This window comes from Cellulosimicrobium funkei (assembly GCF_900155925.1).
In the GTDB taxonomy this organism is placed as follows: Bacteria; Actinomycetota; Actinomycetes; order Actinomycetales; family Cellulomonadaceae; genus Cellulosimicrobium; species Cellulosimicrobium funkei.
The window spans coordinates 459,264-516,934 of record NZ_FTMI01000002.1; the positions used below are offsets into that span (position 1 = coordinate 459,264).

General features: G+C 74.3%; 40 protein-coding genes (1 of these 40 only partly in view). 21 read left to right on the top strand and 19 right to left on the bottom strand.

Translation table 11 applies throughout. From position 1 onward, the window contains the following. The 8 genes from BXA05_RS06310 to BXA05_RS06345 all read left to right on the top strand — a co-directional run. Window positions 1-37, top strand: partial view of an ABC transporter substrate-binding protein gene (locus BXA05_RS06310; RefSeq protein ID WP_043656842.1) — the end only. 1,253 nt of this gene lie to the left of the window's left edge; 37 of the gene's 1,290 nt are visible here — the last part of the coding sequence; its start codon lies off the left edge, out of view; its stop codon occupies window positions 35-37. 158 nt (window positions 38-195) lie between these two features. Continuing rightward, on the top strand, window positions 196-1,401 hold the full coding sequence (locus BXA05_RS06315; protein ID WP_076404343.1) for an ADP-ribosylglycohydrolase family protein: 1,206 nt from the start codon (window positions 196-198) through the stop codon (window positions 1,399-1,401). After that, the gene (locus BXA05_RS06320; protein WP_076404344.1) at window positions 1,398-2,876 is read left to right on the top strand and encodes an ADP-ribosylglycohydrolase family protein; all 1,479 of its coding nucleotides are present in this window, start codon (window positions 1,398-1,400) and stop codon (window positions 2,874-2,876) included. The genes BXA05_RS06315 and BXA05_RS06320 overlap by 4 nt, the downstream gene beginning before the upstream one ends. Beyond that, a complete protein-coding gene (locus tag BXA05_RS06325; protein ID WP_076404345.1) occupies window positions 2,873-3,853 on the top strand; it encodes a ribokinase in 981 nt (326 codons plus the stop codon). Before BXA05_RS06320 ends, BXA05_RS06325 begins: the two co-directional genes overlap by 4 nt. A 53-nt stretch (window positions 3,854-3,906) precedes the next feature. Further along, complete coding sequence (locus tag BXA05_RS06330) at window positions 3,907-5,910, top strand: SUMF1/EgtB/PvdO family nonheme iron enzyme (RefSeq protein ID WP_076404346.1); 2,004 nt, start codon at window positions 3,907-3,909, stop codon at window positions 5,908-5,910. After that, complete coding sequence (locus BXA05_RS06335) at window positions 5,907-7,127, top strand: CaiB/BaiF CoA transferase family protein (protein WP_061267878.1); 1,221 nt, start codon at window positions 5,907-5,909, stop codon at window positions 7,125-7,127. Before BXA05_RS06330 ends, BXA05_RS06335 begins: the two co-directional genes overlap by 4 nt. Continuing rightward, a complete protein-coding gene (locus BXA05_RS06340) occupies window positions 7,124-7,987 on the top strand; it encodes an HpcH/HpaI aldolase/citrate lyase family protein (protein WP_076404347.1) in 864 nt (287 codons plus the stop codon). Before BXA05_RS06335 ends, BXA05_RS06340 begins: the two co-directional genes overlap by 4 nt. Before the next feature lie 126 nt (window positions 7,988-8,113). Next, complete coding sequence (locus BXA05_RS06345) at window positions 8,114-10,606, top strand: alpha/beta hydrolase-fold protein (RefSeq protein ID WP_143311067.1); 2,493 nt, start codon at window positions 8,114-8,116, stop codon at window positions 10,604-10,606. Window positions 10,607-10,724: 118 nt separating this feature from the next. Here BXA05_RS06345 and BXA05_RS06350 read toward each other — a convergent pair whose 3' ends face one another. Continuing rightward, window positions 10,725-11,375, bottom strand: a complete 651-nt coding sequence (locus tag BXA05_RS06350) for a chitinase (protein WP_076404349.1) — start codon at window positions 11,373-11,375, stop codon at window positions 10,725-10,727. A gap of 213 nt (window positions 11,376-11,588) precedes the next feature. Continuing rightward, window positions 11,589-13,208 carry an asparaginase gene (locus BXA05_RS06355; protein WP_076404350.1) on the bottom strand — a complete coding sequence of 540 codons (1,620 nt, stop codon included), beginning with the start codon at window positions 13,206-13,208 and terminating at the stop codon, window positions 11,589-11,591. 184 nt (window positions 13,209-13,392) lie between these two features. Here BXA05_RS06355 and BXA05_RS06360 point away from each other — a divergent pair, with 184 nt between their 5' ends. Next, window positions 13,393-14,853 carry a pyridoxal phosphate-dependent decarboxylase family protein gene (locus BXA05_RS06360; RefSeq protein WP_076404351.1) on the top strand — a complete coding sequence of 487 codons (1,461 nt, stop codon included), beginning with the start codon at window positions 13,393-13,395 and terminating at the stop codon, window positions 14,851-14,853. Between the two features lie 45 nt (window positions 14,854-14,898). Here the strand turns inward: BXA05_RS06360 and BXA05_RS06365 are convergent, their stop codons facing one another. After that, window positions 14,899-16,044, bottom strand: a complete 1,146-nt coding sequence (locus tag BXA05_RS06365) for a ScyD/ScyE family protein (RefSeq protein WP_076404352.1) — start codon at window positions 16,042-16,044, stop codon at window positions 14,899-14,901. Window positions 16,045-16,390: 346 nt separating this feature from the next. Between BXA05_RS06365 and BXA05_RS06370 the strand changes: the two genes are divergently transcribed. Continuing rightward, window positions 16,391-17,224 (top strand): VOC family protein, encoded by an 834-nt coding sequence (locus BXA05_RS06370; protein ID WP_076404353.1) that lies wholly within the window; start codon window positions 16,391-16,393, stop codon window positions 17,222-17,224. A 46-nt stretch (window positions 17,225-17,270) separates the two neighbouring features. Continuing rightward, window positions 17,271-18,638 carry a hypothetical protein gene (locus tag BXA05_RS06375; RefSeq protein ID WP_076404354.1) on the top strand — a complete coding sequence of 456 codons (1,368 nt, stop codon included), beginning with the start codon at window positions 17,271-17,273 and terminating at the stop codon, window positions 18,636-18,638. Between the two features lie 99 nt (window positions 18,639-18,737). Here the strand turns inward: BXA05_RS06375 and BXA05_RS06380 are convergent, their stop codons facing one another. The 3 genes from BXA05_RS06380 to BXA05_RS06390 form a co-directional block, all read right to left on the bottom strand. Further along, the gene (locus BXA05_RS06380) at window positions 18,738-20,627 is read right to left on the bottom strand and encodes a glycerophosphodiester phosphodiesterase family protein (protein WP_076404355.1); all 1,890 of its coding nucleotides are present in this window, start codon (window positions 20,625-20,627) and stop codon (window positions 18,738-18,740) included. Between the two features lie 311 nt (window positions 20,628-20,938). Continuing rightward, on the bottom strand, window positions 20,939-21,625 hold the full coding sequence (locus BXA05_RS06385; RefSeq protein WP_076404356.1) for a histidine phosphatase family protein: 687 nt from the start codon (window positions 21,623-21,625) through the stop codon (window positions 20,939-20,941). Window positions 21,626-21,746: 121 nt separating this feature from the next. After that, window positions 21,747-22,955, bottom strand: a complete 1,209-nt coding sequence (locus BXA05_RS06390; RefSeq protein ID WP_143311068.1) for a hypothetical protein — start codon at window positions 22,953-22,955, stop codon at window positions 21,747-21,749. A gap of 117 nt (window positions 22,956-23,072) precedes the next feature. On the opposite strand from BXA05_RS06390, the gene BXA05_RS06395 reads away from it, so the two are divergent. Then, the gene (locus BXA05_RS06395) at window positions 23,073-23,951 is read left to right on the top strand and encodes an alpha/beta fold hydrolase (RefSeq protein WP_076404358.1); all 879 of its coding nucleotides are present in this window, start codon (window positions 23,073-23,075) and stop codon (window positions 23,949-23,951) included. A gap of 16 nt (window positions 23,952-23,967) precedes the next feature. On the opposite strand, the gene BXA05_RS06400 is transcribed toward BXA05_RS06395, so the two are convergent. Beyond that, window positions 23,968-24,576 carry a hypothetical protein gene (locus BXA05_RS06400; RefSeq protein WP_211435829.1) on the bottom strand — a complete coding sequence of 203 codons (609 nt, stop codon included), beginning with the start codon at window positions 24,574-24,576 and terminating at the stop codon, window positions 23,968-23,970. Window positions 24,577-24,725: 149 nt separating this feature from the next. On the opposite strand from BXA05_RS06400, the gene BXA05_RS06405 reads away from it, so the two are divergent. Further along, a complete protein-coding gene (locus BXA05_RS06405; protein WP_076404360.1) occupies window positions 24,726-25,772 on the top strand; it encodes a GlxA family transcriptional regulator in 1,047 nt (348 codons plus the stop codon). A 44-nt stretch (window positions 25,773-25,816) separates the two neighbouring features. Here BXA05_RS06405 and BXA05_RS06410 read toward each other — a convergent pair whose 3' ends face one another. Next, window positions 25,817-28,138 carry a glycoside hydrolase family 65 protein gene (locus tag BXA05_RS06410; protein WP_170963143.1) on the bottom strand — a complete coding sequence of 774 codons (2,322 nt, stop codon included), beginning with the start codon at window positions 28,136-28,138 and terminating at the stop codon, window positions 25,817-25,819. Between the two features lie 533 nt (window positions 28,139-28,671). On the opposite strand from BXA05_RS06410, the gene BXA05_RS20660 reads away from it, so the two are divergent. The 3 genes from BXA05_RS20660 (at window position 28,672) to BXA05_RS06425 (ending at window position 36,512) form a co-directional block, all read left to right on the top strand. Further along, on the top strand, window positions 28,672-29,820 hold the full coding sequence (locus tag BXA05_RS20660) for a multicopper oxidase domain-containing protein (RefSeq protein ID WP_083711564.1): 1,149 nt from the start codon (window positions 28,672-28,674) through the stop codon (window positions 29,818-29,820). 104 nt (window positions 29,821-29,924) lie between these two features. After that, window positions 29,925-33,926, top strand: coding sequence for a ThuA domain-containing protein (locus BXA05_RS06420; RefSeq protein WP_076404362.1), 4,002 nt, complete (start codon window positions 29,925-29,927; stop codon window positions 33,924-33,926). Window positions 33,927-34,034: 108 nt separating this feature from the next. Beyond that, the gene (locus BXA05_RS06425) at window positions 34,035-36,512 is read left to right on the top strand and encodes an OmpL47-type beta-barrel domain-containing protein (protein WP_076404363.1); all 2,478 of its coding nucleotides are present in this window, start codon (window positions 34,035-34,037) and stop codon (window positions 36,510-36,512) included. Window positions 36,513-36,654: 142 nt separating this feature from the next. On the opposite strand, the gene BXA05_RS06430 is transcribed toward BXA05_RS06425, so the two are convergent. The 3 genes from BXA05_RS06430 to BXA05_RS20245 form a co-directional block, all read right to left on the bottom strand. Next, window positions 36,655-37,290, bottom strand: coding sequence for a glycosyltransferase (locus BXA05_RS06430; RefSeq protein WP_143311069.1), 636 nt, complete (start codon window positions 37,288-37,290; stop codon window positions 36,655-36,657). Between the two features lie 101 nt (window positions 37,291-37,391). After that, on the bottom strand, window positions 37,392-38,225 hold the full coding sequence (locus BXA05_RS06435; protein ID WP_076404365.1) for an SHOCT domain-containing protein: 834 nt from the start codon (window positions 38,223-38,225) through the stop codon (window positions 37,392-37,394). 245 nt (window positions 38,226-38,470) lie between these two features. Then, entirely contained in the window at window positions 38,471-39,715 is a 1,245-nt protein-coding gene (locus BXA05_RS20245; protein ID WP_076404366.1) for a saccharopine dehydrogenase family protein, read from the bottom strand. A gap of 126 nt (window positions 39,716-39,841) precedes the next feature. Here BXA05_RS20245 and BXA05_RS20250 point away from each other — a divergent pair, with 126 nt between their 5' ends. Beyond that, window positions 39,842-40,006 (top strand): hypothetical protein, encoded by a 165-nt coding sequence (locus BXA05_RS20250; RefSeq protein ID WP_211435830.1) that lies wholly within the window; start codon window positions 39,842-39,844, stop codon window positions 40,004-40,006. Between the two features lie 102 nt (window positions 40,007-40,108). After that, on the top strand, window positions 40,109-40,633 hold the full coding sequence (locus BXA05_RS06445) for an ATP-binding domain-containing protein (RefSeq protein WP_076404367.1): 525 nt from the start codon (window positions 40,109-40,111) through the stop codon (window positions 40,631-40,633). 52 nt (window positions 40,634-40,685) lie between these two features. On the opposite strand, the gene BXA05_RS06450 is transcribed toward BXA05_RS06445, so the two are convergent. Continuing rightward, window positions 40,686-42,365, bottom strand: coding sequence for an SIR2 family protein (locus tag BXA05_RS06450; RefSeq protein WP_076404368.1), 1,680 nt, complete (start codon window positions 42,363-42,365; stop codon window positions 40,686-40,688). After that, window positions 42,362-43,021 carry a DUF6308 family protein gene (locus BXA05_RS06455; protein WP_076404369.1) on the bottom strand — a complete coding sequence of 220 codons (660 nt, stop codon included), beginning with the start codon at window positions 43,019-43,021 and terminating at the stop codon, window positions 42,362-42,364. Before BXA05_RS06455 ends, BXA05_RS06450 begins: the two co-directional genes overlap by 4 nt. Window positions 43,022-43,135: 114 nt before the next feature. Here BXA05_RS06455 and BXA05_RS06460 point away from each other — a divergent pair, with 114 nt between their 5' ends. From BXA05_RS06460 to BXA05_RS06470, 3 genes are all read left to right on the top strand, one after another. Beyond that, window positions 43,136-43,522, top strand: coding sequence for a hypothetical protein (locus BXA05_RS06460; RefSeq protein WP_074803530.1), 387 nt, complete (start codon window positions 43,136-43,138; stop codon window positions 43,520-43,522). A gap of 47 nt (window positions 43,523-43,569) precedes the next feature. Continuing rightward, window positions 43,570-44,652: a vWA domain-containing protein gene (locus BXA05_RS20255; RefSeq protein ID WP_076404370.1), complete on the top strand. Its 1,083-nt coding sequence runs from the start codon at window positions 43,570-43,572 to the stop codon at window positions 44,650-44,652. A gap of 97 nt (window positions 44,653-44,749) precedes the next feature. After that, window positions 44,750-45,529 carry a hypothetical protein gene (locus BXA05_RS06470; protein ID WP_076404371.1) on the top strand — a complete coding sequence of 260 codons (780 nt, stop codon included), beginning with the start codon at window positions 44,750-44,752 and terminating at the stop codon, window positions 45,527-45,529. A 64-nt stretch (window positions 45,530-45,593) separates the two neighbouring features. Here the strand turns inward: BXA05_RS06470 and BXA05_RS06475 are convergent, their stop codons facing one another. The 6 genes from BXA05_RS06475 to BXA05_RS06500 all read right to left on the bottom strand — a co-directional run bounded on the left by BXA05_RS06475 (window position 45,594) and on the right by BXA05_RS06500 (window position 57,646). Next, the gene (locus BXA05_RS06475; RefSeq protein WP_076404372.1) at window positions 45,594-45,989 is read right to left on the bottom strand and encodes a hypothetical protein; all 396 of its coding nucleotides are present in this window, start codon (window positions 45,987-45,989) and stop codon (window positions 45,594-45,596) included. Continuing rightward, window positions 45,986-47,155 carry a TRAFAC clade GTPase domain-containing protein gene (locus tag BXA05_RS06480; RefSeq protein WP_076404373.1) on the bottom strand — a complete coding sequence of 390 codons (1,170 nt, stop codon included), beginning with the start codon at window positions 47,153-47,155 and terminating at the stop codon, window positions 45,986-45,988. The genes BXA05_RS06475 and BXA05_RS06480 overlap by 4 nt, the downstream gene beginning before the upstream one ends. 63 nt (window positions 47,156-47,218) lie before the next feature. Next, window positions 47,219-49,177, bottom strand: a complete 1,959-nt coding sequence (locus BXA05_RS06485; RefSeq protein ID WP_076404374.1) for a hypothetical protein — start codon at window positions 49,175-49,177, stop codon at window positions 47,219-47,221. A gap of 115 nt (window positions 49,178-49,292) precedes the next feature. Continuing rightward, on the bottom strand, window positions 49,293-52,748 hold the full coding sequence (locus tag BXA05_RS06490) for a DUF499 family protein (RefSeq protein WP_076404375.1): 3,456 nt from the start codon (window positions 52,746-52,748) through the stop codon (window positions 49,293-49,295). After that, complete coding sequence (locus BXA05_RS06495; RefSeq protein WP_076404376.1) at window positions 52,748-54,724, bottom strand: DUF262 domain-containing protein; 1,977 nt, start codon at window positions 54,722-54,724, stop codon at window positions 52,748-52,750. Before BXA05_RS06495 ends, BXA05_RS06490 begins: the two co-directional genes overlap by 1 nt. Window positions 54,725-54,736: 12 nt before the next feature. Next, entirely contained in the window at window positions 54,737-57,646 is a 2,910-nt protein-coding gene (locus BXA05_RS06500) for a DUF1156 domain-containing protein (RefSeq protein WP_211435831.1), read from the bottom strand. Between the last annotated feature and the right edge of the window lie 25 nt (window positions 57,647-57,671).

A 57,671-nucleotide genomic window follows, 5' to 3' on the forward strand; every position in this document is an offset into this window, starting at 1 on the left:
CGAGCTCGAGTCGGGCTGGGCAGAGATCACCAAGTAGCACTCTCGGTCGCTCGCCGCGGCACCGCGTCACGGGTCGCGGCGAGCACCGAGCAGCAGCGGCCGGGCGGCCGCGCACGCGACCGCCCGGCCGGGAACCGCGACCCGCACGGGTCGCACCGGCGCGAGGCGCCGAGACGGATCGACAGGGAGTGGATCGTGACCTGGCTGGACGACCGAGCGGTGGCAGTGATCACCGGAGCGGCGGTGGGGGACGCGCTGGGAGGCGCCACGGAGGGCTGGACGCCCGAGCAGATCGAGGAGCGCCACGGCGGCCGCGTGACGGGGATCGTGGAGCCCTGGTACCCGAACTGGCAGGACGCGCGTCCGATCGCGCCCTACCACAAGGGTGACGGGCACATCACGGACGACACCCTCATGACGCGCGCGCTCGTGGAGGTGTACGCGAAGCGCCGCGAGCACCTCGACGCGTACGCGATGGCCGAGGACCTCGTGCCCCTCATGATCGGCGAGCCGCGCTGGATCCCCGAGCTCGAGTCCACGGCCCTGCTGCTCCAGCGCGTGTTCCTCGCGGAGAAGTGGATCGTCGCGCGCCTGCACTACGGGCACGTCGACCCGCGCGAGGCCGGGGTGGGGAACGTCGTCAACTGCGGCGCCGCGATGTACGTCGCGCCCGTCGGGCTCGCGAACGCGGGCGACCCGCGCGGCGCGTACGCCGAGGCGATCGACCTCACCGGCGCGCACCAGTCGAGCTACGGCCGCGAGGCCGCGGGCGTGTTCGCGGCCATGGTCGCCGCGTCCGTCGCGCCGGGGGCCACGGTCGACGACGTCGTGCACGCCGCGCTCGACGTCGCGCACGACGGCACGGCCGCCGCGCTCCAGGCCGTCGTCGAGGCGTTCGACGGCTGGACGACGGCGCCCACCACGGACGAGGAGGAGCGCGCCCTCGCGCGGCTGGTCCGCGAGACGGTCGCGCCGTTCGACTCCGTCGGGCCCGCGTACCGGCAGATGTCGATGGACGCGCGGCGCCCGTCGCGCACCAAGTCCATCGAGGAGCTGCCCGCGGCGCTCGGCTTCGTGCTCGGGCACCGTGGCGACTTCCGCGGCGCGGTCCTCGGCGCCGTGAACTACGGGCGCGACGCCGACTCGATCGCCGTCATGGCCGGCGCGGTGTGCGCGGGCCTCGGCGGGACCGCCGTCGTGCCGGACGAGTGGCTGGACGCGATCGAGGAGGCGAGCCGCATGGACGTCCGGGAGACCGGGCGGCTCATGGCGTCCGCCGCGCAGGACATCCTGCGGGCCGACCGCGAGCGCGCGACCGCCCGCCTGCGCGCGCTCGCCGAGCTCGGCAACGCGCCCGTCGACGGCGCGGCCCTCGCCGCGCGGGCGGGTGACCCGGCGTGAGACTGACCTGGGCCCAGCCCGAGGACCTGCTCGCGCACGAGCTCGTCCAGGCCGCGGCGGAGGGCAAGGACCCCGCGGCGCTCGCGGACGTGCGCGAGCGCTGGGCCGCCGCGGGCGGGGACCCCGTCCCCGCGGTGAGCGGGGCCGGTCCCGTCCCCGCGACCCCGGAGCTGCGCGCGCTCGCGCGCGACCTGCTCGTGGAGCTCGACGCGCTGCCCGCGGCGCCCGCGCCGCACGAGCCCGACGACTGGGACGCGATCCTCGCCACGCTCCCGGCGGCGCCCGGCCTGCCCACCCGCCCGGGCGCCGTCGGGTCCTCCGTCGGCACGGGGACCGGCGCCGCCGACGCCGCGTACGCGGACCGCGTGCTCGGCGCGTGGACCGGGCGCGCGGCGGGCTGCCTGCTCGGCAAGCCCGTGGAGAAGATCCCGCGCGCCGGGATCGAGGAGATCCTGCGCGCCACGGGCCGGTGGCCGCTGGACCGCTGGTTCACCGCCGTCGGGCTGCCCGACGACGTCGCCGCGCGCTGGCCGTGGAACCGGCGCAGCGCCCCGACGTCGCTCGAGGAGAACATCGACGGGATGCCCGAGGACGACGACCTCAACTACCCGATCCTCGCGCTCGCCCTGCTGGAGCGGCACGGTCGCGGCTTCACGACGGACGACGTCGCGCAGCTCTGGCTCGACGCGCTGCCCGCGGGCCGCGTGTTCACGGCCGAGCGCGCCGCGTACCGCAACATCCTCGACGCGCGGCCGGTGCCGGAGACGGCGACGCACCACAACCCGTTCCGGGAGTGGATCGGCGCGCTCATCCGCACGGACGTTCTCGGCTGGGTCTCGCCCGGCGACGTGCGCGAGGCCGCGCGCCTCGCGTGGACGGACGCGCGCCTGAGCCACACGCGCAACGGCGTGTACGGGGCGATGTGGGCGGCCGCGCTCGCGTCGGCGGCGATGGTCTGCGAGACGGTGGACGAGGTGCTCGACGCGGCGGACGCCGTCGTGCCGCCGGGCAGCCGCCTGGCCGCGGCGATCCGGCTCGGGCGGGACGCGGGCCGCGACGGCGACGCGTCCGAGGCGGGCGTGCGCGCCGGGCTCGACACGATCCACGCGGCGTACGGCGACCTGCACTGGGTGCACGTGCTCAACAACGCCGCGGTGATCGCCTACGCGCTCACCGCGGGGCGCGGCGCGGACGGCCGCGGCGACTTCGGCGCGAGCGTCGCGATCGCCGTCACCGCGGGCTGGGACACCGACTCCGCGGGGGCGACGGTCGGCGGCGTGGTGGGTGCGCTGCAGGGCGTCGAGGGCATCGGCCAGCGGTGGACGCGCCCGCTCGACGGCCACATCGCGACCTCGCTGCCCGGCGGCGAGCAGAGGATCGTGGACCTCGCGGCGCGGACGGTCGCGCTCGCGACGGTCCCGGTCGTGGTGGCCGGGGGAGCCGTGCAGGGTCCCACGGAGGAGGCACAGGCATGAGCACGACGGCGGACGGGGAGCAGGGCGCCACGGTCCCGGGCGGGTCGGGACGGGTCGTGGTGGTCGGGTCGGCGAACGTCGACCTCGTCGTCGACGTGCCGCGGCACCCCGGCGGCGGCGAGACCATCCTCGGCGGCGAGCTGCGGCGCAACCCCGGCGGCAAGGGCGCGAACCAGGCGGTCGGCGCGGCGCGCGCGGGCGGTGCCGGCACGACGTTCGTCGGCGCCCTCGGGCACGACGACGCGGCCGACCTGCTGCTCGCGTCGCTCGACCGCGGCGGGGTGCGGACCGACCTCGTCGAGCGCGTGGACGCCGCGACGGGCACCGCGCTCATCACCGTCTCGCCCGACGGCGAGAACGCGATCGTCGTGGCGCCCGGCGCGAACTCGCACGTGACGGTCGGCGCGGCGCAGGCCGAGCGGATCGCCGCCGCGGACGTCGTGCTCGCGCAGCTCGAGATCCCGCTCGACGTCGTCCGTGCCGCCGCCGCGGCGCGCCGACCGGGCGCGCTGCTGGTCCTCAACGCGGCGCCGTCGCGCGACCTGCCCGACGACGTCTGGGCCGCGCTCGACGTGCTCGTCGTCAACGAGCACGAGGCGGCGGACCTGACGGGCGCTACCGGCGACGCCGAACCGAGCGCGCTCGCGGGGCTGCTGCTGGAGCGCGTGCCGGCCGTCGTCGTGACGCTCGGCGGAGAGGGCAGCCTCGTCGCGGAGCGCCGCCCGGCCGGGCCCCTGCTCACGACCGTCCCCGCGATCGCCGTCGAGGCGGTCGACACCACCGGCGCGGGCGACACGTTCTGCGGCGTCCTCGCCGCGGCGCTCGCGCGCGGCGCGGACCTGCCCGACGCCGCGCGGCTCGCCGCCGCCGCGGGCGCGCTCGCCGTGACCCGGCCCGGCGCGCAGGACGCCGTGCCCGACGCGGCGGACGTCGTCGCGCTCGCCGAGCGCGCCGCGAACCCCGACCGACCGACCTGAGCCCGTCCGCAGCACGTCCGAGCGCGGGCCCGGCCCGCCGAGGGAAAGGCACCATGACCTACACGTTCGACCCGCTGGTCCCGCGCCCGATCGACCTGCCGACCGAGGTCGCGCTCGACGGGCCGCTCACGCCCGAGCAGTCCCTCGCGCTCGACGAGGCGAAGATCTTCGTCGGCCCGGCCGACCCCGCCGACCGCCCGGCCTGGCGCGAGCGCCTCGCCGCGTGGCGCGACGACGCGCGCCGCCGCCACGGGTACACGGGCGCGGCGTACGACCGCCCGGCCGCGGCGTGGGCCGCGGGGTGCTCGACGGTCGCGCAGGTGTGGCTCTGGGACGAGCTGCTGTACTCCTTCGAGGAGCACCGGTTCACGCCCGAGCGGTTCCTCGCCGACGCGCGCGAGCGGTTCGGCGGCCTCGACGCCGTCGTCCTGTGGCACGCGTACCCCGTCATCGGGATCGACGACCGCAACCAGTGGGACTTCTACCGCGACGTCCCGGGGATCGTCGACCTCGTGCGGACCTTCCACGACGCGGGCCTGCACGTGTTCGTCGACTACAACCCGTGGGACGTCGGCACGCGCCGCGGCGACGACGACCTCACCGAGCTCGCCGCCGTCGTGCGCGACCTCGGCGCCGACGGCGTCTTCCTCGACACGCTGAAGAAGGCCGAGCCGGAGCTCGTCGCGCGGCTCGAGGCCGCGCGCCCGGGCATCGTCCTGGAGGGCGAGTCCAAGCTCCCGGTCGAGCGCATCGAGGACCACTCGTCCTCGTGGGCGCAGTTCTTCGCAGACTCGCCCGTGCCCGGCGTGCTGCGCGCGCACTGGTACGAGCGCCGGCACATGCAGCACCACGTGCGCCGCTGGCACCGCGACCACTCCGAGGAGCTCCAGTCCGCGTGGCTCAACGGCGTGGGCGTCATGGTGTGGGAGGTCGTGTTCGGCGTCTGGGTCGGCTGGTCGCGGCGCGACGCCGCGACCGTGACGCGCCTGGTCACGGTCCAGCGCGCCGCGCGTCCGCTGCTGCTCGACGGCGAGTGGACGCCGCTGGCCGAGCTCGCACCCGAGGCCGAGGCCGCCGGGGTCTACGCGTCGCGCTGGGAGCTCGACGGCGTGACCCTGTGGACGCTCGTCAACCGCGGCGAGACGGACCACGACGGCCCGCTGCTCCCGGACGGCACGCCCGGGCGCGTGCCCGGCCGCGGCATCGCCGCGGTGCTGCACGTGGCCGACGGCGCCGCCGAGCCCGCGTGGCTGCCGCACCTGCGCGACGTGGTCGCCTCGCTCGACGAGACCGCGCCGCACGACCCCGACGCGCGGTTCCCGCACCGGCTCGCGCGGCGCCTCGACGCCTCTGTCCCCACGTCCGCTCCGACCGGGGGGACGGACGCGGCCGGGCCGGGGGCCGTCGTCGTGCCCGCGGGGCCGTACGTGCTGACCGTCCGGTACCGCGCGCGCGAGACCGGGATGTACCAGGGTGCGCCGTACGTGGACGAGTGGAAGCCGCTCCCGCCGCGCCTGCACGACGCGCGGACCCTCCAGCGCGACGGCGAGCTCGCCGCCCCGGTGGCGGTGGGCCGCGACGTGACGAACGCGGAGTTCGCGGAGTTCCTCGCGGCCACGGGCTACGTGCCCGCCGTCGCGCACCGCTTCCTCGCGCACTGGGTCGACGGCCGTCCCGCGCCCGGCACGGAGGACGAGCCCGTGACCTTCGTCGACCTCGACGACGCGCGCGCGTTCTGCGCGTGGCGCGGCGGGCGCCTGCCCACCGAGGACGAGTGGCAGCTCGCGGCCGAGCAGCCCGGCTGGACGCGCGGCGAGCCCGCCGTGTGGAGCTGGACGGGCTCGGAGCACTCCGACGGCCGCACGCGGTTCGTCATGCTCAAGGGCGGCAGCGACCACCGCGCCGAGGGCTCCGACTGGTACGTCGAGGGCGGGCGCCACGCGGCGGACTACGCGGTCAAGCTCCTCGTCCCCGGCCTGGGGCTCGCGCGCGGCGCGACCGTCGGGTTCCGCTGCGCGTGGGACCTCGCCGACGACGCGACGGGGGTGACGGCATGACGGACGCACCGCGCGTCTCGCGCGACCCGGCCGCGGGCGCGCTCGCGGGCCTGCGCGTCGTCGACGCGTCGACGCTGTTCGCCGGGCCCATGGCGGCGATGCACCTCGGCGACCTGGGCGCCGACGTCGTCAAGGTCGAGCACCCCACGAAGCCCGACCCGTCGCGCACGCACGGCGCCGCGAAGGACGGCGTGAACCTGTGGTGGAAGACGCTCGGGCGCAACAAGCGCACCGTCACCGCGAACCTGGGGAGCGACGGCGGCCGCGAGGTGTTCCTCGCGCTCGTCGCCGAGGCGGACGTCGTCGTCGAGAACTTCCGGCCCGGCACGCTCGAGCGCTGGGGCCTCGGCTACGACGAGCTGTCCGCGCGCAACCCGCGGCTCGTGCTCGCGCGCGTGAGCGGGTTCGGGCAGGTCGGGCCGTACCGCACCCGCCCCGGGTTCGGCACGCTCGCCGAGGCGATGAGCGGGTTCGCCGCGATGACCGGCGAGCCCGACGGCCCGCCGACCCTCCCGCCGTTCGGGCTCGCCGACGGCGTCGCGTCGCTCGCGACCGCGTTCGCCGTCATGGTCGCGCTGTCCACGCGCGAGCGCACCGGGCACGGGCAGGTCGTCGACACGGCCATCATCGAGCCCATCCTCGCGATGCTCGGGCCGCAGATCACGCGCTGGGACCAGCTCCGCACCGTGCAGCCGCGCACCGGCAACCGGTCCGCGAACAACGCGCCGCGCAACACCTACCGCACGCGCGACGGGCAGTGGGTCGCGGTGTCGACGTCGGCGCAGTCCATCGCCGAGCGCGTCATGCGCCTCGTGGGTCGCCCCGAGATCGTCGACGAGCCGTGGTTCGCGAGCGGCGTCGAGCGCGCGCAGCACGCCGACCTGCTCGACGAGGCCGTCGGCGGCTGGATCGCGCAGCGCACTCGCGACGAGGTCGTCGCCGCGTTCGAGGAGGCGCAGGCCGCCGTCGCGCCGATCTACGACGCCCAGGACATCGTCGACGACCCGCAGTTCCGCGCGCTCGGCACGATCCACGAGATCGAGGACCCCGAGCTCGGGCCGATGCTCATGCAGGGCCCGCTGTTCCGCATGTCCGAGAACGACGGCGTCATCCGCTTCACCGGCCGGGCGCACGGCGCCGACACCGACGCCGTGCTGGGCGAGCTCGGGTTCTCGCCCGAGCGCGTCGCGGAGCTCCGGGCCGAGGGGGCGGTGTGACGGGCCGGGGCGACCGGCCGGGCGCCGCGCCGCCGCTGACGCTGCTGTACGTACCCGCGGACCGGCCCGACCGGGTGGCCAAGGCGCTCGGGTCCGCGGCCGACGTCGTGCTCGTGGACCTCGAGGACGCCGTCGCGCCGGCGCGCAAGGACGAGGCGCGGGCGCACGCCGTCGCGCTGCTCGACGACGCGGCCGCCGCGCGCGGGGTCCAGATGCGGGTCAACCACCCCGCGACGCCGTGGCACGCCGCCGACGTCGCGGCCCTCGCGGGCATGCCGCTCGCCGTCGGGGCGCGTGCGCCGAAGGTCGAGTCCGCCGACGAGGTGCGCGCGCTCGCGGCGGCGCTCCCCGGGCGGGCGCTGCACCTGCTGGTCGAGTCGGCCCTCGGCGTCGAGCGCGCGTTCGAGCTCGCGACGGCGTCGCCGCAGGTCGCGTCCCTCGGGCTCGGCGAGGCCGACCTCCGCTCCGACCTGCGGGTCGACGACGAGGCCGGGCTCGCGTGGGCACGCAGCCGGGTCGTCGTCGCGGCCCGGGCGGCGGGGCTGCCGTCGCCCGCGATGTCCGCGTTCACGCACGTGCGCGACCTCGACGGGCTCGCGGCGTCGTGCCGCGCGGGGCGGGCGCTCGGCTTCTGCGGCCGCACCGCGATCCACCCCGCGCAGCTCGACACCATCCGCGACGCGTTCCTCCCGACCCCGGACGAGGTGGACCGCGCGCGCGAGGTCGTCGAGCGCGTCGGCGACGCCGCGGCGTCGGGCACGGGGGTCGTGGCGCTCGCCGACGGCACGTTCCTCGACGTCGCGATGGTCGAGCGCGCGCGCACGGTCCTCGCGCTGGCGGACCGCCGCCCACGCCACTGACGACCGCCGAGCACGGGATCTGCGACCGGATTCCCCCGAGGACGGTCGCCAACCCCGTGGTCGGCGGGTGGGGGGGGTAGGGGGGTAGGGGGGGCAGTCATCACCGGATCTCGACGAGGAGAGACCATGGACGCAGCACGACGGCCGCACCGGCGGCCCGGGAGGACGGCGGCGCTCGCCGCGCTGGCGGTGAGCGCGACGATCGGCGGGTCGGCGCTCGCGCTGCCCGCGACCGCCGCGGAGCAGGGCACGGTCGAGACGGGGCGGGTCGCGGACTCCGCGGCCGGACCGATCGACTACACGGTCTACCTGCCGCCCGGCTACGACGACGCCGCGCAGGAGTACCCGACGCTCTACCTGCTGCACGGCCGCGGCGACACGCAGGCCGCGTGGCAGCAGGTCACGGGCGACCTCGACGAGCTCATCGGGGCGGGCGAGATCCAGCCGATGGTCGTCGTCATGCCCGACGCGCCGTGGAACGACCGCGGCTCCTGGTACACGGACTCGCTGTACACCGGGGACGCGACGGGCGCCGGCGCCGGCACGGCCGTCGAGACGGCGTTCACGCGTGACCTCGTCGAGCACGTCGACGCGACGTACCGCACGGTCGAGGACCGCGAGGCGCGCGCCGTCGGCGGCTACTCCATGGGGGGCGCGGGCGCGCTGCGGTTCACGCTCGCCCACCAGGACACGTTCTCCGCGGGCATCGTGCTGAGCCCCGCCGTCTACGTGCCGCAGCCGCCGGCCGACTCGTCGGCCCGCGACCACGGCGGCTACGGCGTCGGGACCGCGCCGTTCGACGCCGACCGGTACACGGAGCTGTCCTACCCGACGGCGCTCGCGGCGCTCGACCCGGCGCTCCCGGTGCACCTGTTCGTCGCCGTCGGCGACGACGAGTGGGCCAACCCCGACCCCGCCGAGGCCACGCACGACATCGACTTCGAGTCCGCGCGCCTCTACAACCAGGCGCGCCGCGTCCCGGGCGTGACGGCCGAGCTGCGCGTGCTCGACGGCGGCCACGACTGGGACGTCTGGCGGCCTGCGTTCCGCGAGGGGGTCGTCGACGTCTCGGCGCGCCTGCGCACCACGCCCGCCGCGCCGTGGGACGCCGAGCTCCTCGGCTCCGCGGGCGACGACCGCGCGGGCGGGGTCGCGGCCCTGCCCGACGGCGGGACCGCCGTCGCGCTCAACCTCGCCGGCGCGTGGGACGGGTACGAGCCCGCGGGCGCGCTCGACACGGTCGTCGTGCGGCGCGACGCCGACGGTGCCGAGGTCTGGCGGCACCCGGTTGCGACGGCCGCGGACGACCGCGCGTACGGCGTCGTGCCGGGCGCCGACGGCGGCGTGCTCGTCGCCGGGTACACGAAGGGCGACCTCGACGGCGCCCACGCGGGCACGACCCGCGACGACGGCTTCGTCGCGGCCGTCACCGCCGACGGCGAGCGCGCCTGGACGCTGCAGACCGGCGACCCCGCCGCGGCCGACCGCTTCTACGCCGTCGCGCCCGACGGCGCGGGCGGCGCCTACGTCGCCGGGTACACGAGCGGTGCCGTGGGCGACGCGCCGAGCGCCGGGGACAAGGACGCGCTGGTCGGCCGGGTCTCCGCGGCGGGCGAGCTGCTGTGGCTGCGCCAGGTGGGCGGGCCCGGCGAGGACAAGGCGCTCGCGGTCGCGGCCTCGCCCGACGGCGCGGTGTACGTGGGCGGGGTGTCGGGCGGCGGGATGCCCGGGGCCGAGCGCGCGGGCGCGAACGACGGCTGGGTCGCGCGCTACGGCGCGGACGGTGAGCAGGAGTGGCTGCGCGCCGTCGCGACGAGCGAGAACGACCAGGTCAACGGCCTCGTGGCGCGCTCGGACGGGTCGGTCGTCGCCGTCGGGCACACGCGCGGGGCGCTCGGCGACGGCGGCAACCTCGGGGACAACGACGTCGTCGTGCGCGCGCTCGACACCGCGGGAGAGGTCCTGTGGACGACGCAGGTCGGGACGTCGACCGACGACCGCGGCGTGACGGGCGTGCTCGGCGCCGACGACGCGGTGCTCGTCGTCGGCACGACCTACGGCGCGCTGGGCACGGCCGTCGGCGGGGTCGACGTCGTGACGTTCCCCGTCGCGGCCGACGGCACCCCGGGCGAGGCGACGCAGACCGGGTCGCGCGAGCGCGACGGCGCCGACGAGTGGGACGACGCGAACCTGTTCGCGGCCCCCGCACCCCCCGCCGACGGCCGCGACGGCGCGGCGCTGCTCACCGGGCTCACGTACGGCGCCCCCGCGGGCACGACGAACGCGGGCGCCGCCGACGTGTTCGTGGCCCGGACGCCGTGGGACGCCGTCGTGCCCGACGCCGGGGCCACCGGCCCGGCGCTCGACGTCACCGCCGAGGCGCGGTGCCTCGCGGGCAAGGCCTACGTCGCCGTGCGCGCGACGAGCACCGGGGACGCGCCCGTCGACGTCACGCTCGCGACGCCGTACGGCACGCACGTCGTCGCGGACGTCGCCCCGGGCGCGTCGGCCTACCGGTCGTTCGCCGTCCGCGCCACGACCGTCCCCGCGGGCGAGGCGACCGCGACGGTGGACGGCCGCGCCGTCATCGTCCCGTACGCCGCCCTCACCTGCCCCTGACCCTGACCCTGCCGCCGCTTCCCGCGCGCAGTCGAGCACGGGGTCGGCGACCGTTTCCTCGGGATTTCGGTCGCTGACCCCGTGCTCGGCGGCGGTGTGGGGGTGGGGAGGGGTCGGGTCAGCAGGTGAGGTGGTCGCCCGTCGTCGTTCCGACGATCTCGACGTAGTGGCGGAAGAGGCGGACGCGGTTGTTCATCTGGCGGGGGTTGCCGCCCTCGCACTCGAGCGGGCCGTTGATGGCGCGGATGGTCTCGGCGAAGCCGTGCTCGCCGACGATCGCGTCGTGGCACGTCATCGAGGCCGTGCCGGGCTGGGTGTTCCAGTACCAGAGGGCCGTCTGCCACGCGACGGTCGGGTCCTGCTCGACGAGCCACGGGTCGGCGAGGAGGTCGATCCCCAGCGCCTCCCCGGCCGCCCGGTAGTTGAAGTTCCAGCTGAGCTGGAGCGGGCCGCGGCCGTAGTAGGCGTCCTGGCCGGCGGGGCACCCGTACGGCCGCGCGGGGTCGCAGTAGTGCGGGTAGTTCGCGGTGTTGACCTCGACGACGTGCTCCAGCCCGTGCGTCTCGTGGCTCACCTGCGCGAGGAACGCCGCGGCCTCGCGCCGGGCCACGCGGTCGCCGCCCGACGTCGCGAACGCGGGGTACGCGACCGTCGCCGCGACGAGCCCGGCGTACGTATAGAACGGGTTCCGCTCCGGGAACATCGCGTCGAACTGCTGCTCGGTCACCACGAACGTCGTCGGTGCGGTGGTGGTCGTCGGGTCGGTCACGGGGTCCCCCCTCGTCGGCGGCGGGCCGCGACGCCGCGGCCGCGCCCACCCTACGGGATTGGTGAGGAGACCTGCTTAACCGTGGAAGATGCCTCGAATGCGCCCCCGAGCCGCCCACCGAGACGCCCACGACGCAGCCGAGCACGGGGTCGGCGACCGGATCGGTGCGGATCCGGTCGCCGTCCCCGTGCTCGACGGGTGGGGGTCAGGGTGTCAGCGGCATGCCGTCTCCGGGTAGGCGGCGGTCGTCTGCGTCTGCACGGCCCGCCCGTCGACGTCCTTCGTCGCGACGAGCGTGATCTCGCCCGCGGCGAGCGTCTTGCCCTTCACGGCGAGCGTCTTCTCGGCCGACTCGCCGGCGGGGACCGCCGAGAACGTGTGCTCGCCCGCGGGGGTCTGCACGTGCACGTCGATCGGCACCGAGTCCTCGTTCGTCACGGACGCCGTCAGCCAGAGCTGCTGGCCCGCGGCCTTGCACGACGGCGTCGCGGTGCCGGAGAAGCGGACCGTCGTCGAGCCCGGCTCGGCGCCGACCGTGGCCGCCGTCGCGGACTGGTCGAACGACGCGTTGCCGAAGGTCGTGAACCAGCCCTGGGCGGTCGCGAAGTCGTCGGTGAAAGCGCGCGACAGGAGCAGCAGGAGCCGTGCCTTGACGGCCGTGAGGTCGCCGCCGGCGATGATGCCGTTGCCGCCCCCGTACGACGACCCCGACCCGGTGCGCGTCGTCGAGACGAACCAGACACCCTTGTCGCGGACAGCGGCGGTGCGGGCCTGGCTCATGGCGGACGAGATGCCCCCCGCACCCGTCCCCGCGGTGACGATGCCGCGGACGCCCGCGTTCGCGAACGCCGTCACGGCCTCGCCGCCGGCCTGCTGGTAGGACATGAGGATCTCGACGCGCGGGAGCGTCTTCGCGTCGACCTTCGCGAGGTCGAACGGCGTGAACCACTCCTCGGTGTCGCACGCGAGCACGCGCGCCGGGGCCCGGCCGAGCGTGACGTTGTCGCCGTCGATCCAGCCGAGCACGCCGTACTCGCGCGTCTGGAACGTGTCGGTGCGGTACGAGTTCGACTTCGTGACCTCGCGGGCCGCCTGGATCTCGTCGTTGAGCATGAGCACCGTGCCGAAGCAGAACGTCTGCTGGGACGCGGCGACCTTGATCGCGTTGTAGAGGTTCGCGGGCGCGTCCGTGCCGAACACGAGGCTCGAGTCCGGCCCGGCGCCCGACCCCCACGGGCGCATCGAGCCGGACGTGACGACGGGCTTGCGCGACCGCACGGTGAGGTCGAGCCAGTAGGCGAACTCCTCCTGCGTGTCGGTGCCCGTCGTGACGACGACGGCGTCGGCGGTCTTCAGCTGCTTCTCCACCTCGAGCGTGAGCGCGTGGAACTGCTCCATCGAGTAGCCGGACGAGCCGGCGTTGCCGAACTGGACGGCGGTGACGTCGGCGACCGCGTCGAGCTCGGGTCGCAGCGTGTCGAGCATGTCCTCCATGAGGTAGGTGCCGGCGCGGTAGCTCGTGAACGTGTCGCGGCCGCTCGCCTTGCCGGCCATCGTGCCGCCGGTCGCGACGACGACGACCTTCGGCTTCTCCGCGGCGGCGGTCGCCGTCGCGGTCGCGTACCGCGCGGACGTGATGCCGAGCGGGTTGGCCGGTGCGGTCCCGGCCGCGAGCACCGGTGCCGCGGCACCCTCGGCGCGCGCGGCGGCGGCCGACGCCCGGGAGTCGGCGACGGTGTACGCGACCGTCGCGGCGAGGGCGGCGCACGCGAGCACGAGCGCGACGACGGCCGCGACGGCGCGGCCGGACAGGGTCAGGGTGAACGTTCTCAACAGGGGGCCTTCCGTCGGGGGGAACATCTGGCCCGCCCGACGCTAGGGACCGTGTGTTGCCTGGGGATTGCCTGGGCGTAAGAAGTACGGACGTGCCGGTTACCGCCGGAGCGGTTGACCCGCGCTCCCCGCGGGTCCAGCCTGGCGGGGGGCCGGCGTCGGTCCGGCCCGGTCAGGAGCGGTCATGGACGATCGCGACGCCGCCCTCCTGCGGGCGCACGAGCACGCCGCCGCGTGGCTCGACTCCCTCGCGACGCGCCCGGTCCCACCCCGGGCGGGCGTCGCCGACGTCGTCGCCGCGCTCGGCACGGACCTGCCGAACGGTCCCAGCCCGGCCGCCGACGTCGTCGACCTGCTCGCCACGGCGTGCGGGCCGGGCCTCACCGCGATGCCGTCGGGCCGCTTCTACGGCATGGTCATCGGCGGCAGCCACCCGGCGGCGCTCGCGGCCGACTGGCTCACGAGCGCGTGGGACCAGAACTCCGCGCTGCGCACGGTCACCCCGGCCCACACCGCCGTCGAGGACGTGACGAGCGCGTGGCTGCTCGAGCTGCTGGGCCTGCCCGCGTCGGGCGCGGTCGGGTTCGTCACAGGCGCCACGACCGCGAACTTCACGGCGCTCGCCGCCGCGCGCGGCGAGGTGCTGCGCCGCGCGGGGTGGGACGTGCGGCGCGACGGCCTCACGGGCGCGCCGCGCGTACGGGTGCTCGTCGGTGCCGAGCGGCACGAGTCGGTCGACCTCGCGCTGTCCTACCTCGGGCTCGGGGCGCCCGAGGTCGTCGCCGCGGACGACCAGGGCCGGGTCTCGGTCGCCGCGCTCGAGGAGGCGCTGGCCGACCCGGCCACTCCCTCGGACGACCAGGGCTCTACCTCGCGGGACCTGGCCTCCACCTCGCGGGACCAGACCTCTACCTCGGGGGACCGGGGCTCTGCCCCGGCGCCCACGATCGTGGTGCTGCAGGCGGGCAACGTGCACTCCGGGGCGTTCGACCCGTTCGGCCCGGCGGTCGAGGTCGCGCACCGGCACGGCGCGTGGGTGCACGTCGACGGCGCGTTCGGGCTCTTCGCCGCCGCGTCGCCGACGTACCGCCACCTCGTCGCGGGGTACGAGGGCGCGGACTCGTGGGCGACCGACGCGCACAAGACGCTCAACGTCCCGTACGACTGCGGGCTCGCGATCGTCGCGGACCCGGCGCCGCTGCGGGCCGCGATGGGCATGCACGGCGACTACCTCATCCAGAGCGAGGCGGGCGACCCGCTCGACAAGGTGCCCGAGCTCTCGCGGCGCGGTCGCGCGTTCCCCGTCTGGGCGGTGCTGCGGGCGCTCGGTCGCTCGGGCGTCGCCGACCTCGTGGACGGGTTCTGCCGCCACGCGGCGACGTTCGCCGACGCGGTGCGCGCGCTCGACGGCGAGGTGCTGCACGACGTCGTGTTCACCCAGGTGTGCGCGGCGTTCGGGGACGACGCGCGGACGCAGGACGTCGTGCGGCGCGTGCTCGACGACGGGACCGCGTGGATGTCCGGCTCGCGCTGGCACGACCGCGCCGTGCTCCGCGTCTCCGTGAGCTCCTGGGCGACGACGGACGCCGACGTCGCGGTGAGCGTCGGCGCGCTCGGCCGGGCGGTCGCTGCGACCCGCGTCTGACGACCGGCCCCGGGCGTCGGTGCGACCCCCGGGGCCGGTGGTGCGTCAGCGCCCGCCGTGCCGGCCGAGGTCGATGCGCACGAGGTGCCCGTCGGGCGGCGTCGTCTCGTCCGCCGGGAGGGCGTTCGTCGTCGCGAGCAGACCCTTGCCGTCCCACTCGAGGCCCGCGGGGAGCGGGACCTCGACGAGGGTGCTCGGCCCGCGCTTGCCGACCTGCGAGATCTTCCCGCCGAACAGCTCGGCGACGTAGACCGTGCCGTCGCCGGACACGGCGAGGTTGGTCGCTCCGAGGAACCCGGAGGCGAGCTGGCGCACCGCGCCGCGCCAGGGATCGACCGTGTACACCGCGCCGCGCGCGCCGAGGCTCGCGTCCTCGGGCCCGCCGGGGAGCGTCGCCACGTAGAGCACGCCGCGCGGGCCCACCTCGACGTCCGTCGGGACGGGCTCGAACCAGTACGTCTGCCCGACGACGCACGCGGGCCACCCGAGCCCCGCCGCCGCCTCGGCGGTGACGACCGCGGGCTGCGCGGGCAGCACGGCCACCGTCCGGACCCGGCCGCGGTCGCTCACCGACAGGATCGCGTTGGCGCCCGCGTCGGCGACGTACGTGGTGCCGCGGGACGACGTCGTGGCGTACGGGTGGGAGTCCGCGATCCCCGTGTACCGGGGCGGGACGGGCGACGCGGGGACCTGGGCGACGCACGCCGGGTCGGTGTCGCGCAGGCCGTAGGTCACGCCACCGTCGGGGTTGTTCGCCTGCTCGTACGCGAACGTGTCCGCGAGCACGACGGGCGCGCCCGTCGGGTTGCCCTGCCGGTCGGTCTGCAGCATCGAGACCTCCGACGCGACCGGTCCCTCCTCGCCGAGCTGCGTCTCGGTGAACGTGATCCGGCGGCCGTCGAAGGAGACGCCGCCCACCTCTCCGCCGTCGGGCGACGCGTAGAGGACGGTCGGGGTGCCGTCGCGGCCGACGGCCGTGAGCAGCCCGGGGAAGTTCTGGGTGACGTAGGTGGTGCCGCGCGGTCCGACCGCGAGGCTGAGCGGCGTGACGAGGCCGCTCGCGACGTCGGTCACGGTCGGCGGGCGCGGCGAGGGCTTGCCGCCGTGCGCGACGGCGGGCCCCGCGACGAGCACGAGGGCGGCCGTCGCGGCGGCGACGGCGGCGGGCAGGGCGGTGCGGAGTCTTCTCATGGGTGCTCCTGGTCCGGCGGTCCCGCGGGGGCGAGGGGAGCCGGCGCGCGCTGCTGTCGGCGCGGGCGTCGCCCCGGGGACGAGGGTGAGGTGGTCGTCGGGCCGGACGACGTGGCGCGCCGGGGGCGTGCCGTGCGACCGGCGAGGCGCCGGCCGGGAGTCTGCTGTGCGTCGGCGGTGAGCACAGACCTCCGAGTGTGCACCTGCGGGCGGCACGGGTCCACCATCGTCGCCCCGGGCGACGGGCAGGAGGGGGACGCGCAGCCTGCCGCGGGGTACCGCGCGGGCAGGAGACCGGGGCCGCGGGCGGGGGTGACGATGTGGGCGCCCGGTGGGACCGTGAGACATGGACACCTCGCCGTCCCGACCCGTCCGCACCTACCCGCACGGCGTGCCCTGCTGGGTGGACACCGAGCAGCCCGACGTCGACGCCGCCCTCGCGTTCTACGGCGCCCTCTTCGGGTGGGAGTTCGAGGACCGGCTCCCGCCCGGCGCGGGGGAGCGGTACGTCGTCGCCTCGCTCGGCGGGCAGGACGTCGCGGCCGTCGCGACGGGCCGCGGCGAGCCCGGCTGGATCACGTACGTCGCGGTCGACGACGTGGACGCGTCCGCGCGCGGCGTCCCGGACCTCGGGGGCGAGGTCCTCGACGGCCCGACGACGGTCGGCCCGCCGGGGCGCATGGCGACCGTGCGCGACCCCCAGGGCGCGACGTTCCGGCTGTGGCAGCCGGGCACGCGGCTCGGTGCGCAGCGCGCCAACGAGCCGGGCACGTGGAACTTCAGCGTGCTGCGCACGCCCGACGTCGCGCGGGCCCTGCACTTCTACGGCCCGCTGCTCGGCTGGGAGGTGAGCCCGGACCTCGGAGCCGGGATGGCGCGCGTCGAGGGCTACGGCGATCACCTCGCGCGGACCGTCAACCCGGAGATCGACGCGAACCAGGCGGGCGCGCCGCCCGGCTTCCGGGACGTCGTGGCGGGCGTCCTGGAGGAGCCCGGACGCGCACGCCACACCGTGACGTTCGCCGTCGCGGACCGGGACGCCGCGGCTTCGGCGGCCGAGCGCGCCGGTGCGGTGGTGCTGTCCTCGGCCGACACGGGGTGGACGCGCGAGGCGGAGGTCCGCGACCCGCAGGGTGCGGTGCTCACGCTCTCGCAGTTCACGCCGCCCGAGGGCTTCTGACCGGACGCTGACCGCCGGGTGGAGGCGGGTGCGGCATCATGACGCCGTGAACGTCGTCACGCGCAGCCCGCACGCCCAGGTCGTCGACCGTCTCCGCGCCGCGGACCTCGAGTACGGGCGCGTCGGCCCGACGGACGAGCGCGGCTGGACCTTCGCCGAGGTCGACACCGAGAACGGCACGGCGACCGACGCGGCGGACGCCCCGACGTCGGCCGCGGAGGCCCTCGCGCAGGTCGACGCGCTCGTGCCGGTCCCGTGGGTCGTGCAGCTCGACGCGGGCTCGGACCTGCTGCCCGAGGGCGTGAGCGCGATCCTCGCCGCCCGCACGGACGCCGTCGCGCCGCCGGTCGTCGTCACCTGGGCCCCCGCGCAGCCCGGCTCGACCACCGACCACACGATGCGCCTCGACGGCGACCCGGGCGCCGTGCTCGCGGCCGTCGGCGCGCTGGTCGGGCTGCGCGACGCGACGACGGCCGCGGACCGGCTGCGCGCGCTCGAGCACCCCGACGACCTCCTCGAGGCGTTCGCGGCGGTCGCGGACCTGCCCGCGACGGACTCGGCGGCGCCCGACGCCGTCGTGCAGCTCGTCCGCGCGGACGCCGCGTTCGTCCGCGCCGCCGTGCGCCGGGCGGGCACGGCGTGGGTGCGCGCGACCGACGAGCGCACCGTCGTCTGGAGCGCCGCACGCCCCGAGGTGCCGAGGTTCGGCGCGGCGGACGAGGCGGCGCAGGAGGCGTTCCGGTCGGCCCTCTCGGGCGAGTTCCGCGCGCGGTCCACGATCGAGCGCGGCCTGCGGGCCGGGGAGGTCGTCGTCAGCCTGGAACGGACCGGCGGCGGCGTCGCCTGGACGCTCAGCACGCCGGGGCGCCCGTGGGTCTTCGGGAGCTGGAACGACACCTGGACGGACCTCTCGACGTCCGGCCCCGAGGGCGCGTACGAGGCCCTGGTCGAGGCGTTCGGCGCGCCGCGCGACCCGGGCCGGCTGCGCGCGCTGCTCGCCGCGTCGACCTGGCCCGGCGACCCCGTCGCCGAGCTCGCCTACCTCCTCGGGCTGCCCGCCGCGCTCGTCGAGGCCGTCGAGGACCCGGCGCGGTTCCGGCACGGCGCCGAGCGCGTCCAGCCCCTCGGCCCGACGGCGCCGCTCACCGCGACCGAGAAGGCGGCCCTCGTCGCCCGCGCGCCCCGGCGGGGCGCGGGGAGCGCGGCGTGGGACGTCGTCCTGCTGGTGCTGGGCCTCGCGCTGCTCGGCCTCGGGGCGGCGATCCTCGCGACGGACGGCGCCGTCGTCGGGTCGGACGGACCGCCCGGGTGGGACGTCGTCCCGTGGGTCGCGGGCGGCGCCCTCGTCCTCACCGGCTGGGTGCGGGCCGGGTCCGCCCGCGGGGAGCGGCGACGCTTCCTCGCCGACGCGTGAGCGCCCGTCCCCGGTCGGCTCCGACCGGGGACGGGCGACGTACCGGGCCGCTGCGCGCAGCGGCCCGGTCGATGTCAGGCGCCCCGTCAGGCTGCCCGGTCAGCGGCCGTCGAGGTGGTCGACCTCCTCGAGCAGACGCTCGCGCGTGGCCGTGTCGCGCACGAACTTCTCCACGACCTTGCGCACCGACGCCCACCGCCCGGCCTCGACGGCGTCGAGCGCCTTCGTCAGCTGGCCGGGCGGGAGGTCGAGCGCCGCGAGGCGCGAGCGCAGGCCCTCCGGCGTCACGGTCACGACGACGGTCGTCTCCGCGGTCGCCTCGCCGCCCGCGCCCCGCGCGGTCGCCGTCACCGTGTGCTCGCCGAGCGCGAGGTCCGCGGCCGGGACGACCGCCCCGTTGTCCACGGGCTCGCCGTCGAGCGTCACGACCACCTCGTCCGCGTCCGTCGTGCTCGCCGCGACGACGAGCGTGCCGCCCCGCTCGACCTCGGTGCCCTCCGCGGGGCTGACGATCGTGACCGTCGGCGCGCCGGGCGCGGGCGCCTCCTGCTCGCGCGCCTGCTTCCACCCCACGAACGCCCCCGCGCGGTCGGTGATGATGCCGTCGACCCCGATCTCGGTGAGCCGCGCCCAGTCGGCGGCGGAGTTCACCGTGTACGGCATGACGGCGACGCCCGCCGCGTTGAGGTCGGCGACGACGCCCGGACGCGCGAGCAGCGCGCTCGCCGACGGGTTGTACATGACCGCCCCGAGGTCCTGCGCCACGGTGACGGGGTCGGCGTCGAGCGCGCCGCGGAGCAGCCCGCGCGGGATCTGCGGGGCGTGCTCGCGCGCGGCGCGCAGCGCGTCGACGTCGAACGACTGGAGCACCACGCGGTCCTCGAGCCCGGCCTCGACGACCATGTCGACGACGCGCTCGACCTCCGCGGACGTCTCGGGCCCCTTGATCTCCAGGAGCAGGGTCGACGAGCCGGTCTCCAGCAGGTCGAGCAGCTGCGCGAACGACGGCAGCCGCTGCCCGGCGAACGCGGGCGAGAACCAGGACCCGGCGTCGAGCGCGGTGACCTGCTCGCCCGCCAGGACGGCGACGTCGCCCGTGCCGTCGGTCGTGCGGTCGACCGTCTGGTCGTGCAGCACGACGGGGACGCCGTCGGCCGTGGTGTGCACGTCGACCTCGACGTACTCCGCCCCCGTGCGCATCCCGGCCGCGACGGCCGCGAGCGTGTTCTCGGGCGCCACGGACGAGTAGCCGCGGTGCGCGACGGTGACGGGCAGCTCGCCGTCGCCGCCGACGTACGACGCGGGCTCGATCTCGGTGACGGTCACGTCGTCGACGCTCACGGTCGCCCCGGCCGTGACGAAGCCGAGCGCGCCGTCACGGGACCGGTCGATCCGCCCCTCCAGCACGGTCCGCCCGTCGAGCGCGTACGTGACGGCCGCGCCCTGCACCTCGACGGACAGGTGCACGTCGCGCCCGGTCGCCGCGTCGGTCGGCGCCGAGCCGGTGTACGGGACGTTCCAGGCGTCCGCGGCGGTGCGCTGGGCGATCTCGACACCGTTGGGCGCCGTCGTCGTGGTGCGCAGGACCGCCTGCCACCACGGGGTCGTGCCGTCGGGCGCGACGTCGAGGATCGCGCCCGCCCAGCGCGACGCGTTGTCCACGCTCTCGAACCGGAGCGTCGCGTCGAGCCGGTAGTTCTCCGCGGAGCGGCCGAACACGATCCGCGCGGGCGACGACCCGTCGGGTGCGTCGCCGACGAGCCGGCCGTCGCGCACCTGCCAGTCGCCGAGCACGGGCGTCCAGCCCTCGGGGAGGTCGTCGCCGTCGAACGACTCGGCGAGCAGCACGTCGCCGGGTGCGGCGGCCGCCGGGGCCGCGAACGGCACGGTCGCGGTCGTGGCCGTGGCGGCGACGAGCGTCGTCGCGAGCAGGGTCCCCGCCAGTGCTGCGGCGGTGCCGCGCACGGCGCGGCGTCGGGTGGTCGTCATCGGGTCCTCCGAGCGTCGGGTCGGTTGCCCCGGCGACCCTAGGAACGCGGCGTTGCGCTCCGGTGGACGCCGGGCGACGCCCCGGGGACGGTCAGGTGTCGGGACGCCGCCGCCCCCTCGGCATCCCCTCGAGCCTCACCCGGGCGGCCCGGTCGCGCCCGTCAGGAGCAGGCGACGTCGGCCCCTGCCGCCCCGTCGACCACGGGGTTGATCCCCGTCGAGCACGGGGTTGGCGACGTGTTTCGCCGGGAGAGCGACCCCAACCCCGTGTTCGGCGGAGGTCTCTGCCGGGGGGTCGGGCGGGGCGGCGGTTAGGCGGGGAGTCGGGTGCTCGGGCGAGCGGGGATGGGGGCGGGGCGGGCGGCGACGTGGCCGTGGCCGGCGACGTCGACCCCGACCGCGAGGAGGCGGGGGACGCCGTCGGTCACCTCGACGGTCGAGACGGACGCGTTGGGCAGCGCGACGAGGCCGGTGGGGGCGAGCGTCGCGAGCCACGCGCCGAGCGTGAGGCCGTGCCCGACGACGAGCACGTGCCGGTCGCGCGTCGCGCCCGGGCGGGACGCGTCGTCGTGCGCGGCGACGACGCGCGTGAACACCGCGCGCACGCGCGCCATGAAGTCCCGGCCCGGCTCGCCGCCGCCGACGCCCGGGTGGGTGCCCGCGAGCATGCGGGGCACGAGCTCGGCCCACGGCTCGACGGCGTCGAGCTGCGACTCCGGCCGTCGCTCGTAGGAGCCGAACGACAGCTCGCGCAGGTCGGGGTCGACGGTGAGCGGGAGGTCGGGGTGGTGCCGCAGGATCTCCATCGCCGTGAGGACCGCGCGGCCCTGCGGCGAGGAGTACGCGGCCGCGAAGTCGTGCCGCGCGAGGTGCTGCGCCGTGACGCGCACGCCCGCGCGTCCTGTGCGGGTGAGGGGGGAGTCGCACGCACCCTGCAGGTGGCGTCGTGCGTTGAGGTACGTCTGCCCGTGGCGTACGAGCGTGATCGTCAGGGTCATCGTCGCTGTGCCCTCTCCGGTGCGTCCCGGTCTGCTGGTCACGGCCGACGCTAGGGGACGGGGGTGTCGGCACGACGACCGCCGGGTGACGCCGGGGTGGCGGGTGCCGGAACGCCGCCCCTCAGGAGCGCGCGGTGACCTCGTCGCGGTGCCGGGCGTCGTCGGGCCCGGGAGCGTCGTCGGCGCCGCGCGGACCCGCCTGCTCGGCGTCGGGTGCCTCCGCCTGCACGGGCACGCGCTCCGCGGGCTGCTCGGGAGCGACGGGCGCGGGCCACGGCTCGTCGGCGACGGCCGACCCGGCGTGCGGTCGCGCGCCCGCGTGCCGGTGCGCGACCACCGCGAGCGGCGCCACGAGCACCCCGCACACCATCCCCCACGAGAGGCCCGCCTCGAGCACGGGGAGGGTGCGGCCGGCGTCGGGCAGCACGCCGCCCGCGGCGAGCGTGGAGGAGACGACGGGCACCGCCGCCGCGAGGGCCGCACCCCCGGCGCACGCGAGCCACACCCCGAGCAGCAGCGCCGCGCGGCCCTCGACCGGCGGCAGGCGTCGCGCGGCGAGCGCCGTGAGCAGCCCGACCGCGAGACCGACGCCGACGGGCAGCAGCAGGTGCACGGGGTCGGCGAGAAGCGCCGCGCGGTCGACGGCGATCCGGGCGGAGGGCAGCAGCACGACGTCGCGCGCCACGCCCCACGGCGACTGCGGGTCCGCCGCCCCGGGGAGCGTCGTGCGCCCGACGCCCGCGGCCGCCCACAGCACGCCCGTCGCCGTGCCCGCGGCGAGCGCGGCGGGCCACGCGCGCACGTGCAGCGGCGTCCGGGTGTGCCGCGTGCCGGCGGGGTCGTCGTGGCGGTCGGTGAGGGCGCGCGCGACGGTGACCGTCACCGCCACGAGCGGGCCGTTGACAAACCCCCACCAGCCGCCGAGCGCGGTCGCGACGAACCGGGTGATCGTGTCCGCGCGCCAGGCGAGCGTGACGCCGGCGAACCAGGCCGCCGTCGCGGTGAGCGCGGACGCGAGCACGGCCGCGCCCCAGACGGCGAGGAACGCGGCCCAGCGGCCCTCGCCCGCGGGCAGGCGCCGCAGCACGAGGTGCGTGCCGAGCGCGACGACGCCGCCCGCGAGGGCGGCCGTGAGCACGGTGCTGCCCGAGACCTGCTGACTGCCCGTGACGACGCCGGTCGGGTGGGGCAGGAGCGTCCGGACGAGCCCGGCGGGCAGGGCGTGCGCCGCCCCGGCGAGCCAGTCCGCGACCCGCCCGGTGACCACCCAGAGCACCGCGGTGAGCGTCCCCGCGGCGACGACGGCGGGCACGGTCCTCGATGACGGCATCCTGCGAGGGTAGTGGCACCGCGGGGCCGCGCGGACCGCTCAGTTCCGGCGACGGGCGCCGTCTCTACGCACGGGACCTGCCGCGACGCGCGGCGGGACGACGACACGGAGGACGTCATGAGCGAGACCACGACCCGCACCACGAGCCGCACCCTGGACGTGCCGGGAGCCGTCCTGGCCTACGACGTCCGGACCCCCGCGGCGCCGGGCGACCTGCCGCCGCTCGTCGTCATGGGCTCGCCCATGGCGGCGTCGGGGTTCGGGCAGCTCGTGGACCTGATCGACGACCGGGTGGTCATCACGTACGACCCGCGCGGCACGGAGCGCAGCACGCTCGCCGCCGACGGCGAGGTGTCGGTCGAGCGGCACGCGGACGACCTGCACGAGGTCGTGGCCGCCCTCGGGCTGGGGCCGGTGGACGTGTTCGGGTCGAGCGGGGGCGGCGTCGTCGGGCTCTCGTGGATCGAGCGGCACCCGGAGGACGTGCGGACGTTCGTCGCGCACGAGCCGCCCATCACGCCGCTGCTGGAGGACGCCGAGACCGCGACGGCGGTGCAGGCGGACATCGTGGAGACGTACCGCCGCGAGGGCTTCGGGCCTGCGATGGCGAAGTTCGTCGCGCTCGTCAGCCACGTGGGGCCGCTGCCCGCGGACTACCTCGACCGCCCGGCGCCCGACCCGGCGATGTTCGGCTTCCCGACGGAGGACGACGGGTCGCGCGACGACCTGCTCCTCGGCCTCAACCTGGCCACCATGCCGTCGTGGGCGCCCGACGGCGACGCCCTGCGCGCGGCGACGACCCGCATCGTCCCGGCCGTGAGCGCCGCCGGGGAGGGCACGCTCGCGTGGCGGGGCGGCGCGGCCCTCGCCGCCCTCCTGGGCGTCGAGCCGGTGACGTTCCCGGGCGACCACGGCGGCTTCATGGTCAACGAGTGGTCGCCCGCGAACGATCCCGCCGCGTTCGCGGCGGCCCTGCGCGAGGCGCTCGCGGGCTGACGGCGCGCCTCGGGTCTCAGTGGAAGGCGGCGAGGGCGAGGCAGCCCAGGCCGAGGACGACGTCGAAGTACAGGCACGCCTCCGCCATCGGCCGGGGGACGACCTCGCCGCGCCGGCGGTGGACGACGTCCCAGGCGGCGTGGCCGGCCAGGGTCAGCCCTGCCACGACGAGACCGACGCCCGGGTCGACGGCGAGCGCCACCACAGCGAGGGACCCGTAGCCGAGAAGTGCGGCCGCCTGGGGGAGCGTCGGTCGTGCCGCGCCGCGCGCGACACCGATCCCGAGCAGCACGAGCGCGGTGAGCCCGATGCCGGCCCACCAGGGGATGCCCGCCACCTCGCTCGCGACCACGACGAGCGAGGCGCCGAGGATGCTCACCCAGGCGACCCAGGGGCGTCCGAGCGCTGCTGCGGCCACGTAGCAGAGCGCGGCCGCGCTCACGCCGATCGCCAGGGTGGTGCGGTCGGCCACGCCGATCGCGAGCAGCAGGACGGCGACGCCGAGGCCGAGCGCGGCGGGCCAGCGGGCCACGACGGCCCGGGCGGTGCTCGTCCCGGTGCTCGTCCCCCGCGCGGCTCCGGAGCGCGGTCCGGTGGTCTGCCGGGCGGTGCGTGGAGTGCTCATGACGTCCTCGACTCTCGTGGCGGTGCGGTCGGGTGACCGCGCTCTCCTGGGAGGACCAGCCTCACCCTGGGCCGCGGTACTCCCCGGGGGTATCGTGGACGGTGTCCGGATCCGTGGACCGGACGTCGGGAACCCGGGGGTGACGGCTCATGGCGGAGCGGTTGGTGGCGGTCGTCGGCTACGCCGGCGCGGAGCTCCTGGACATCGCGTGCGTGACCTCGACGCTCGTCCTCGCGAACCGTGTGGGCGCCGCGCCGCTCTACCGGGTGGTGCTGCTGACCCCGGGCGGGCGACCCGTCGCGTGCGACTCGGGCCTCACGCTCGCGAGCCACGGCTCCCTCCAGCGGTGGGTCGAGCCGGTCGACACGGTCGTCGTGACCGGAGGGCTCGGCCACGAGGAGGCCGGTGCCGACCCGCTCGTCGTCGCGCACGTGCGCCGGGTGGCCGCCCTGAGTCGCAGGGTCGCGTCGGTCTGCACGGGCGCGACCGTCCTCGCGGCGACGGGTCTCCTCGACGGGCGTCGTGCCACCACGCACTGGCGCTACGCCGACCGGCTCGCGCAGGAGTACCCCGCCGTCCGCGTCGACCCGGCGCCCATCTACGTGCGCGACGACAACGTCTACACGTCGGCGGGCGTGACGAGCGCGCTCGACCTCACGCTCGCGCTGGTCGAGGAGGACAACGGTCCGGAGCTCGCCCGCAGGGTGGCCCGCGCGCTCGTGACGTACCTCCAGCGTCCGGGGAACCAGGCCCAGATGAGCGTCTTCACGGCGGCCCCTCAGGTACGGGACGCATGCGTCCGGGCCGTGGTCGACCTCGTCGCCGCGCGGCTCGACGGAGACCTCTCGCTCCCCGCCCTCGCCGCCCACGCGGGCGTGAGCCAGCGCCAGCTCACGCGCCTGTTCGTCCGGCACCTCGGCCGCACGCCGGCGCGGTACGTCCGGCGAGCCCGGACCGAGGCGGCGGCCCACCTGCTCGCGTCGACCGACCGCCCGGTCACCACCGTCGCCCGCGAGTGCGGGCTGAGGTCCGCGGAGGCGCTGCGGCAGGCGTTCGCCGCGGAGTACGGCCTCGCGCCCTCGCAGTACCGGGCCGCGCACCGGCGTGCCGGGCGCCTCGCCCCGCCTGGCGGGACCGGTCCGGGAGCCGCCGGGCTCCGCGGCGCGCGCGGCGAGCAGGAGCGGCTGCCGACGTAGGGAACCCGCGCACGGCCCACCGGGCCCGTCGCGGGTACGTCCACCTACGAGGTGGCGAAGAGCGGCGCGCGGCCGGGCGGCTGCGCGGGCGGCGGGTCCTGGATCCCGGCGAGCAGGGGCCGCTCGAAGACCGCGTGCTCGGGCGTGAGCTCGAACGGCTCGTCGCCGTGCACGACCCTCAGCCGCTCGCCGGACTCGAGGCGGTACGTGACGCCGTCGGGCCGGACCTCGACGCGCGCCCGGGCGTCGCCGTGGTGGACGGCGAGCGCGAGCCGCGTGAGCCGGGACGGGAGCCGGGGGGCGAGGCGGAGCCCGTCGTCGTCGTGCCGCAGCCCCACGATGCCCGTGACGACGGCGGTCCAGGCGCCCGCGAGCGACGCGACGTGCAGCCCGCCGTCGGTCGAGCCGCGCAGGTCGCACAGGTCGAGGAGCGCGCACTCGCGCGCGTAGTCGTACGCGAGGTCGACGTAGCCGATCTCCGCGGCGACGACCGCCTGCACGGGCGCCGAGAGCGACGAGTCGCGGACGGTCAGCGGCTCGTAGTAGTCGAAGTCGCGGCGCCGCTGCTCGGGCGTGAACTCCTCGGGCGCAGCGTGCAGGGCGAGCACGAGGTCGGCCTGCTTGACGACCTGCCGCCGGTACAGCTCGACGTAGTGCACGTGGTCGTCGAGCGGGAACCGCGCGGTGCCCCGCGACTCGAAGTCCCAGGGGGCGTGCCGCGTGAAGTCCTGCGACTGCTCCGTGACGCCGAGCTCCGCGTCGTACGGGACGACCATCCGGTCCGCCGCACGCCGCCACTCCGCGCGCTCGTCCGGGGTCACGTCCAGCCGCGCCGCCTGCTCCGGGAACCGCTCGCACAGCTCGTCGGCCGCGCGCAGGTTCTTGCGCGCCATGAGGTTCGTGTACGTGTTGTTGTCCACGACGGCGGTGTACTCGTCGGGCCCGGTCACGCCGTCGATGCGGAAGCCGGCGGCCGTGTGGTGGCCGCGCCCGGCCCACAGCCGCGCGGTCTGCACCACGAGGTCGACGGCGACGTCCCGGGCGAGCCCGTCGTCGTGCGTGGCGGCGACGTGCCGCACGGCGGCGAGCGCGACGGCCGACGAGACGTGGAACGCGGCGGTGCTCGCGGGCCAGTAGCCCGACGACTCCCGACCGCTGATCGTGCGCCACGGGAACGCCGCGCCGGGCAGGCCCAGCTCGGCGGCCCGCTCGCACGCGTGGGGGAGGGTGGCGTGCCGCCAGCGCAGGTGCGCGGCCGCGGCGTCGGGCAGCACGTGGTCCAGCACGGGGAGCACGAACGTGTCCGAGTCCCAGAAGGCGTGGCCCGCGTAGCCGGTGCCCGTGAGGCCCTTGGCCCGCACGCCCACGGCCTCGACCCGCGCCGACGCCTGGACCACCTGGAACAGGCTGTGCCGCAGGGCCTGCTGCATCTCGTCGTCGCCGTCGAGCTCGACGTCGCCCCGGTGCCAGACCGCGGCGAGGGCGTCGGCCTGCTCACGCTCGAGCGCGTCCCAGCCCGCGTCGACGGCCGCGGCGAGCACGGTGTGCGCGTGCGCGGGGAGCGCGTCGGCGTCATCGCCGCCCGCGTAGGCGGCGAGGACGACGACCTCCAGCCACTCGTCGGCGCGCAGGTCGACGGTGAGGACGGCTCCGCCGCCGCGGTGGTGCCAGCGCGGGCGGACGCCGTCCGCGGCGTCGACGAGGTGCGCGGTCTCGGCCGCGACGCCGCGCTCCGAGCGCACGGTGCGCTGGCGCACCGACGACCCCTCGGCGTCGTGCCGGCACGAGACGGTGACCAGCCCGGGCGCCTCGCGGCCGGGGTCCTGCCCGCCGTGCGCGCAGCCGGGGACCGGGCGCAGGGTGACGGTGACGTCGTCGTGCGCGAGCACGCGCCAGCGCGACGCGACGACCTCGCGGCGCGAGAGCAGCACGAGCCGCTCGTTGTGCAGCGTGACGGTCCCGCCCGACGGCGCGGTCCAGCGCAGCTCGCGCCGCAGCACGCCCCGGCGCAGGTCGAGCACGCGCTCGTGCGCCTCGACCGTGCCGTCGGGTCCGGCGGCGTCGGCGGTCCGGACGTCGACCGGCTCCCCGTCCACGGACCAGCCGACCCGCCACGCGTCGACGACCGGCACGAGGCGCTCCTCGACCTCGGGGTAGGCGTACGCGCGCTCCGCGTAGGTCTGCTCGAACTCCTCGTGGACGGAGGCGACGAGGGTCGAGGGGTCGTCGTCGGGGTCCGCCTCGTCGAGCGTGCCGCGGACGCCGACGTACCCGTTGGCGAGGGACAGGAGGGACGCGGCCGTGGCCGGGTCGTCGACGTCGAGGGCCGACTCCCGGACGGACCACGCGGAGAGGTCGCGAGTCACGCGGTCACTCCACCACGACGCCGTGTCGCACACCCGTCCGGGGCGTGTCCGAGCCCCGTCCAGGGCCGCTCCGGAGACAAGTGTCGATCGGCCGTGGACTTTTGCTTGTTGTCGACACAACTTTCGCCTACCTGTTGACATCCATGCACTGACTGCGGTGTCATGAACCTCGTTGCCCCTGGAACCGACCAGGGGGCCGGACGTCGGCGCAGGGGAGCCCGTCGTCCGGACCGACAGCCGGACGGTACGCACCGACGCGTACCCCGGCGGGGCCCGACGGCCCTGGACCTCGCCCCACGGCCGGTCTCCCACCGGCCCGGGTCGAGCCCCGCACGACCGAGCAACCTCTCGACCCTCTGCGACCGCGGGACACCCCCGCACCACCCAGTCCTGCTGCTCAGAGTCCCCCGCACCACCTCGGGGAGCCTCCGCGCGCCCGAGCGCGCCGGCACGCGGGGCGGCGACCGCCGTCCCGCCGGTCCGGCGCGCCACGGACCGCCCGGACGACCCCGTACGCCCGGAAGGAGTCCCCCATGCCCGACCCGACGACCGAGACGGCGCCGAGGCCGCTCTCGAGGCGGGCCCTGCTCGCCGGGGCCGGCGTCGTCGCTGCCAGCCCCGCCGCCGCGCTCCTGCTCGGAGCCGGCGGCAGCGTCGCCGCGGCGCCCCCCGCCGCCGCCGCGACGACCGTCACCGCAGCCACCGGCGTCCGCAAGATCACCATGTACGCCGAGCGGATCTCCGACACGCTCGTCGGCTACGGGCTCGAGCGCGGCAAGGCGACCGTCCCCGGGCCCATCCTCGAGATGTGGGAGGGCGAGACCCTCGAGATCACGCTCGTCAACACGACGGACAAGCGTCTGTCGATCCACCCGCACGGCGTGAACTACGACGTCAACAGCGACGGCAGCACCTTCAACAACTCGTTCAACGAGCCGGGCGAGACGCGGACGTACACGTGGTCGACGGTCAAGATGGCGCGCGACCGCGGCATCTGGATGCCCGGCAGCGCGGGGTACTGGCACTACCACGACCACGCGTGGGGCGAGCACGGGACGCAGGGCCTCGCCGCGGGCCTCTACGGCGCGCTCGTCGTGCGCCGGGTCGGCGACGTGCTGCCGCAGAAGCAGTTCACGATGGTCTTCAACGACATGACCATCAACAACAAGGTCGCGCCGGACACGCCGATGTTCGAGGCGAAGCTCGGCGAGCGCGTCGAGTTCATCTGCATCGGCCACGGCAACCAGCTCCACACCTTCCACCTCCACGCGCACCGCTGGGCGAACAACCGCACCGGCCTGCTCGCGGACCAGTACGACCCGAGCCAGGTCGTCGACAACCGGGACCTCAACCCGGGCGACGCGTTCGGGTTCCAGGTCGTCGCCGGGCTCGGCGTCGGGCCGGGTGCGTGGATGTACCACTGCCACGTCCAGTTCCACTCCGACGGCGGCATGGCGGGCATCTTCCTGGTGCGCAACGCCGACGGCTCGATGCCGCCGGGCGCCCAGGAGTCGATCGACCGCTTCCAGGGTCACGGCAGCCACACCATGTCGGCCCCGTCCGGGGCCGCGCCGTCCGGCGCCGCCGCCACGACGAGCGCCCCGGCCACCGCCCCCGGCGGTCCGGCCGCCGGTGGCTCCGGGCCGGCCGTCGTCGACCTCTCGGGCCACGCCGGCCACTGACCGTCCGCCGGTGAGGTGGGACGGGCCGCCGGCCCGTCCCGCACCAGCAGGACCCGCTCCCGGTCCGTCCGGGGGCGTCGCACCGATGACGAAGGAGTTGGAGAGTGCTTTCCAGACCATCGACACCCCCCACGAGGGGGCGCTCCCGACCGGGGGCACTACGGGCCCTGACCGTCGGCCTGACGGGCGTCGCGCTCGTCGCGGGCGCCGCCGTCCTCCCGGCGGCGGCCCAGACCGGCGCCACCGCACCGACCACCGCGATCAGCGCGGGCGGGTCCCTCGCGGCGGGGTCCGTCGCCGCCGCGCCGGCCGCCGCAGCCGCGCCCGTGCGCGTGCTCGTGTTCCACGGCGCGCCCGACGAGCAGACCGACCCCGTCGTCGACGCGACGGCGGCGCTCACCGAGATCGGGGCCGCCAACGGCTTCGAGGTCGAGGCGACGTCCGACCCGGAGATGATCAGCGCGGCGACGCTCGGCGAGTACCGCGGCGTCGTCATGCTCTCCGCGGAGGGCATCGAGCTGAGCGGCGAGCAGGAGGCCGCCCTCCAGGCGTACATCAACGGCGGCGGCGGCTTCCTCGGCGTGCGCGACGCCGCGCGCTCGCAGGAGGCCTCGAAGTGGTTCGAGGGCCTCGTCGGCGCCCGGATCAAGGGCGCGACCATGACGGCGGAGAAGGTCGCCGAGGCGACCGGCACCGGCCGCAGCCCGGCCGCCGAGACGCCGGCCAAGGCCGTCGACGGCGACCCCAACACCAAGTGGCTGACGTTCGCCCGCACGGGCCAGCTCACGCTGCGCATGGAGCAGCCCGTCGCGGTGGTGAAGTACGGCATCACGTCGGCGAACGACTCCGCGGGCCGCGACCCGAAGAACTGGAAGCTCCAGGGCTCGACCGACGGGCAGACGTGGGTCGACCTCGACACGCGCGCCGACGAGGACTTCCCGCAGCGCTTCCAGCCGCGCACGTTCGACGTCGCGAACGAGACCGCGTACGGCTGGTACCGGCTGGACGTCACCGCGAACTCCGGCGACGCCGAGGTCCAGCTCGCGGAGCTCTCGATCTACGGCCCCGACTCCGTCGAGCAGCCCGACCCGGAGATCCCGCTCGAGGAGCGCACGGTCGACCTGGTCGACCGCCAGCACCCCGCGACGGCGGACCTCCCGCTCACGTGGGACCGCGAGGACCGGTGGCTCGACTGGGCCGACGACCCGACCGGTGACGTGCACACGGTCGCGACGCTCGAGCCCGGCGCCGACGCCGGCCCGACGACCAACCCGTTCCAGCCCGTCTCGTGGTGCCGCGACTACGACGGCGGCCGGTCGTTCTTCACCGGCATGGGCGGCACGCCCGAGAGCTGGGCGGACGCGACGTTCCGCGAGCACCTGCTCGGTGCGCTCCAGTGGACGACGGGCGTGGTGCGCGGCGACTGCCAGGCGACCATCGCGTCGAACTACAAGGCCGAGCGCCTGTCCCAGGTGAACACGGCCGGCACGCTCGACCAGAACGGCGAGCAGCACGGTCTGACGATCGCGCCCGACGGCACGGTCTTCTACATCGGCCGCGGCGCCTGCCCGACCGGCCCGATCGTCCCGTGGAGCGACCCGAACGTGGGCCTCGGCTGCGGCACGATCCACCAGTGGGACCCGGAGACGGGTGAGGCGAAGCTGCTCACGACGCTCGACGTCATGGGCAACCGCGGCAGCGGCGACGAGCTGGTGAAGAACGAGGAGGGGCTGCTCGGCATCGTGCCCGACCCCGACTTCGCGACCAACCACTGGCTCTACGTGTACTGGATGCCGCACGAGAACATCGACCGCGAGCGTCGCGTCGGCTACCGGACCGTCTCGCGGTTCACCTACGACCCCGAGACGCCGACGATCGACCAGAGCACGCGCGTCGACCTGCTCGAGTGGGAGACGCAGATCCACAGCTGCTGCCACGCGGGCGGCGGCATGGCGTTCGACAGCGAGGGCAACCTCTACATCGGCTCGGGCGACAACAACTCGTCCGGCGGGTCGAACGGGTACTCCGGCAACAACTGGACGCAGGAGTTCGCGGGCATCAGCTTCCAGGACGCGCGCCGCACGTCGGGCAACACGAACGACCTCAACGGCAAGATCCTGCGGATCCACCCCGAGGACGACGGCACGTACACGATCCCCGACGACAACCTGTTCCCGGTGGGCGAGTACCCCGCGGACAAGACGCGCCCGGAGATCTACGTCATGGGCGTGCGCAACATCTCGCGCCTCCAGATCGACCCCGACACCGACTGGCTGACGGCGGCCTGGGTGGGCCCGGACGCCGGCAGCCCGAGCCCCGAGCTCGGCCCGGCGAAGTACGAGACCGCGACGATCATCACGTCCGCGGGCAACCAGGGCTGGCCCTACTGCATGGGCAACAAGCAGCCGTACCGCGACCGGAGCAACGAGGACGCGAGCGTCCTCACCGGCTGGTACGACTGCGACAACCCGAAGAACACGTCGCCCCGCAACACGGGCCTCGTGGACCTCCCGCCGGTACGGAACAACATGATCTGGTACTCGCCCTCGGGCGGCGGGCCGGTCTTCCCGGACCGCGGCAACGGCATCCCGACGTACGAGGACGACGAGGCGACCTACACCATCCCGTGGCTGCGGGGCGGCGGCCAGGCCGTCATGTCCGGTCCGACGTACCGCCAGTCGCAGGTCGACCCCGAGTCCGACGTCGCGTGGCCGTCGTACTGGGAGGGCAAGTGGTTCATCGGCGACCAGTCGAACTCGAACAACCGCGTCGCGGTGACGGTCGACCCGGAGAACCTGGACGCCCCCGTGTTCATGGAGGACCTCCGCCAGATCATCCCGGGCGGCCGCGGTGACGGGCTGCTCCAGAGCTGGATGGACGCGAAGTTCGGTCCGGACGGCGCGCTGTACCTGGTCGACTACGCGGGCGGCTTCTTCAGCCTCGACCCGAACCAGAAGCTCATGCGGATCACGTACCAGGGCGGGGCCCCGACCCCGGCCCCGGCCGCGTCCGCGACGAGCATCCAGGGCGACCCGCTCACGGTGCAGTTCACGGGTGCGCGGTCCGGCGGCGTCTCCTACCTGTGGGAGTTCGGCGACGGCAAGACCTCGCGCCAGGCCAACCCGAAGCACAAGTACCCCCGCATCGGGACCTACGAGGCCAAGCTCACCGTCACGTACGCGGACGGCTCGACGGCCACCGTCACGACCGACGGCTCGCCGTCGTGCACCCTGCCCGACGAGCGCGAGACCGTGTTCTTCGGCGACGTCGACTCCACGGTCGAGAACCTCGACCTCGGCGCCTGCACGATGAACGACCTGTTCCAGGACGAGAAGGAGTGGCGCACCCACGCCCGGTTCCTGGCGCACGTCGAGTCGGTCGCGAAGAGCCTGTACGACGACAGCCGCATCGACGAGCGCGAGCGTGCTCGCCTCGTCGACGCCGCGGCGCGGTCCCAGATCGGCGTGGACCCGGGCGGGTACCGCACGATCTTCGACGGCACGCAGGAGTCGCTGTACGACTGGTTCCAGGCACCGAGCGGCAAGTTCACGCTCGAGCCGGGCGGTTCGCTGAAGTCGAGCGGCGGCCTCGGGATGCTCTGGTACGCGGGCGAGGAGCTCGGGGACTTCTCCGTGAAGCTCCTGTACCGCGACGTCTCCGAGGGCGACCACTACGCCAACACGGGCGTGTTCACCCGGTTCCCGAACCCGAACGACCCGGGCGACGTGCCGTGCGCGGCCAACCAGTCGCCCGCGTGGGTCGCGATCTCGTGCGGTCACGAGATCCAGATCTACGACGGTCCGACGGGCGAGCCGCAGAAGACCGGCTCGGTCTACAACTTCGACCCGCTCGGCCTGAACACCGGCGGCGAGAAGCCGAAGGGCGAGTGGAACGAGTACGAGATCCGGGTGGTCGGCCAGCAGTACACGATCATCCGCAACGGCGTCGTCATCAACGAGTGGGAGAACACCCCGGGACAGCAGTCGTCCCGTGCCGGTGACCCGCCGACCGACCTGCGCCAGTTCGACAGCGGGTTCATCGGGCTCCAGAACCACGGGAACGCGGACCTCATCGAGTTCCGCGACATCCGGGTCGCGGACCTGTAGCACCGCCGGGCGGGGGCGGCCGGCCAGGCCGTCCCCGCCCGTACCCGGCAGAGCCCCCAGAACCACCCCCAGAACCTTCCCGAGACACCCCCCGAGGAGTGCACCCTCATGGAACGACGTACCAGTCCCGGCGGCGTCCGCCGCCGCGGCGCGCGGCGGTTCCTCGCCGCCACGGTCGCCGGGCTCACCGCGACGACGGTCCTCACCGTCGCGCCGGCGTCCGCGTCCCCCGCAGGGACGGCAGCGCCGTCGTCCGTCTTCTCCGTCGCCGACGCCACCGTCGCGGCCGAGCAGGTCCTCACGTGGACCGCGGACAACAGCGTGACCGACTACAAGGCCTTCCCCGCCACGGCCGAGGCGGGTCCCGCCACGATCGTGTTCGAGAACAGCATGGCGACCGGCAGCACGTTCGGAATGAGCCACACGCTCACGTTCGACACGTCGTCGCCCGGCTACAACCACGACGTGAACCTCAACATCCTCGCGAGCCCGTTCGACGCGAACGGCGGGCGGCACGAGGCCCAGGTCACCTTCACCCCGGGCAAGTACCGCTACTTCTGCGCGATCCCCGGGCACGGCGAGATGTGGGGCGAGCTCGTCGTCACCGACGGCGGCACCGGCGGCGAGGACACCACGGCCCCGTCCGTGACCGCGCTCGTCACGGGCGAGCAGGACGGCGACGGCGCCTACGTGGGCGGCGCGACCGTGACGCTCGACGCGACCGACGACGACTCCGGCGTGGCCGGGGTCGAGTACGACCTCGACGGCGCGGGCTGGCAGGCCTACACGGAGCCGTTCGTCGTCGACGCCGTCGGCACGCACACGCTCCAGTTCCGCGCGACCGACGCCGCGGGCAACACGTCCGAGGCGCAGACCGCGACCTTCACCGTCGTCGAGGGCGACGTCGAGGAGGACACGACCGCCCCGGTCGTCGAGCCCATGGTCATGGGGCAGCAGGACGAGTCCGGCGCCTACGTCGGCACCGCCGCGTTCATGCTCCACGCCACGGACGAGGGCTCGGGCGTCGCGTCCGTCGAGTACCAGGTCGACGGCGGCGCGTGGCTCCCGTACACGACCACGGTGCCGTTCACCGAGGTCGGCGAGCACACCGTGTCGTTCCGGGCGACCGACGTCGCGGGCAACGTGTCCGAGGTCGGCTCCGTGACGTTCACCGTCGTCGCCGGCGGCGGCGAGGACGACACGACCGCCCCGACCGTCACCGCCGAGGTCACCGGCACGCAGGACGGCAACGGCGCGTTCGTCGGGTCCGCCACGGCGACGCTCACCGCGACGGACGACGCGTCCGGCGTGGAGAGCGTCGAGTACGACCTCGACGGCGCCGGCTGGCAGCCGTACACCGAGCCGATCGTCGTCGACGAGCCCGGCGAGCACACGCTCGTCTACCGGGCCACCGACGTCGCGGGCAACGTCTCCGAGGAGACCGTCACCGAGTTCGTCGTCGTCGCGGAGGCCGAGGAGGACACCACGGCCCCCGTCGTGGCGACCGAGCTCAGCGGCCAGCAGGACGAGGACGGCGCCTACGTCGGCTCCGCGTCCGTGCTGCTCACCGCCACGGACGACGGCTCGGGCGTCGCGACCGTCGAGTACGACCTCGACGGTGCGGGCTGGACCGAGTACACCGGGGCCGTCGTCGTCGACGAGCCCGGCCGCCACACGCTCGCCTACCGCGCGACCGACGTCGCGGGGAACGTCAGTGAGCCGGCGACCGTCACGTTCGACGTCGTCGCGGGCCAGGGCGGCGACACCGTCGCCCCGACCGTCGACCACCGCGTCATGGGGGGCGACAAGAACGAGGCCGGCGAGTACCTCGACAACGTGTTCGTGCGCCTCCTCGCGAGGGACGCCGACTCCGGCGTCGCGTCGGTCGAGTACCAGCTCGACGGCGGCGAGTGGACCCCGTACGCCAAGCAGATCTCCGTGCGAACCCCCGGGTCGCACACGGTGACCTACCGCGCGACGGACGTCGCGGGCAACGTGTCCGCCCCGAAGACGGTCACGTTCGTCATCGCGGGCGGCGAGGAGCCCGGCGGCGACACCGACGGCCCCGTCGTCACGGCGGGCGTCAGCGGCAGCCGCACGCGCGACGGCGACTTCGTCGCGAGCGCGCGCGTCACGCTCACGGCGGTCGACGAGGAGTCGGGCGTGGACCGCATCGAGTTCCAGGCCAACGACGGCGCGTGGCAGCGCTACGCGGCCCCGGTCGCGTTCGCGGCCGACGGCCAGCACGTGGTCCGGTACCGCGCGGTCGACGGCGTCGGGAACGTCACGAGCGGCGAGGTGACCTTCACGGTCCTCAAGCTCGTGCGGGACCGCTGCGTCGGCTCGGACATCCGCCCGACGGTCATCATCGACGGTCACGACAGCACGGTGCAGAACTACGACGACGGCACCGGCTGCACGGTCAACGACCACGTCGCCGAGAACGACGAGTACGCGACGCACCGCGAGTTCGTCGACCACGTGAGCCTCGTGACCGAGGACCTCGTCCTCGACGGCGTCCTCGACGACGCCGAGCGGGACCTCGTCATCACGGCGGCCCAGCTGTCCGACATCGGTCGCCGCTGACAGCACCCGTCCCACCAGCACGTCCGACCGGCGAAGGCCCGGACCCGCTCCCTCCAGGAGCGGGTCCGGGCCGTCGTCGTCCCGCGGGCGGTTCCCAGGCAGGGATCGCGGCGACCCTGTCGCCCGACGCCGCGTGGACCGGTCAGGCGGGCGGCTCGCCGTACACCGGGCGGACGAAGGCCAGGACGATGCCGAGCCCGCCGCGCTGGGCGAGTCGCGCGCGGTCCTCCGGGTGGTCGAGCAGGTGCCGCAGGACGCGCGCGACCGCGTCGGCGTCCGTCACGACGACGGGGTCGGGGTCGGGTCCGTGCGCGGGCCGGCCCTGGAGCAGGTCCTCGCCCTCCGCGTGGCGCGACCGCGCGCCGTCGTGCAGCTCGACCCGGAGCGACGGGCGCCCCTCGCCCGGGACGACGTGGACGCGCGCGACGTCGTCCCACCGCACGACCACCCGGACCACCTCCGCCCGGCCCACCGGGAGCTCGACCTCGTGCGGCCGCAGCACGACCGCGTGCTTCGACGGCCCGCGCACGTACGCCAGCAGCCCGCCGCCGAAGGCGAGGGCGACGATGCCGATCAGGGCGGCCGCGAACCCCTCGTCGTTCCGCAGGAGCCACACCGCGAACGCCACCGCGCCGCCGCACAGCGCGAGCAGGATCAGCAGCACCGCGAGGTAGTCGACGACGGGCGTCAGGCGCTCGCGGCCGCGCACGCCGCCGCGCACGGCGGTCCACGCCATCGTCGGCCGGTACGGCTGCCGGGGTCGGCGGCTGCTGCTCACGGGGGACAGTCTGCCGGGTCGGCGCCGAGCACGACGTTGCTGTCGTTCTCGCGGCGATACCGCAGGCAACCTCGTGCTCGGCGGCTCGGCGGCTCGTCGGTTCAGGAGCCGCCGAGGAGCATCCGCTTGGCGGCGGTGAACTCGTCGTCGGTGAGGGAGCCGGCGGCGTGCAGGCTCGCGAGCTCGGCGAGCGCCGCGGTGACGCCGTGCTGCACGGTCACCTCGGGGGTGCCCGCGCCGCGGGTCATGCGGGTCGTCGTGTACGTGGTCGTCGTCGAGGACGACGAGCGCGTGGGCGAGCCCCACGCGGGGGCGTCCGCGTCGGTCGTCGGGTCGTCGGCGACCGGTGCGTCGGCGACGGTCGCGCTCGCGGCCCGGGCGGCGTCGTGCAGCGCGCGCGTGCGGTCGCGGCGGGCCTGCACCACGACCCGCTCCCCGGGCATGCGCCAGACGACCACGGGGTCGCCGGGCTGCGGGACCTCCGACGGGAGCAGGTTCGTGACCGGGGCGAGGCGCGTGACCGTCGTCGTCAGCGCCCCGTGCCGCACGCGCACGGCGCAGTGCGCGACGCCGCCCGACTCCGTCCGGTCCGTGACCGACGCCGTGACGACCCCGGCCTCGCGCGTCGCCGCCAGGCGGTCGCGGTGGTACTGCGCGTAGAGCGGGGCGTCGTCGCGCGACCGGCGCAGCGACCGCGCGTAGCCCGCCCACATCGGGCCGAGGAAGACCCACGGGAAGATCGTCCACACGACGTTCCAGAACCACGGGAAGAAGCCGTCGTGGTCCCACGCGTTGACCGTCACGAGCCAGACGAACCCGCCCGACAGCAGCGCGAGCAGCACCCCGTTGCGGATCTTCGTCCCGACGCCCGACGGCGGCTCCATGAGCCCCTCGGGCGTGCGCGGCAGGTCGTCGACGGACTCGTCGTTGCCCACCAGCCGCAGGATGGCCTTCGGGTCGGCGGCTTTGCGCGCGAGCGCGGCGGACGGCGGCAGGGGCGATTCGTCGTGCAGGGGATTCGGAAAGGCAGCCCCGGTCATGTGGTCAGACATCACCCCGATCCTACGATCGCCCCGCCCCACCGGGCCCACCCCTCTCCAGGCGAGCACGGGGATGGCGACCTCTTGCGGCTGTTTCTGGTCGGCAACCCCGTGGTCGACGGGCGATGAGGGCGTGGTCGTCAGCGGTTGGTGGTCACCGTCGTGCCGGCGGTGCGGGTCGCGGCCAGCAGCGAGTGGAGGCCGAACGCCTGGACCGGGCCTAGCGCTCCCGTCCCGTTCGTCTCGCCGGCCGCTGCTCGGGTCGCGCCCCACGCGAGGTAGTGGGCCGTGAGGTCGTAGGCGTCGGGGCCGTCGAGCCGCGCCCGGCGCAGCACCTTGCCGTCGGCATCGCGTGCGACCGCGAGCACGTGCGTGCGCGACGCCGCGCGGGCCGCCTCATCCGGCCCGCCGCTCGACCCGCTGCGCGACCGGGCAAGCCGCCGCAGGCCGTCGCCCAGCCCGGGGACGCGCAGCGCCGCCGTCGCGACCGCCGTCGCCACGGGCGCGAGCCGCACCGCGGGACCGGACACGCCCAGCGCCACCTCTACGTCGCGCAGCCGCGGCGCGAGCCCCGGGAGCGTGAACGGCTCGGTGCCGCCCGCGGTGACACCCCGCACGCGCCGGCCGCGGCCGACGTCGAACGTGACCACGCGCGCCGCGACGCGCTCGGTCCGGAGACCGCCGTCGCGCCACGCGTACGACGGCTCGAGCGCGGTCTCCAGCGCGCTCACGCGCGTGCCGCCGCTCACGCCGCCGCCGGTGGGGAAGTAGCCGATCTCCAGGCGCACCGCGTCGGCGCCCTCGTCCTGGAGCGCGAGCGCCCCCGCGAGGTTGCCGGGCACCCAGTCGTGGCCGAACGCCGTGAGCAGCGCCGCACCCGTGCGCCGGGCGCGCGGACCGAGCTCGTCGAACACGCGCCGGATGAACGCCGGCTCGCCCGTCGAGTCGAGGTACACCGCACCCGCGTCGATCGCGGCCTCGACCGCCGGGCCGCCGTGCCGCCCGAACGGCCCGACCGTCGAGATCAGCACGTCGCCCGGTTCGACCAGCGCACGCACGGTGCGCGCGTCGTCGACGTCCGCGACCGCGGTCTCGAGCGGCGTTCGCGCCGAGGTGCCCGACGGCGGACTCACGGCCTCAGGCGAGCCCGTGGGCTCGGCGCGGTGGCGGGCCGCAGACCCTGCCGTCGCGGCTGGCGTCTGCTTGGCGAGGTCGGCGGCGAGCGCGTCCAGCCGGTCCGGGGACCGACCCGCGAGCACGGGGCGCGCGCCGCGGGCCACGAGCTCGTGCGCGACGAGCGTGCCCGTGTAGCCCGTCGCGCCGAGGAGCACGATGCGGCCCGTCGCCGGTGGAGGGGTCGGGGGAGGGGTCGGGGCGTCGGTCATGGGGTCGCCTTTCGCCGGAACCGGGGATCCCGCGAGACTACGGAGCGGTGCCGGGGCTCGCGCGTCGGCGGGTGCTGGCCGCTCCGTGCCCGCGCTCGTCCGCGGTCGGCGTGGTGTCCTGGCGGTATGGACCGACAGCCCGACGACCCGCGACGCGAGGACGGGTCGCCCGACGACGGCGGACGGCCCGACGGGCCCCGGCCTGGGCTTGTCGGGGTGCTGTGGTGCGTCGTCGTCATCGTGGCGGTGCTGGTGGTCGGCGTCGCGATCGGGATGTTGGACGGCCGCTGACGGCGCGCCACCGGGCGACTTCGCCGGCTCCTCGGCCGAGCACCTCCTACCCATCGGAGGCCTCACCCGCGCGAGGGACGCGTCCCGCTGGAGCTCGTGCCAGTGACCCTGCACGAGAACCTGCGCTCGACGAAGCAGATCGCCCAGGTGTTCGGGGCGCTCTCGCCGGAGCACATCACGCCGCGCGGCATGGAGGGGCCGCCCGTCCGGGTCGTCGACGTTCCTGCGACCGGCGCCGTCGGCGCTGCGGACGACGCGGTGGAGGCCCTGCTCGACGAGGGGTGGGGGAGCGGGCAGCTCGCGCTGCTCGCGACCGGACGTCGGCACCCGCAGCAGGTGAACGAGGTCGAGGCGGGCGGCCACGCCGCCTACTGGGACGCGTTCTTCGCCGAGGACGACGTGTTCTACGGGCACGTCCTCGGGTTCAAGGGCCTCGAGCGTCCGGCCGTCGTGCTGGCCGTCAACGGCGTCCGCGACGTCGCACGGGCGCGCGAGATGCTCTACACCGGGCTCTCCCGGGCGCGGTCGCTCCTGGTCGTCGTGGGTGACCGCTCGTGGATCGAGGACATCGGGGGAGAAACGGTGCGCCGTCGCCTCGCCCGGGCGCGGGAGTGGTCGCCGACCTGAGCCTCGCCGTGGACGTCCTCGGTGGACGACGGCGTCGTGCGTCGAGCGGGGTTCAGCCGTCGGCCGATCCGGCACCGAACTGGTCGAGGGCGTCGGCGAGCTGGGTCCAGGCGTCGTCGGCGCCGATCTGGCGGGCAGTCCTCGCCAGGTTCCTCAGGTCGGTGACGAGCGATGCCGCCTCCTCGCCGCGCTCGTCGACGTACCGCGCGTCGAGGAGGTGGGGTGCCTCGCGCTCCGCGTGCATCGCGACGACGTCAAGGAGGACGGTCAGGGCCCGTGCGGCTCGACGCCGCTCGGTCGCCTCGCGGTCGCGCCGTGCGTCGTCCGACTCGGACGGGTCAGGCGTCACGGTCGCGGCGCGCTCCTCGGCCTCCAGGGTCGGGACGACGACGTCGAACCGGCCCTTCCACAGGCGGCTGAACGCCGCGTCGTCGGCGAGATGGAGGACCGTGCCGATCTCAGGAGCGGCCGGGTCGTGCTTCTCGACGCTCGCCCGGAGGCCGGCCACCTCGTAGGCGAACCGCAGCAGGTTGTCGTCGGTCATGGACGCCCCGACGACGAGCAGGTGCTTCGTCATCATCAACGACTGGACGAGGGATCCGACGGGCTTCCACCGGTTGTCGTAGTGCACGAACGAGCTGCGGGACAGCACGATCGAGTCGGGGTGCTCCACGTCGCCGTGCATCTTGAGGAGCCACGGCCGTCCCGTGCTCGTTCGGTCCCACGGGAGCCGGTCGATGTCGGCCCGCAGCCCGTCGGTCGGGCCGCCCGCGGCCGTGACGGCCTGCTCGTAGAGCTGGTCGTAGTTGGTCGTCGCGGCCTCACGCACGCGCATGCTCGCGAGGAGGGCATGGGAGAGGCTGGGACGGGCGGACGCGGCCTTGATGATGCTCGCGACGCGAGCGCCGAGCGCCTTCTGAGTGTCCGACCTGGCCCGTGCGGACCGGTCCGCGAGCGCGACCTGGATGAGCTCCGCCTGCTCGAGCGGGCCGAGATCCTTCATGCGTTCGCGTACGTCGCCGTCCAGGTCGAGCTTCACGACGAGCTCGGTCAGCAGGTGGCTCCACGACGGGAGGCCCGCGGCGATGCTCACGCCGGCACCGAAGAACAGGGCGAGCTCACCGCGGGCGGCGTGCGCGCCGAGGTCCCGGGCGCGATCGGTGACGTGGTCAGCGAGCCCCGTGGGCCGGGCGAGCACGCGACGGCGGTGCTGGAGCGCGGAGTAGTCCGCTCGGTTCGACGCGACCAGGGTGACGTCGACACCCAGGTCGCGTGCGGCGTCGTGCAGGGTGTTGAGGAGTGCGGAGATGACCTCGCCGCGGCGCAGCCGGTGGCCGCCGTAGCCGGTCCCGACGACCGGCAGCGCGACGAGCGGCAGGTCGCGGCCCGCAGCCTCGGCAGCGGCGCGGAGGCGGTCGCCGGAGTGCTCGACGATCGCCTCGACGGCTCGGCGTGCGGCGTCGCCCACGCCGGCAGGCGTGGTGGCGACGGCGTCGAGGAACCAGACCTCGGGCCGGTTCTTGGTGCTGCGGCGAGACGTCCGTGCGGGGAGTGCAGCCCCCTGTCCCCAACCCGCCGGCTCGACCTGGCTCCACGTGGTCGCGGGATCGAGCCCGGCCGCGTCGCGCCACCAGCGCTCGACGTGGAACCCCGCGTCGGTCGGGATGACGACGGCATCGGCGCTCAGTGCTTCGAGGCGGCCGTTGACGACGAAGAGGTGACCCGCGGTCATCTGGCGACCTCCGCGTCGGCGGTGGGCACGAGGTAGCGGTGGTGCATCCACACGACGACGTCGAAGACGCGCAGCGCCGAGATGTCGTCGCCGATGCCGGCCTCGTCGCGCAGTGAGACGAGGTGCCGGTGGAGGGCGCGGTCGTCCGCGCGGAGCTCCGCGCGGAGGGCCTCCCAGAAGGAGGCGGTCGCCTGGACCGCCGCCCGGACGACGGTGTCGTAGACCGGGACGAGCCGAGGTCGCTTGCGTGCCAGGAGCTTGCCGGCGGTGACCCAGCCGATCCCGTGGATGTCCCGCAGCGTCTCCCACAGTCGGCCCGGAGCCCAGTCGTCGGGGATCGACTCCAGGTCGACGAGCTCGACATCGTGCGGGATCTCGGCGAGCAGCTGCGCGAACTCGTCCGCACGGGTCTCGAGGAGATCGATGGCTCCGTGCGGCGGGACGTTCACCGAAAGGAGCGAGACGGCGACGAGGTCGTCCGCCGTGAACCGGTCGACCGTCTCCGGGCGGTCACCACCGCCGGCCAGCCGCTCGAAGCGCGAACCTGCCCAGCCCGTCGTCCCGCCCACGGGGCCGAAGTAGCGGCGAAGGTGCTTGACGGCCTCGTCACGGAGAGGAGGCGTCAGGACCGGAGGGACGATCAGCGTCGATGTCACGGCGTCAGCGTAGGTCGGCCAGCGACGTGGACACCGCCGTGCTCGGATCCCGCGCGGGTGAAACCGGCGAGCAGATCTTGCGCGTGTGCAGTTAATGCACGTACGGTTGATCGCATGACCACGGACTCGTCGCGACATCACCGACCTCGACTCGATGCCGCCCGCGCGGCGCTCGACGAGGCGGCCGCCGCTGCGCCGGGGGCCGCCGTCGAGCCGCTCGCCCGCGCCCGGGCCCTGCTCGACGTCGCGCTCGACGAGGCGATGGCCGAGGCGCTGCTCGCAGGGTCGTCCATGCGGTCCGTTGCCGAGGCCGCCGGCGTCGCGCCGAACACCGTGCCTCCGCGCCTCGCCCGCACTTCGGCGCTCGCGGGCTACTCCGGCCCCGACGGCCGCGTGTCGGCCGAGGGCGTCACGCGCGCCCGCTACGACCGCGAGCGGGGTACCCCGCCGCCCGAGCCGACGACCGCCGTCGAACCCCTGAGGTTCCGCCGCCGCACCTGACCCGCCCGCAGCACCGTCCGCCCAGCAGCACGACGAAGGGAACCGCCATGCCTGACCAGACCCTCACCCACCTCGCCATGCTGCTCGACCGGTCCGGCTCGATGCAGACGATCAAGCAGGCCACCGAGCAGGGCTTCGACCTGTTCCTCCGCGAGCAGCGCGAAGCGCCTGGCAGTTGCACGGTGACACTCGCGCAGTTCGACAACGAGTACGAGGAGGTCTACACCGACCTCGACGTGCGCGAGGCCCCGCCGCTCGACCTGCGGCCGCGCGGCATGACCGCGCTGCTCGACTCCATCGGGCGCCTCGTCCAGACGACCGCGCTCCGCATCGCGCAGCTCCCCGAGGACCAGCGGCCCGGCGCCGTGATCGTCGGGATCATGACCGACGGCCTCGAGAACGCCTCGAAGGAGTACACGCACGCCGCGATCAAGGCGCTCGTCACCGAGCGCGAGGAGACGTTCGGCTGGACGTTCCTCTACATGGGCGCCAACCAGGACGCCATCGAGGTCGGTGCGTCGCTCGGCGTGAAGCGCGAGCGGTCGCTCACGTACGACACGGCGAACGTCGACCAGGCGTACGCCGCGACGTCGCGCAGCATGGCGGGCATGCGCACGGCCATGGCAGCGGGCGCGCCGCCCGCTGCGGCGCGCGACCAGCACGCGGTGTACACGGAGGCAGACCGGGCCGCGGCCGGTGGGCCCGTACCGGGTCGCACGAGCTCTTGGGCCGGTCGTCCCAGCGCCGCCCCCGCATCGGTGCCCGCACCGCGGGGGACGAAGGATGACCCGTTCGACGAGCAGCACCTGCTGGACCATGTGCGCTCGGTGCTCGCGTCGGGCGCACCGACGCTCGCCGACGTGGGCATGTTCGGCGGACGCGCGGTCGTCTGGGCGACCGTGCGCGGCGTGCCGGTCTTCCTCAACGCGGACTCGTCGCGCGCCGCGCTCCAGCAGCTCGTCGACGCGTCCGCGCGCGGGCCTCTCCCGTGGACCGTCATCGCGAGCCAGAGCGGTCAACTCAACAAGGTGACGTTCCGGTCCGGTGAGCGGGTGCCCGGGTTCTACTGCTACACGAGCGCGGTGCAGTCCGTGGCGGGCCCTCTGGGTGGGGTGGCCGTCGCACGCTGAGCGCCCGACGCCGCGGCGCGGGTCGCGAAGAGCGGCTCGCCCCGCGCTCGACATGGATGGGTGCGCAAGATCGCACCCGCACGACACGGAGGTTCCCATGATCGTCCCCTTCCAGCACCGCGTCGTCCTGGTGAAGCTGACCCAGTTCGGCGGCACCACCGTCCCGGCGGAGGTCCTCTACGACGCCGCACACGCGTGGTGGCGGGTCGCAGCCCACCGTCGTCACGGACCAGAGGCCGTCGAGGTCGCGCTCGCCGTGCGAGACAACGCGGTCGTCGGGGCATGGTGGGTCGAGGCGTGGACGCCGGACGACGACGGCGTGCGCTGGTCGTTCGAGGGCCGGGAGGACCCTGCGCTCGACATCCTGTACGAGGGTCTCGACGTCACCCCGTGGTTCCCCCGCGGAGCGCAGAACCCGCTGCGCTACGTCGGTCCGGACGGAGCCGCTGAGCAGGGCGACCCGCTCGACGACGACGGCGGGACCGACGAGGAGCCGGCTTCCGCCGGGCGTGCGACGTTCGCGTCGTTCGACGAAGCTCTCCAGGACTTCGGGATGCCGGTGGAGAACCAGGCGCGACTGCGGGAGATCGCAGGCGGTCTCGACTTCACCACGGTGTGGATCCCCTCGGCTCGGTCCTACGTCGCGGTCGGTACGCCGGGGAAGCCGGCGGCGGCGTACTTCGGCGTCGGGTACGTCTCGATCCGCCGTGGCCCGAACGATTACGAGGTCGTCGAGCTGCCGAACTTCCGCGGAGGTCGTCGGCGGGGAGGGCAGGCCGATGGCGCTCGCCGGCTCGACGAACGCGTCTTCGGCACCTGCCCCACGTGCCATACGCAGCTGCCCGCGAACGGCCGGTGCGACACCTGCGATGACTGAGCTGGTAGCGCCGATCGGCTGTCGGGATCTCGTGGGAACGGATGGATCGCCAGACGCTGGGCCGTCAGCTCTTGTCGTCGGACCCGGCGCCCGCCACGTGGTCGAGGGCGAGGCGAACCTCGGACCGCGACGGTGGCTGGGCCCGGTCCCACACGCGGTCGTACGCCTCCGCCAGCCGAGGCCAGACGAGGCGCAGCCCGTCGTCGACGGACCGCACGTCGTCCGCGGACGGCGGCAGGACCACGATGTCGTGCGGGACCACCCGACCCGCACGGTCTTGCCGGCCTGCCGGGTCGGGGTAGCGCAGAGCAACGAGTCGCCCGACACGGCGGTATGCCGTCGTCTCGCCCTCGATCCCCGCGAACGCGAGGTCATACGTCGACAACGGGTCCTCGAAGCCGCCGTCGAGGAGGAACCGGAAGCCCCAGGACCGACCGCGCGTCGCCCAGATGAGATTCACCGAGGGCTCTTCCTGAAGATCCCCTCGTCCTCGCCGCGGTCGAGGTCGAGCTGGAACTGCGTCAGAGTCGCGGTCAGGTAGTCGCGGTTCGCGCGGGCTTGCTCGTTGACTTCTCTGATCTTCGACTCGCTGAGCTGAATCGCACCTGCGAGCAACGGGAGCGCGACCTTCGCGAGCAGGGTGCCGACCCGAGGCACCTTCCCGAGGAACGTGCTGACGATCCCCGTGCCGATGAGGACGGTAGCGAGCGCGTCGGCATTGTCTGCGAGGCTGTCGAGCCACTTGCGCGGAATCTCGAGCTTCTCGGCCCATCGGACCAGGCGCTCGAGGGGGAGCAGCGCAGCCACCGGCAGTATGAGGTCGAGACCGATGCGATCTGCGACCTCGATCCGTCCGGGTTCGAACCTTGCCGACGACAGCAGCAGGTAGTCCTCTCCCATCGAGAGTGCCTCAGGGAGCTGCACGAACTCCCGCAAGACGTCGTGCAGAGCGGCGACGTCGCTGCCTGCTTTCTCGATGAGCAGGTCGCGAAACCCATGGACGTCAAGATCGGGGTGCAGGTCGGACTTGGACAGCGCGAGCATCCAGATGCGTGGGAACTCGACCAGTGGTTCGCCGTCGTCGAGGAGCTCGTGCTTGAGCCGGAGCAGGCCATCCCGAAGGCTGCTGAACAGCGCCTTGAGGTACCGCTCCTCCTCGCCGGCGTGGTCGAGGAGCTGCTGTCCGTCGACCAGGACGAGGGCAACGTCGGAACGCAGCAGCGTCCGGAACGTGTCGACCCGCCGCGCCAGCTCTTCATCGGTGCCGGGCTCCTCCTCGAACCACTCCCCGGGATAGTCGTGCCAGACGAGACGGAGCTCGTCGAACGGTCGCGACTTGGCGGCCTTGGCGTCACCCGAGTCCTTCAGCGTGATAGTGAAGGAGTAGCGAATCGCGGAGAAGCGGTTCGTGGCAGGCACGCTGGCACGGTTCTTCATGCCCAGGTAGTTCTGGTAGAGCCGGTTGCCCTGCCCGGCATCGTCGGCGAGGACGCGGAACAGGCTCTCCTTGTCGAGTGCCTGCTCCTGGGCCGCCCCGTAGAACGACGAGAGGAGGACGGTCTTGCCACTGCCGCTGGCGCCGAACACGGCAATGTTCTGCTCACGGACCCGGGGTTTTGTTGCCACGGCGGTGACGCTAGCAGTCGCGGTGCGGCGTACCCGAGCCTCGTTGGCAGACTTCACCCGCGGTCAGTTGGTCTTCTGCGTTGGGAGATGCGGGCCGAGGTAGCCGACGTAGACGTGACCGTCGATGTCGACGGCGTCGTGGTAGTGCATCCGAGGCGAGATCATGCCGGACTGGGCGATCTTGAAGTGGGCACCCATGAACACGGATCCAGTCGTGTCCACCGACCGGGGGACGCGAAGCACGCGGGGTCCGCGGTACTTGGAGTTCTGCTTCACGTCGTCGCTCTCGTCGCGTGCGTGCCTGTTCGCGGGAAACCCATGAAGCGTCGCAGGCGTGTTGCTCAGATAATCATCGACGGTGTGGGCACGCCCTGCCAGGTGCTCGACCGTGTAGTCCTGGAGGGCCTGGAGCGCAGACCACGCCTTGCGTGCCCAGCGGCCCAGCGGGTCCCGGACGTCGAGCAGCTCGGTGGGATCGCCGTCCCCCGTCCAGACGAGGGCAGGGAACTCTGAGAAGCGGTCGAGCAGCTGGCCGAAGGATTCCGGAGGCTCGGCACCAATCTCGTCCTGGCTCGGGTCGGCCCAGGCGTCCTCATAGCGCTCGGCATCCTGAAGGCGCATGCGGAGCGCGTGAACGGTCCGCTCGGCAACCAGCTGGCGGTCGCTGGTCTCGCGGTGCTCGACCTGCTCGTCCTCGAGCCGGCGGGTGCTCTCGGCGACGGCATCCCGCAGTTCGACGACCGTGCGGGTCAAGCCGCCGATCTGCTGGTCCTTGCGCTCGATCGCGAGGCTCAGCCGATCGGCGGCGAGGGCGCGCTCGCGGAGGCGCTCAATCGCCTCGGCATTCGTCTCGGACTCGCCGAGGACGGACTGCAGCGCCGCCGCCAGCGCGAGGTGCGTTTCGACAGAGCCGAGGTCGACCGGCGCCTCGGTTCGTCCGGCCAGGTCGTCGTGTCCGTCGGGCGCGAGATCGGCGCCCGGTTCGGACGGCTCCACCGGCAGGGTGACCGACCCCGCAGCCGGCTCTGGTGTCGGCGGTGCGACGACCTCCGCGGTGCGCTCCTCGGCGAGGTGATCGATCACCTCCTGGCTGCGGGTCTCGTCGATCTGCTGCCGCGCAGCGAGGAAGTCGTCGTCCGCACGACGCAGCAACAGTTCTTCGACCCGGACCGCGGGACGGGGCAGCGGAACAGCCAGCGCGGCCTCGCGCGCGGTCTCGCCGAGCACCCGTACGACGCGATGGCTCCGGTCCTGGACGATCCGCTCCGTCCCCAGCACGGGATGTCGCAGGGCGTCGAGGTCGCTCGTCGTGTCGACGCCACGCATGAACGTCCGCATCGTGCCGGGAGCGACGGCGTGCCGCGGCCCGACCGCGCGCGCGAATCGCCGCGTGGCGTCGGCGTCGAGGACGTAGCCCGCGGCGAGCCCCGTCGTCTGGCGGAGGAGTGCGCGCACCAGCTCGGTCCACGGTTGCAGGGGCAGCGTGTCGTCGCTGCCGGCCACGAAGACCGGTCCGCGGCGGCGCGGGTCGCGCAGCGCCTCCACGAGGTCGTCGACGTCGTCCGGGCTGGCGACGAGCGCCTCAGGATCGAGGCGAGCCCCGCCGTCTCGGCCGTCGAGCACCTCGAGCAGCGACTGGGCGAGCCGCGGCCTCGCGGTCCACCGCGGACGAGTGGTGGAGCCTTCGGCTCCCACGGAGTCGGGTGCGATGACGTCGAGCCATACCCAGGGGTCGCGTCGGTGCGTGTGCGGGTCGTGCAGGAGGAGCTGCGACGTCCAGAGGCCCGCGGGGCTCTTCTCCTGCATGAGGAAGAAGACCGACTCCGACCCGTCCACCTCGGTGTCGAGGGTGAGCGTCGCCTCGACACCGGGGGCGATCTGCACGGTCGCACCCGGGACGATCGCGTCGGCGTCGTACCTCTTGGAGCGGATCCACGCGTAGAGCTGGGCAAGGGCTGCGGGGACCATCTGCTGCCCGTGAGCGACTCCGGCGACAGTGAAGTACGAGCGGTAACCGAGCATTCGAGGACCCCCTGCGGCGGCGCTGTCGAGTGGGGATCACTTCACCACACGCCACTGACAGCCTGGGCGTTCCCACCGCTCGCGTCGGCGGTGGGAACGCGAACTTCACCCCCCCCTACGACTCCTCGAACCCCGCCTGGTCGAACGTGAGCTGTGTCGCGTTCTCCCGGACCGTGCGCACCTGCTGCTCGGTGAACCCGTCGGGGGCCGTCGCGGTGATCTCGATCCGCACCTCCAGGTCGACCGCGTCCGCCGCGGCGAGGTGCTGGATGACCTCCTGCGTCACCTTCGCGAAGTCGCCCGCGTACCGCTCTGGGCTGAGCACCTTCGCGCCGAAGAACCGACGCTGGACGGCTCGACGAGGCGGAGTCGGGCCGGGCGAGGGAGGATTGCCGTCCGGTCCGGGCATCGGTGCCGGTGCCCTGCGCCCGGCGTCACTGCCATCGTCCCCGCCGCTCGTCCCGCCCGAGGCACCTCCGGCATCCGGCCCGCCGTCGACGGGCACCTGCTCCGCTGCGCGCTGCGCAAGCGCGCGGTCAGGGCGCACGAGCAGCATCGAGTCGCTGAGCGAGAGCGGCTCGGGAACGTCGCCCGGGAGCCACAGCCGGTCGTAGACTCCGGTGTCCGCGTCGAACCCGTACGCGATCGCGAAGCCCTCGTCGGTCCAGACCAACGACGTGCGCGTCGCGAGCACGGCGTCCTCGAGCACGCGCCGGTCCCGGAGGCGGTCGAGGTACGGGTACCGCGAGTAGAAGTCCCAGAGCCGCCCGAACTCGACGTGACCCGCCGACCACACGGACGACAACGCTCCGTCGAGCGCCATGCGGACGTTGATCGGCGCGTAGCTCACGGCGAGCTCCTGGCCACGACGCAGCTTCTCGCTGACCCGCTCCGGCAGTGGGCCCTTGCCCTCGGCGATCCGCTCGAAAACGATCGACGCGGGTGCCTTCGGGTCGAGCTGTTGCGGCACGAGGCCAGCCGTGTAGGTGGCACTGATGCGCGACGTGACGGTGTCGTCCGCTTGCGCGGCACGGCCCTGTGCCTGCTTGAGCTGCTGCGGACGCAGGTCGAGCGCATCTGCGTCACGCACGATCGAGGTCCACGCGAGGTACTCGCGGGCCGCGGCCTCCAGCTCGTCGTAGCGCTGGGCGTCGGCGGCGACGAGCACCACCATGTTGCGCCGAGCGCGCTGCCCGTTGCCCACGTGCAGCAGCAGGTCCTCGGCGAAGTCCCGGGCCTTCGAGGTCTCCTTGCCGTACGTCATGCTCGGGTGCACGACGACGAGCCGCACCTCGTCCGTGTCTGGCACGTCTCCGGTGTCCTGCGGCGCGACGTGCACGCCGGCGAACATGCCGTGCGCGCCGCGCGAGAGCGGATTGAGCCGCCGGACGATCTCCGCCCACACGTCCTCCGGGACCTCGCGGAGGCGATCCGCGCGGTCGGCCGCCTGACGGGAGATCGAGGCCGTCGTGTCGTACCAGTACCTCCCGGACTCGGAGTACAGGTACGTCGCGCGCTGGCCGAGGATCTCGAGCGCGTCCCCGAAGTGCCCCATGGTGTCGCCCGGAACGGCGACGCCGAGCCAGACGCGGGGTCGCTCGAGCCCCTTGTGCGCGGTCCCGAGGGTCGGTGCAGACCCCAGGAAGATCGTCCGTGCGATCCGGCGTGTGAGCGCGCGGGAACCGAAGCTCGGACGCTCGGTGTCGATCTTGACCGGTGTCGACGCCTCGCCGTCGATGTCCGAGTCGACGATCGGCTTCCAGTTGTCGGGCAGGTACTTGGTGAGCTCGCTGAAGACGGCCGGGTCGTGGACCGGGATCGTCCCGGGACTGATGAGGGGCGACGCGTCCTGCGCGCTCCACAGCGCGTGGATGACGATCGACATGAGTCGCAGCACGCCGCGCGTGCGCTGGAACTTCTCCAGCGTCGACCAGTCCTCGTAGAGGCGGTCGAACAGCTCGGGGTGGATCGGGTAGGCGACGCGGATGCGGTTCTCGTACTCGCCCGACGTCACGTCTCGGGGGAACTGCCCCGTGCTCTGCTGGTAGTACTGCGCGTACTGGCGAGCGACCGCGGCGATGTCCGCGCGAGCGACGGCGTCCGGCTCTTCGAAGAGCCGACGCTTGACGATCTCGAACGACTCGGTGGCGCTCGCGGGCCGCCAGTCGTCGGCTGTACGCCCGACGACGTGCTGCAGCCGCTCCAGCGCCTCGCGCCCGTTCGGTCCGCCGACCTCGAGCGCACTGCCGCCGCCGCCCGCGTCGAGGGTGTCGGACGCGGGGATCGACACGACGAGCATCGCGCCTGGCACCGCGCGCACGAGCTCGGTGAGGTGCTGCGCGAAGGTGAACTGTGCGGCGAAGTCGCCGCCGGGCAGGCCCTCCTTGCCGACGAGCAGCCGGGCGTAGGCGACCCACTCGTCGATGAGGATGACGGCCGGCGCGTGCTCTCGGACGAGGTCCGCGAGCACGTCGCCCGGCGGTACGCCCTGCTCGTCGGCCCGGGCGACGCGGTCGTAGGCCGGGCGGCCGCCGAGCTGCCACGCCAGCTCGCCCCAGAGCGTCCGGACCTCGGTCCCGTCCTCCTTGACGAGCGGCTGGCTCGGTGACAGGTGCGTGCCGACGAGGGTCACGCGTCGCACGTCGAGCGTCGCCAGCGGGTCGTCGCCGGGCTCGGTGTCGTCGGCCACCGCACGCGGGAAGACCGTCCCGACGATCTCCTGCACCGCCTGGGGGAGCTGCGCCGTCGTGATCCCGGAGAACAGGTGGTAGAGCGCGAGCATCGAGTGCGTCTTGCCGCCACCGAACTGCGTCTGCAGGTTCATCACCGGGCTGGCGTTCAGGTCGCCCGACACCCGACGCAGCGCTCGCTCCAGCAGCTCGGCGAGGCCGCCCGTGACGTACGTGCGGGCGAAGAACTCGCGTGGGTCGGTGTACTCGGGGGCCTTGGCCTGCCCCGTCGCGACCTGGTGCAGGTCAGCGGCGAACTCGGCGGCGTTGAACTGCCCCGTCGCGACGTCACGGTGCGGGGTGATGACGTCGCGCCACGGCTTGATCGCGGTCCCCGCCTGGGTACCGGGCACGTTCACGGCGGCGGAGGCGGCCTTGACCGTCTTGCGCGTCTGGTCCTCGAACACCTGTCGCTGGTGGTCGAGGCGGATCTTGCTGACGGCCTCGGCCTGGTCCTTCGCACCGACCGCGGTGAGGAGCCGCTCGGCCGTGTCGAGCGCGCGGTAGGTGTCGTCGCTCGAGATGCTCGGGTCGTGCGCCCAGCGGTTGCCGACCGCGCGCAGCTCCGAGGCGAGCGCCTGCTCCGGGCGGCCGAGGACTCCCGAGAAGACGCGCCACTCCTCGGTGACGACCTTGAGCAGGAAGCGGGGGTCGTCCGTCGAGTACGTCTTGGCGGTGCCGTGCTTCGCGGCGTCGCGGGCCGCGAGCACGCTCACCCACTCCGTGCCCGGGGGCGTCCCCGCGGGCAGCGCGGCGGTCATGTGCTCGTCGACGAACGGCCGTAGGCCGTCCGCGAGGAGCGTCAACCCGCGGCCGACCTTCTCCTTGTTGCTCAGCGCCATCAGGCCGCCCCCTCGATCGTGGTCTCGTCGCCGACGTCCGAGAGGGTCGTGCCGTCCTCGGGGTCGTCGGGCTCGGGTTCGAACGCCGCGGCGTCCTCGCTGCCGTGCAGCGAGCCGTCCTGCACGACGACGTCCCGCGTGACCCGCTTGCCCGTCGCCTGCTCGATCAGGCCGACGAGCGCCTCGCGCCGGGCGTCGAAGAACGCCCCGAAGTCCGCGGCGCGCAGGAGCGCGGGATCGACGAGGTGGGTGCGCAGCAACCGGTCGAGGTGCTCCGGCGGCAGGGTCGTGTCCTTCTCGAGCCGGGGGAGGTAGACCGCGGGGGAGTCGCCGCGCAGGAAGATGTTCGTCTTCTTCGCGAGCGGGGTCTTGTTGACGATCGACTCGCGCAGGTCGGGGTCGATGCCGTTCTTCTCGCACCACGCCTTGGGGAAGATGTGGTGCACGTCGATCTGCAGGTCGAGGTAGCTCGCCTGGTCGATGGCCTGGTCGACGCGCCAGTCGATGCAGTGCTGCGTCATGAGCAGCGCGTACAGGCCCTTGTACGCGGCCGAGTTGCGCGTGCGCATCGACAGCAGGCGGGACTCGACGAAGTGCGAGTCTTGGACGGTCACGGGCGCGGGGACGTCGGCGCCCGACTTCGCGGCGAGGGCCCAGGCGGGCACCTGCTCGACGTCGCGCGCGAACCGGGACTCCGTCGTCGACCCGTAGAGCTCGCCGAGCACGCCGCACCAGTACCACTGACGGATGCGTGCGAGGACCGCGTGCGCGTCGATCTGCTCGCCGAGCAGCACGCGCAGCACGGCGAGCGGGACGGTCTGCGTGCGATACGGCAGGAACGCGCTGGTGTGGATGTGCTGACGCGTGTAGAAGCCCGCTGCCCAGATCATGCCCTCGCGGACCCGGGGCGCCCACCGCAGGTACTCGGCGAGCGTGAGCTTGAGGACGTCCTCGCCGCGCGCGCTGACCGCGGCGGGCTTGGGCTTGCCCGCGGCGACGTCGCGCTGCTTGCGCTCGATCGTCGCGAGAAGCAGGACGGCCTGGAGGAAGTCGGTGCTCTTGATGTCCCGGAGCACGGGGTACGGACCGAAAGCCACCCTCGTGGTTTCCCAGTCCTCTCCGAGCCGAAAGTCGTCGCCGTGCTCTGCGTAGTACGCGGCGTCCCCGGCGAAGATCGCGGTCAGCAGCTCGAAGTTGTTGAGCGGCAGACCGCCGGAGTTCACCTTCTCGAAGACCGTGGCGACGGCCTCCTTGGTGGTCTGCTTGTCGAGCTGGATCGCGGGGACCACGTAGCCCGTGACGGGTTGAGCGACCTGGGTGTTGAAGGCGTTGACGACGGCACTACGACGAGGCATGTCGTCGGGCCCGCCCGCGTTGAGGTAGTCCACGAGCCACCCGAGCACGTTCCCGCCGAACAGCACGGTGAACGGCATGAGGCCCGCCTCGACCTGCCGATCATGCGATGAGACATCCAGCTCGACGCCGCGGTCGAAAAGCGTGCGGACCACGCCGTCGGCGGGAAGGGACCGCACTGCCTCCTCCTGGTCGGAGGGGTCACCCAGCGCGCGCTCGACGTCAAGGAAGTAGCGCCGTTCGAGGTCCTTGCCGCGAGCGTCCTGCGTCTCCACGATTCCTGTACCGGTCAGCGACTGGTAGAGCGACGTCATGCGCTGCTGCCCGTCGAGCAGGAGCCGGTCCGGCTCGGCGAGGGTAGCCGCGGGGTCGGTCTGCCGGACGCGGTTGAGGTCCGCGGTGACGCGCTCGATGGGCTGCGGCTTGAAACGGACGTGGTCGCCGCCCGTCTCGAGCAGCATGAGTGCACCCATGGGGTGACCGCGCAGCACCGTGACGAGGAGCTGACGGATGCGCTCGTCGTCCCACTTGTAGCCGCGCTGGAAGTCGGGGAGCTGGATCTTCCCGCTCCCCACGTCGGCGAGCAGTTCGGTGAGCTTGAGCTGCGGGGTCTGGAATCCCATCGGGTGCGCGTCCTACTCGTCGTCGAGGGTGGTGAAGAGGTCGCCCTGCGTCGCCGGTGCGGGGACGCGGCGCGCGGCGTGCGTGAGGTCGGACCACGACGTGCCGAGGCCGTTGAAGAGCAGCGCGTCCTGGGGACGCGAGTCCTGGCTCAGCTCGTAGAGCCGGTAGGCGAGGAGCTGCACCGCGTCGAGGTCTACGCGCTGCCCGACGGCGGCGAGCAGCCGGGCGGTCGTCTCACCGCCCTCGGCGGCGTACGAGCGCGCGAGGTGGCACGTTGCCTCCCACAGGGAGATGCGGTCGTCCGCGAGCGGGTCCCACGACGCGTCGAGGTCCGCGGGGGCGATGAGCTGGACCTTGCCTGCCCGGGAGTGCAGGACCCCGCCGCGCGCCAGGCCTTCGACGGACGTGTTCTTGGCGCGCGCGAGCGTGTCCGCTTCGCCAAAGGGCTGGGCGTCCCAGCCGTACTGGCGGTACCAGTCGAGGCAGAACCGCGTGTCCGCGTCGAGCTCGGCGTCCTGCTCGGACAGCACCTCGTCGAGCGCCTGGTTGATGAGCGCGAGCGCGGTCTTGACGCTCATGGGTGTGCCGTCGGCCTCGAGCACCCGGCTGTACCGGGAGAACACGGCCATGCCCGGGCCGATCGTCGCCTGCGCGAGGTCCACCGGCGCGATCGCCCCCTGCTGCATCTCGCGCAGCGCATCGGGCAGCTCGGCCTTGAGCGCGGCGAGGAACCCGCGGCGGTTGGTCGCCTGCGCGGTCGCGTGCCGCGGCCGGAGGGCAAGCACGATCGACGACGCGAGCGCATTGGTACCTGACGCGATCATCCGGTTCCCGAGTTCCGACCGCACCGGCCAGGTGGCCGTGATGGTCCAGCCCGCGCGGATCATGCCCTCGAGCAGCGTCGACCATCCGGTGCTCGCGATGCCCTCGGACTCCAGCTCCGCCTGCTTGAACGCGTAGTAGACGGTGATCGGGGCGTCGTCCGAGGCCGATTCCCGTGCGCGGGCGAAGACGTGCTCGAAGCCCTCCTCGAAGAACCGCGACGCCTCGTCCTTGCCACCGTGGCGGTACGGGTTCGCGACGAGTTCCTCGGACTTGGGCACGAGCATCGTGGAGAACAGCGTCGGGTGGACGTCGCGCAGAGAGCGTCGGAGCCACACGTAGAAGTAGTCGGAGAGGTCGGAGTACCCGATGTTGTCGTAGTACGGCGGGTCCGTGGAGATCAGGACTCCGTCGTAGCGCCGCGCAGCGGCGTCGGCCTGCCGGGCGGTGCCCTCGCTGCTCGCGGGGATCTTGTCGAGCGATCGACACACCCAGTTGAGGTCTTCGAGGTAGTCGCCGGAGGACCCGCCAAACGGGTTGGACTCCGCGAAGTCCCATGCCATGGGTATGGCCTGCCGTGCGAAGAGGCCGCGTACGGCCTCCATCTTCGGGCTGCTGTCCCAGGTGTTGAGGGCGTTGGCCTTGTTGGTCGTGCGACTGATCGCGAACGCGAGGTAGGTGGCGACGGCGTCGGCGTAGGCCGCGGCGCCGCTGCCGCCGTCGGCGAGGCGGTCACCTTCGTCCAAGCCGGCAGTGAGTGCGTCCTGAAGGACCTGCTCTCGGGCCTCGCTGACGAGATCGCTCAAGGTCGCTAGCGCAACGACTTGCCGATCGGTGAAGTAGTCGGCGAACGTGAAGAACCCCCAGCGGCGTCCCTGTGCGTTTCCTCCGAAGGTCCCGCGGGAAGGAGCATTGACAGCGGCGTCCGCCCGAATGCTGCGGGCGAGTGCATTTGGCTTGCTTGCCGCACGCTTGTGTTCAGCGGTCGCAGGGAGGTAGAGGCGCCTGCGCTGGCCCTCCGCAACGACGGCCATGAGCGTCGGTTTGGGCTGGTCGTCGTGGGCGACGTCAGTCTGACGATGTGCCTCAGACGCGGAAACGTAGGTGCCGCAAGCGACACAAGAGCCACCCTTCTGGCCCGACATCGTGCCGTCGTTCTCTCTCGTCGGGGCGTCCTTCGGGTCGTGGCCGATGGTGAAGGTGACCCGGCGACCAGAGGGGGCTGCGGCGTCGGGCACGACGGACGGGACGACGTACGCCTCCTTCCCCTTCTTCTTGCCCAGCCACCACGAGCGCACGAGGGGCATCTCGATGCCGCAGCCGGGGTTGGGGCACGTGACCGTGCGGGCCCAGATCCATGCGATGACGGTGGCCTCGGTCTGCTTGGCGGTGCGCTCGTCGGTGACCGTCGCCGTCGGGTAGAGGTCGCCGATGCGCTCCTGCGCGCGCTCGCACATCCACGCGCCGTAGCGGCGCACGTCTTCGGCGAGACCGGTCGCGCGCGGCCAGTCGCCGAGGCGCGTCTCCGCAGCGTCGGGGAAGACGGGCGGTCGCCCGGCGAAGATCGGCGGGATCTCGATGAGCGCCTTGTTGATGAGCACGGCGACGGGGTTGAGGTCGCTCGCGTGGGCCTCGAGCCCGAGCCGCTGCGCCTCGAGCGGGATGGTGCCCCCGCCCGCGAACGGGTCGAGGATCGCGGGCGGGTTGCCGCCGGTCGAGCGCAGGATCTCCTCGTGGGCCTCATGGAGGAGGGCGTCGTCGTTGACGTTCTCCCATACGACGAGGCGGCGGACGAGGTCGTGCAGGCGCTCGCGCTCGACACGCTGCTCCTCCTCCGTCGGGAAGCGGTCGGGGTGCGACGACGGGTCGTCCACGAGCTGGGCGAACAGCACCGCTCGCGCCGCGGCGAGGGGCCGGCGGGCCCACCACAGGTGCAGCGTCGACGGATGCCCGTGGCGAATCGACTTCTCGCGCGCCGACTCGCGGTTGATGTCCTCCAGCGGCAGCGAGACCTCGATGAGCTTGCGAGCCGGCGGCCTCGGTTCCCCACCATCGACGGGTCCGGGGGTGGTGGACGGGGCGGTCTCGAGGGGTCTCACCTCGCCAGTATGCCCAATATGTTGT

Bases quoted from the DNA above. Each gene is read 5' to 3' on its own strand.
- BXA05_RS06345 (WP_143311067.1), top strand. From the start codon at position 8,114: ATGGACGCAGCACGACGGCCGCACCGGCGGCCCGGGAGGACGGCGGCG.
- BXA05_RS20255 (WP_076404370.1), top strand. From the start codon at position 43,570: ATGCCTGACCAGACCCTCACCCACCTCGCCATGCTGCTCGACCGGTCC.
- BXA05_RS06325 (WP_076404345.1), top strand. From the start codon at position 2,873: ATGAGCACGACGGCGGACGGGGAGCAGGGCGCCACGGTCCCGGGCGGG.
- BXA05_RS06405 (WP_076404360.1), top strand. From the start codon at position 24,726: ATGGCGGAGCGGTTGGTGGCGGTCGTCGGCTACGCCGGCGCGGAGCTC.
- BXA05_RS06335 (WP_061267878.1), top strand. From the start codon at position 5,907: ATGACGGACGCACCGCGCGTCTCGCGCGACCCGGCCGCGGGCGCGCTC.
- BXA05_RS06450 (WP_076404368.1), bottom strand. From the start codon at position 42,365: ATGACCGCGGGTCACCTCTTCGTCGTCAACGGCCGCCTCGAAGCACTG.
- BXA05_RS06370 (WP_076404353.1), top strand. From the start codon at position 16,391: ATGGACACCTCGCCGTCCCGACCCGTCCGCACCTACCCGCACGGCGTG.
- BXA05_RS06400 (WP_211435829.1), bottom strand. From the start codon at position 24,576: ATGAGCACTCCACGCACCGCCCGGCAGACCACCGGACCGCGCTCCGGA.
- BXA05_RS20250 (WP_211435830.1), top strand. From the start codon at position 39,842: ATGGACCGACAGCCCGACGACCCGCGACGCGAGGACGGGTCGCCCGAC.
- BXA05_RS20245 (WP_076404366.1), bottom strand. From the start codon at position 39,715: ATGACCGACGCCCCGACCCCTCCCCCGACCCCTCCACCGGCGACGGGC.
- BXA05_RS06495 (WP_076404376.1), bottom strand. From the start codon at position 54,724: ATGGGATTCCAGACCCCGCAGCTCAAGCTCACCGAACTGCTCGCCGAC.
- BXA05_RS06490 (WP_076404375.1), bottom strand. From the start codon at position 52,748: ATGGCGCTGAGCAACAAGGAGAAGGTCGGCCGCGGGTTGACGCTCCTC.
- BXA05_RS06330 (WP_076404346.1), top strand. From the start codon at position 3,907: ATGACCTACACGTTCGACCCGCTGGTCCCGCGCCCGATCGACCTGCCG.
- BXA05_RS06470 (WP_076404371.1), top strand. From the start codon at position 44,750: ATGATCGTCCCCTTCCAGCACCGCGTCGTCCTGGTGAAGCTGACCCAG.
- BXA05_RS06460 (WP_074803530.1), top strand. From the start codon at position 43,136: ATGACCACGGACTCGTCGCGACATCACCGACCTCGACTCGATGCCGCC.
- BXA05_RS06390 (WP_143311068.1), bottom strand. From the start codon at position 22,955: ATGCCGTCATCGAGGACCGTGCCCGCCGTCGTCGCCGCGGGGACGCTC.
- BXA05_RS06380 (WP_076404355.1), bottom strand. From the start codon at position 20,627: ATGACGACCACCCGACGCCGCGCCGTGCGCGGCACCGCCGCAGCACTG.
- BXA05_RS06360 (WP_076404351.1), top strand. From the start codon at position 13,393: ATGGACGATCGCGACGCCGCCCTCCTGCGGGCGCACGAGCACGCCGCC.
- BXA05_RS06385 (WP_076404356.1), bottom strand. From the start codon at position 21,625: ATGACCCTGACGATCACGCTCGTACGCCACGGGCAGACGTACCTCAAC.
- BXA05_RS06485 (WP_076404374.1), bottom strand. From the start codon at position 49,177: ATGCTCGGTTACCGCTCGTACTTCACTGTCGCCGGAGTCGCTCACGGG.
- BXA05_RS06365 (WP_076404352.1), bottom strand. From the start codon at position 16,044: ATGAGAAGACTCCGCACCGCCCTGCCCGCCGCCGTCGCCGCCGCGACG.
- BXA05_RS06395 (WP_076404358.1), top strand. From the start codon at position 23,073: ATGAGCGAGACCACGACCCGCACCACGAGCCGCACCCTGGACGTGCCG.
- BXA05_RS20660 (WP_083711564.1), top strand. From the start codon at position 28,672: ATGCCCGACCCGACGACCGAGACGGCGCCGAGGCCGCTCTCGAGGCGG.
- BXA05_RS06425 (WP_076404363.1), top strand. From the start codon at position 34,035: ATGGAACGACGTACCAGTCCCGGCGGCGTCCGCCGCCGCGGCGCGCGG.